At 41.5% G+C, this 57,062-nt stretch carries 59 protein-coding genes and 4 pseudogenes (1 of these 63 running past the window's edge); 30 read left to right on the top strand and 33 right to left on the bottom strand.

The features are described from left to right. Together F8S12_RS16260 and F8S12_RS16255 are read right to left on the bottom strand one after the other, a co-directional pair. Positions 1 to 42 carry the 5' portion of a hypothetical protein gene (locus F8S12_RS16260; RefSeq protein WP_230968047.1) on the bottom strand. 384 nt of this gene lie to the left of the window's left edge, so only the first 42 of its 426 coding nucleotides appear in the window; its start codon is at positions 40 to 42; the stop codon falls past the left edge of the window. Between the two features lie 123 nt (positions 43 to 165). After that, positions 166 to 519 (bottom strand): class I SAM-dependent methyltransferase family protein, encoded by a 354-nt coding sequence (locus F8S12_RS16255; protein ID WP_230968046.1) that lies wholly within the window; start codon positions 517 to 519, stop codon positions 166 to 168. 146 nt (positions 520 to 665) lie between these two features. Between F8S12_RS16255 and F8S12_RS40640 the strand changes: the two genes are divergently transcribed. Next, the gene (locus F8S12_RS40640) at positions 666 to 1,049 is read left to right on the top strand and encodes a hypothetical protein (RefSeq protein WP_230968045.1); all 384 of its coding nucleotides are present in this window, start codon (positions 666 to 668) and stop codon (positions 1,047 to 1,049) included. 235 nt (positions 1,050 to 1,284) lie between these two features. Here F8S12_RS40640 and F8S12_RS16245 read toward each other — a convergent pair whose 3' ends face one another. Then, a complete protein-coding gene (locus F8S12_RS16245) occupies positions 1,285 to 2,064 on the bottom strand; it encodes an MAE_28990/MAE_18760 family HEPN-like nuclease (protein ID WP_230968044.1) in 780 nt (259 codons plus the stop codon). Between the two features lie 6 nt (positions 2,065 to 2,070). Continuing rightward, entirely contained in the window at positions 2,071 to 3,240 is a 1,170-nt protein-coding gene (locus F8S12_RS16240) for a DUF262 domain-containing protein (RefSeq protein ID WP_196517181.1), read from the bottom strand. A gap of 750 nt (positions 3,241 to 3,990) precedes the next feature. Here F8S12_RS16240 and F8S12_RS16235 point away from each other — a divergent pair. Further along, entirely contained in the window at positions 3,991 to 6,279 is a 2,289-nt protein-coding gene (locus tag F8S12_RS16235; RefSeq protein ID WP_196517180.1) for an FAD/NAD(P)-binding protein, read from the top strand. Here F8S12_RS16235 and F8S12_RS16230 read toward each other — a convergent pair. Further along, entirely contained in the window at positions 6,266 to 6,487 is a 222-nt protein-coding gene (locus tag F8S12_RS16230; RefSeq protein ID WP_196517189.1) for a hypothetical protein, read from the bottom strand. The genes F8S12_RS16235 and F8S12_RS16230 overlap by 14 nt on opposite strands. A 6-nt stretch (positions 6,488 to 6,493) precedes the next feature. On the opposite strand from F8S12_RS16230, the gene ileS reads away from it, so the two are divergent. The 3 genes from ileS (at position 6,494) to F8S12_RS16215 (ending at position 12,005) form a co-directional block, all read left to right on the top strand. Further along, positions 6,494 to 9,376: an isoleucine--tRNA ligase gene (gene ileS, locus F8S12_RS16225; protein ID WP_331001395.1), complete on the top strand. Its 2,883-nt coding sequence runs from the start codon at positions 6,494 to 6,496 to the stop codon at positions 9,374 to 9,376. Between the two features lie 78 nt (positions 9,377 to 9,454). Beyond that, positions 9,455 to 10,969: a bifunctional phosphoribosylaminoimidazolecarboxamide formyltransferase/IMP cyclohydrolase gene (purH, locus tag F8S12_RS16220; protein ID WP_196517178.1), complete on the top strand. Its 1,515-nt coding sequence runs from the start codon at positions 9,455 to 9,457 to the stop codon at positions 10,967 to 10,969. Positions 10,970 to 11,387: 418 nt separating this feature from the next. Further along, complete coding sequence (locus F8S12_RS16215; protein ID WP_196517177.1) at positions 11,388 to 12,005, top strand: HD domain-containing protein; 618 nt, start codon at positions 11,388 to 11,390, stop codon at positions 12,003 to 12,005. Between the two features lie 179 nt (positions 12,006 to 12,184). Here F8S12_RS16215 and F8S12_RS16210 read toward each other — a convergent pair whose 3' ends face one another. Further along, on the bottom strand, positions 12,185 to 12,913 hold the full coding sequence (locus F8S12_RS16210) for a lipoate--protein ligase family protein (RefSeq protein ID WP_196517176.1): 729 nt from the start codon (positions 12,911 to 12,913) through the stop codon (positions 12,185 to 12,187). A 47-nt stretch (positions 12,914 to 12,960) separates the two neighbouring features. Then, positions 12,961 to 13,428 carry a YbjN domain-containing protein gene (locus tag F8S12_RS16205; RefSeq protein ID WP_196517175.1) on the bottom strand — a complete coding sequence of 156 codons (468 nt, stop codon included), beginning with the start codon at positions 13,426 to 13,428 and terminating at the stop codon, positions 12,961 to 12,963. Positions 13,429 to 13,754: 326 nt separating this feature from the next. Between F8S12_RS16205 and F8S12_RS16200 the strand changes: the two genes are divergently transcribed. The 3 genes from F8S12_RS16200 to F8S12_RS16190 all read left to right on the top strand — a co-directional run bounded on the left by F8S12_RS16200 (position 13,755) and on the right by F8S12_RS16190 (position 17,409). After that, entirely contained in the window at positions 13,755 to 14,150 is a 396-nt protein-coding gene (locus tag F8S12_RS16200) for a hypothetical protein (RefSeq protein WP_196517174.1), read from the top strand. Positions 14,151 to 14,685: 535 nt separating this feature from the next. Further along, positions 14,686 to 16,134 (top strand): AAA-like domain-containing protein, encoded by a 1,449-nt coding sequence (locus F8S12_RS16195; protein WP_196517173.1) that lies wholly within the window; start codon positions 14,686 to 14,688, stop codon positions 16,132 to 16,134. A 54-nt stretch (positions 16,135 to 16,188) separates the two neighbouring features. Continuing rightward, positions 16,189 to 17,409, top strand: a complete 1,221-nt coding sequence (locus tag F8S12_RS16190; RefSeq protein WP_196517172.1) for an AAA-like domain-containing protein — start codon at positions 16,189 to 16,191, stop codon at positions 17,407 to 17,409. Positions 17,410 to 17,714: 305 nt separating this feature from the next. On the opposite strand, the gene F8S12_RS16185 is transcribed toward F8S12_RS16190, so the two are convergent. Then, the gene (locus F8S12_RS16185; RefSeq protein ID WP_196517171.1) at positions 17,715 to 17,930 is read right to left on the bottom strand and encodes a hypothetical protein; all 216 of its coding nucleotides are present in this window, start codon (positions 17,928 to 17,930) and stop codon (positions 17,715 to 17,717) included. 216 nt (positions 17,931 to 18,146) lie between these two features. Here F8S12_RS16185 and F8S12_RS16180 point away from each other — a divergent pair, with 216 nt between their 5' ends. After that, entirely contained in the window at positions 18,147 to 19,640 is a 1,494-nt protein-coding gene (locus tag F8S12_RS16180) for an aminotransferase-like domain-containing protein (RefSeq protein WP_196517170.1), read from the top strand. Positions 19,641 to 19,897: 257 nt separating this feature from the next. Beyond that, complete coding sequence (locus F8S12_RS16175) at positions 19,898 to 20,125, top strand: hypothetical protein (protein ID WP_196517169.1); 228 nt, start codon at positions 19,898 to 19,900, stop codon at positions 20,123 to 20,125. Between the two features lie 23 nt (positions 20,126 to 20,148). Here F8S12_RS16175 and F8S12_RS16170 read toward each other — a convergent pair whose 3' ends face one another. The 3 genes and pseudogenes from F8S12_RS16170 to F8S12_RS16160 form a co-directional block, all read right to left on the bottom strand. Next, the gene (locus F8S12_RS16170; protein ID WP_196517168.1) at positions 20,149 to 20,733 is read right to left on the bottom strand and encodes a Uma2 family endonuclease; all 585 of its coding nucleotides are present in this window, start codon (positions 20,731 to 20,733) and stop codon (positions 20,149 to 20,151) included. A 62-nt stretch (positions 20,734 to 20,795) separates the two neighbouring features. Continuing rightward, positions 20,796 to 21,413, bottom strand: a complete 618-nt coding sequence (locus F8S12_RS16165; protein WP_196517167.1) for a DUF411 domain-containing protein — start codon at positions 21,411 to 21,413, stop codon at positions 20,796 to 20,798. Positions 21,414 to 21,498: 85 nt separating this feature from the next. Then, positions 21,499 to 22,479: pseudogene (locus F8S12_RS16160) on the bottom strand (RNA-guided endonuclease InsQ/TnpB family protein); the annotation flags it as partial. Between the two features lie 45 nt (positions 22,480 to 22,524). Between F8S12_RS16160 and F8S12_RS16155 the strand changes: the two are divergent. The 3 genes and pseudogenes from F8S12_RS16155 to F8S12_RS16145 all read left to right on the top strand — a co-directional run. Further along, positions 22,525 to 22,638 (top strand): annotated as a pseudogene (locus F8S12_RS16155) (transposase); the annotation flags it as partial. Positions 22,639 to 23,170: 532 nt separating this feature from the next. Next, on the top strand, positions 23,171 to 24,112 hold the full coding sequence (locus F8S12_RS16150; RefSeq protein ID WP_196517187.1) for a DNA polymerase III subunit delta': 942 nt from the start codon (positions 23,171 to 23,173) through the stop codon (positions 24,110 to 24,112). A 145-nt stretch (positions 24,113 to 24,257) separates the two neighbouring features. Continuing rightward, complete coding sequence (locus F8S12_RS16145) at positions 24,258 to 25,025, top strand: N-acetylmuramoyl-L-alanine amidase (RefSeq protein ID WP_196517166.1); 768 nt, start codon at positions 24,258 to 24,260, stop codon at positions 25,023 to 25,025. A gap of 599 nt (positions 25,026 to 25,624) precedes the next feature. Here the strand turns inward: F8S12_RS16145 and F8S12_RS16140 are convergent. After that, on the bottom strand, positions 25,625 to 26,356 hold the full coding sequence (locus tag F8S12_RS16140) for a Ycf66 family protein (RefSeq protein WP_196517165.1): 732 nt from the start codon (positions 26,354 to 26,356) through the stop codon (positions 25,625 to 25,627). 215 nt (positions 26,357 to 26,571) lie between these two features. Here F8S12_RS16140 and gndA point away from each other — a divergent pair, with 215 nt between their 5' ends. Then, on the top strand, positions 26,572 to 28,002 hold the full coding sequence (gndA, locus tag F8S12_RS16135) for an NADP-dependent phosphogluconate dehydrogenase (protein ID WP_196517164.1): 1,431 nt from the start codon (positions 26,572 to 26,574) through the stop codon (positions 28,000 to 28,002). 119 nt (positions 28,003 to 28,121) lie between these two features. Here the strand turns inward: gndA and F8S12_RS16130 are convergent, their stop codons facing one another. The 4 genes from F8S12_RS16130 to F8S12_RS16115 all read right to left on the bottom strand — a co-directional run bounded on the left by F8S12_RS16130 (position 28,122) and on the right by F8S12_RS16115 (position 30,548). Further along, complete coding sequence (locus F8S12_RS16130; protein ID WP_196517163.1) at positions 28,122 to 28,619, bottom strand: hypothetical protein; 498 nt, start codon at positions 28,617 to 28,619, stop codon at positions 28,122 to 28,124. A 66-nt stretch (positions 28,620 to 28,685) separates the two neighbouring features. Then, entirely contained in the window at positions 28,686 to 29,825 is a 1,140-nt protein-coding gene (locus F8S12_RS16125; RefSeq protein WP_196517162.1) for a serine/threonine-protein kinase, read from the bottom strand. Between the two features lie 68 nt (positions 29,826 to 29,893). Beyond that, on the bottom strand, positions 29,894 to 30,313 hold the full coding sequence (locus F8S12_RS16120) for a PIN domain-containing protein (protein WP_196517161.1): 420 nt from the start codon (positions 30,311 to 30,313) through the stop codon (positions 29,894 to 29,896). Then, positions 30,306 to 30,548, bottom strand: coding sequence for a hypothetical protein (locus tag F8S12_RS16115; RefSeq protein WP_196517160.1), 243 nt, complete (start codon positions 30,546 to 30,548; stop codon positions 30,306 to 30,308). The genes F8S12_RS16120 and F8S12_RS16115 overlap by 8 nt, the downstream gene beginning before the upstream one ends. 299 nt (positions 30,549 to 30,847) lie before the next feature. On the opposite strand from F8S12_RS16115, the gene F8S12_RS16110 reads away from it, so the two are divergent. Next, positions 30,848 to 32,419 carry an alkaline phosphatase D family protein gene (locus F8S12_RS16110; RefSeq protein ID WP_196517159.1) on the top strand — a complete coding sequence of 524 codons (1,572 nt, stop codon included), beginning with the start codon at positions 30,848 to 30,850 and terminating at the stop codon, positions 32,417 to 32,419. Between the two features lie 514 nt (positions 32,420 to 32,933). On the opposite strand, the gene F8S12_RS16105 is transcribed toward F8S12_RS16110, so the two are convergent. Continuing rightward, positions 32,934 to 33,821: a ParA family protein gene (locus F8S12_RS16105; RefSeq protein WP_196517158.1), complete on the bottom strand. Its 888-nt coding sequence runs from the start codon at positions 33,819 to 33,821 to the stop codon at positions 32,934 to 32,936. A gap of 192 nt (positions 33,822 to 34,013) precedes the next feature. Further along, entirely contained in the window at positions 34,014 to 35,297 is a 1,284-nt protein-coding gene (locus F8S12_RS16100) for an ankyrin repeat domain-containing protein (RefSeq protein WP_196517157.1), read from the bottom strand. 280 nt (positions 35,298 to 35,577) lie between these two features. Between F8S12_RS16100 and F8S12_RS16095 the strand changes: the two genes are divergently transcribed. After that, on the top strand, positions 35,578 to 36,048 hold the full coding sequence (locus tag F8S12_RS16095; RefSeq protein ID WP_196517156.1) for a DUF4079 domain-containing protein: 471 nt from the start codon (positions 35,578 to 35,580) through the stop codon (positions 36,046 to 36,048). 54 nt (positions 36,049 to 36,102) lie between these two features. Here the strand turns inward: F8S12_RS16095 and F8S12_RS16090 are convergent, their stop codons facing one another. Continuing rightward, the gene (locus F8S12_RS16090; RefSeq protein WP_196517155.1) at positions 36,103 to 36,777 is read right to left on the bottom strand and encodes a DUF1997 domain-containing protein; all 675 of its coding nucleotides are present in this window, start codon (positions 36,775 to 36,777) and stop codon (positions 36,103 to 36,105) included. A gap of 179 nt (positions 36,778 to 36,956) precedes the next feature. On the opposite strand from F8S12_RS16090, the gene F8S12_RS16085 reads away from it, so the two are divergent. Both F8S12_RS16085 and F8S12_RS16080 read left to right on the top strand, forming a co-directional pair. Beyond that, entirely contained in the window at positions 36,957 to 37,616 is a 660-nt protein-coding gene (locus F8S12_RS16085) for an NAD(P)H-binding protein (RefSeq protein WP_196517154.1), read from the top strand. Between the two features lie 354 nt (positions 37,617 to 37,970). After that, positions 37,971 to 38,621 carry a glycoside hydrolase family 24 protein gene (locus tag F8S12_RS16080; RefSeq protein WP_331001393.1) on the top strand — a complete coding sequence of 217 codons (651 nt, stop codon included), beginning with the start codon at positions 37,971 to 37,973 and terminating at the stop codon, positions 38,619 to 38,621. 7 nt (positions 38,622 to 38,628) lie between these two features. Here F8S12_RS16080 and menH read toward each other — a convergent pair whose 3' ends face one another. Continuing rightward, positions 38,629 to 39,453 (bottom strand): 2-succinyl-6-hydroxy-2,4-cyclohexadiene-1-carboxylate synthase, encoded by an 825-nt coding sequence (gene menH / locus F8S12_RS16075; RefSeq protein ID WP_196517153.1) that lies wholly within the window; start codon positions 39,451 to 39,453, stop codon positions 38,629 to 38,631. Positions 39,454 to 39,517: 64 nt separating this feature from the next. Here menH and F8S12_RS16070 point away from each other — a divergent pair, with 64 nt between their 5' ends. Further along, on the top strand, positions 39,518 to 40,051 hold the full coding sequence (locus F8S12_RS16070) for a dihydrofolate reductase family protein (protein ID WP_196517152.1): 534 nt from the start codon (positions 39,518 to 39,520) through the stop codon (positions 40,049 to 40,051). 22 nt (positions 40,052 to 40,073) lie between these two features. Here F8S12_RS16070 and F8S12_RS16065 read toward each other — a convergent pair whose 3' ends face one another. The 5 genes from F8S12_RS16065 to F8S12_RS16045 form a co-directional block, all read right to left on the bottom strand. Further along, positions 40,074 to 40,475: a metal-sensing transcriptional repressor gene (locus tag F8S12_RS16065; RefSeq protein ID WP_196517151.1), complete on the bottom strand. Its 402-nt coding sequence runs from the start codon at positions 40,473 to 40,475 to the stop codon at positions 40,074 to 40,076. A gap of 178 nt (positions 40,476 to 40,653) precedes the next feature. Next, positions 40,654 to 41,334, bottom strand: coding sequence for a glycerol-3-phosphate 1-O-acyltransferase PlsY (gene plsY, locus F8S12_RS16060; RefSeq protein WP_196517150.1), 681 nt, complete (start codon positions 41,332 to 41,334; stop codon positions 40,654 to 40,656). Positions 41,335 to 41,412: 78 nt separating this feature from the next. Continuing rightward, complete coding sequence (locus F8S12_RS16055; protein ID WP_196517149.1) at positions 41,413 to 42,681, bottom strand: DUF3086 domain-containing protein; 1,269 nt, start codon at positions 42,679 to 42,681, stop codon at positions 41,413 to 41,415. A 138-nt stretch (positions 42,682 to 42,819) separates the two neighbouring features. Then, positions 42,820 to 43,236, bottom strand: coding sequence for a DUF3119 family protein (locus F8S12_RS16050; protein WP_196517185.1), 417 nt, complete (start codon positions 43,234 to 43,236; stop codon positions 42,820 to 42,822). Positions 43,237 to 43,313: 77 nt separating this feature from the next. Beyond that, positions 43,314 to 44,102 carry an MlaE family lipid ABC transporter permease subunit gene (locus tag F8S12_RS16045; protein WP_196517148.1) on the bottom strand — a complete coding sequence of 263 codons (789 nt, stop codon included), beginning with the start codon at positions 44,100 to 44,102 and terminating at the stop codon, positions 43,314 to 43,316. Between the two features lie 465 nt (positions 44,103 to 44,567). Between F8S12_RS16045 and F8S12_RS16040 the strand changes: the two genes are divergently transcribed. The 6 genes from F8S12_RS16040 (at position 44,568) to F8S12_RS16015 (ending at position 48,166) form a co-directional block, all read left to right on the top strand. Further along, positions 44,568 to 44,882, top strand: coding sequence for a hypothetical protein (locus tag F8S12_RS16040; RefSeq protein WP_196517147.1), 315 nt, complete (start codon positions 44,568 to 44,570; stop codon positions 44,880 to 44,882). Between the two features lie 498 nt (positions 44,883 to 45,380). Beyond that, positions 45,381 to 46,202, top strand: a complete 822-nt coding sequence (gene sppA / locus F8S12_RS16035) for a signal peptide peptidase SppA (protein WP_196517146.1) — start codon at positions 45,381 to 45,383, stop codon at positions 46,200 to 46,202. 101 nt (positions 46,203 to 46,303) lie between these two features. Continuing rightward, complete coding sequence (aroH, locus tag F8S12_RS16030) at positions 46,304 to 46,717, top strand: chorismate mutase (RefSeq protein WP_331001392.1); 414 nt, start codon at positions 46,304 to 46,306, stop codon at positions 46,715 to 46,717. Positions 46,718 to 46,825: 108 nt separating this feature from the next. Then, entirely contained in the window at positions 46,826 to 47,371 is a 546-nt protein-coding gene (locus F8S12_RS16025; RefSeq protein ID WP_196517145.1) for a hypothetical protein, read from the top strand. 136 nt (positions 47,372 to 47,507) lie between these two features. After that, complete coding sequence (locus F8S12_RS16020) at positions 47,508 to 47,762, top strand: hypothetical protein (RefSeq protein WP_196517144.1); 255 nt, start codon at positions 47,508 to 47,510, stop codon at positions 47,760 to 47,762. Further along, positions 47,759 to 48,166, top strand: coding sequence for a type II toxin-antitoxin system VapC family toxin (locus F8S12_RS16015; RefSeq protein ID WP_196517143.1), 408 nt, complete (start codon positions 47,759 to 47,761; stop codon positions 48,164 to 48,166). The genes F8S12_RS16020 and F8S12_RS16015 overlap by 4 nt, the downstream gene beginning before the upstream one ends. Positions 48,167 to 48,268: 102 nt before the next feature. Here the strand turns inward: F8S12_RS16015 and F8S12_RS16010 are convergent, their stop codons facing one another. The 4 genes and pseudogenes from F8S12_RS16010 to F8S12_RS15995 form a co-directional block, all read right to left on the bottom strand. After that, positions 48,269 to 49,651: a Piwi domain-containing protein gene (locus tag F8S12_RS16010; protein ID WP_230968042.1), complete on the bottom strand. Its 1,383-nt coding sequence runs from the start codon at positions 49,649 to 49,651 to the stop codon at positions 48,269 to 48,271. Between the two features lie 34 nt (positions 49,652 to 49,685). Further along, entirely contained in the window at positions 49,686 to 50,306 is a 621-nt protein-coding gene (locus F8S12_RS16005; protein ID WP_196517142.1) for a hypothetical protein, read from the bottom strand. Between the two features lie 267 nt (positions 50,307 to 50,573). Next, a pseudogene (locus F8S12_RS16000) lies at positions 50,574 to 50,756 on the bottom strand (IS630 family transposase); the annotation flags it as partial. Positions 50,757 to 50,980: 224 nt separating this feature from the next. After that, a complete protein-coding gene (locus tag F8S12_RS15995; RefSeq protein ID WP_196517140.1) occupies positions 50,981 to 52,408 on the bottom strand; it encodes a hypothetical protein in 1,428 nt (475 codons plus the stop codon). A gap of 594 nt (positions 52,409 to 53,002) precedes the next feature. Here F8S12_RS15995 and F8S12_RS15990 point away from each other — a divergent pair. Continuing rightward, positions 53,003 to 54,205, top strand: a complete 1,203-nt coding sequence (locus F8S12_RS15990; protein WP_230968041.1) for a helix-turn-helix domain-containing protein — start codon at positions 53,003 to 53,005, stop codon at positions 54,203 to 54,205. Then, positions 54,205 to 54,363: a hypothetical protein gene (locus F8S12_RS42005; protein ID WP_331001391.1), complete on the top strand. Its 159-nt coding sequence runs from the start codon at positions 54,205 to 54,207 to the stop codon at positions 54,361 to 54,363. Before F8S12_RS15990 ends, F8S12_RS42005 begins: the two co-directional genes overlap by 1 nt. Positions 54,364 to 54,520: 157 nt before the next feature. Here the strand turns inward: F8S12_RS42005 and F8S12_RS15980 are convergent, their stop codons facing one another. Continuing rightward, the gene (locus F8S12_RS15980) at positions 54,521 to 54,718 is read right to left on the bottom strand and encodes a hypothetical protein (RefSeq protein ID WP_196517139.1); all 198 of its coding nucleotides are present in this window, start codon (positions 54,716 to 54,718) and stop codon (positions 54,521 to 54,523) included. Positions 54,719 to 54,999: 281 nt separating this feature from the next. Then, positions 55,000 to 55,176 (bottom strand): annotated as a pseudogene (locus tag F8S12_RS40635) (helix-turn-helix domain-containing protein); the annotation flags it as partial. A gap of 83 nt (positions 55,177 to 55,259) precedes the next feature. Here F8S12_RS40635 and F8S12_RS15975 point away from each other — a divergent pair. Continuing rightward, positions 55,260 to 55,436, top strand: coding sequence for a ribbon-helix-helix domain-containing protein (locus F8S12_RS15975; RefSeq protein WP_196517138.1), 177 nt, complete (start codon positions 55,260 to 55,262; stop codon positions 55,434 to 55,436). A gap of 139 nt (positions 55,437 to 55,575) precedes the next feature. Here F8S12_RS15975 and F8S12_RS15970 read toward each other — a convergent pair whose 3' ends face one another. Together F8S12_RS15970 and F8S12_RS15965 are read right to left on the bottom strand one after the other, a co-directional pair. Beyond that, entirely contained in the window at positions 55,576 to 55,884 is a 309-nt protein-coding gene (locus F8S12_RS15970; RefSeq protein WP_196517137.1) for a HigA family addiction module antitoxin, read from the bottom strand. Between the two features lie 14 nt (positions 55,885 to 55,898). Beyond that, complete coding sequence (locus F8S12_RS15965; RefSeq protein WP_230968040.1) at positions 55,899 to 56,201, bottom strand: type II toxin-antitoxin system RelE/ParE family toxin; 303 nt, start codon at positions 56,199 to 56,201, stop codon at positions 55,899 to 55,901. Between the two features lie 221 nt (positions 56,202 to 56,422). Here F8S12_RS15965 and F8S12_RS15960 point away from each other — a divergent pair, with 221 nt between their 5' ends. Next, complete coding sequence (locus F8S12_RS15960) at positions 56,423 to 56,677, top strand: tetratricopeptide repeat protein (protein WP_331001396.1); 255 nt, start codon at positions 56,423 to 56,425, stop codon at positions 56,675 to 56,677. Then, the coding region (locus tag F8S12_RS15955; protein WP_230968039.1) for a tetratricopeptide repeat protein at positions 56,646 to 57,062 on the top strand (417 nt) is incomplete at its 3' end. The genes F8S12_RS15960 and F8S12_RS15955, both read left to right, overlap by 32 nt.

Below are 57,062 nucleotides of genomic sequence, written 5' to 3'. Positions count from 1 at the left end.
AGAGCCAACAAAAATTTGGGCAAAAATGGCAAAATGACCCATACATAAGCGTTTAGCTTATAAGGTAGCTTGGAATATCAAACCCTTGATACTACGGACAATACGTTAAAAAACCTTGTGGGAAACCTTGAAGGAATTTTTAGGACTTATTGTTTTTGCCAAGCCTCAGAGAAAAGGGAGTTCAGATATCAACTCACCCTCGTAAATTGGCAAAGGTATTGCATTGATAAACTCAATTTGCTTGGCTAAACCCAAGGACTCTATAGTTGCTCGTCCCCGCTCAACTAAATTTGAATTTATTTCAACCAATCGTGCAGAAACATCCTTCGCACGGGGATGATTTTTTAAAGTTCCTAGTAAATCTCGCCCATCACCCGCGCAAACACTCACTACTCGGATAGCGCCATCAGGTGAGGCATTCAAGCTATAAGCAATATATTCTTGCACGATTTCTAGACGCTGTTGCAATGTTGGCTCAGTGTTGTAGAGGTCGTGCCATTCATACCAATCTTTTGGCATAAGGCGTGATTTCCGTTTGATGCACACTGTGTAGCCATAAACTACGGTTAGCTTATCAAGTAACTGTACTTTATGGATGAAAGCAGAGTATCACAGAAATTCATATAAAATCAAGTCTTATTAGAAAGGCTCCTAGCCTATTTCGTATGAGTGAAACTGTCTACATCGAAACTAGTATTTTGGGCTACCTTACAGCCAGATCAACCAGAAATCTGATTTTGGCAGCAAATATAGAGATCACAAGAGAGTGGTGGGAGTTTCGCCGAAGTGCATTCACGCTCTACATTTCACAAGTTGTTTTAGATGAGGTGGCACGGGGAGACACCGAGATTGCCACTAAACGTCTGGAGATTCTCAACGGAATGCCGTTAGTAGAACTCAATCAGGCTGTACAAATAAAATCAAGTCTTTTCCGTAGAATCGCTCTTATCCTAGTAATTATACGTATAATATTTTATTCTTTTGTATTGCGAAAATTAAAATGCTTAATTATTCAAATTCTAATTGATATAGACGCAACCCTTTTTTAGCACTCAAATCAAACTTTAACCCAACTTCCATCCCAGTAGTTGTTTGTAAATCATTCACTGGATTATCATTAATTTTAATACTGTTGATAGTAACCAAATAACAACAAGATGTCTCTTCACTAACTAATAAAAGTTTGTTTCCAACGGATAACTTAATTTCTTCAACTTTTGCAACTCCAGCATTAGGCTTCTTAAACCACTCAGTGATTTTGCCAACTTCTCTAATTTGCCCTATTTATTCCTTGCGTTTAATCACCTGATAAGTTACTAATTCAGCAAGTGCTTGGGACAAAGCATCTACAAAGTCGCATAGTTCTAATAATGCACTAGCCCCCAGAACATCATCAGGAAAACCGTGTGCTGCATCATTACGATAGCTAATAAATTCATTAAGTTCTCCTTCCGCAGTATTTTGATTTCCTCTAATTTCTTCTAAAAAATATTTGATGGATCTATGTTTTTCAACCCATGCCCAAGCGTTTGATATGCCAGCATTTGCAAATAATCTTTCTAAAGTTTCCCGGCGTAAGTTCTGTTCATGAATGAGAAACGCATCTGGCAGTAATTCGTACTCTTTTTCACCAGTAGTTCCATAAAATAAACCTTGCATAACTTTCTTAGAGGATAGGTGTTCATATCTGTTTTTATTTAGTTCAGTCAGTAATTTTCCTACTCCCAACTGGTGATTATTTCTAATTGTTTCCTCCAAATCTGAATAGCGTGGATATAATCCTGGTAAAAGTATTAACCAATCACTAATTAATTCTTCTACAAAACGCTCATAAATTGCATACAAGCGTGTTACTACAGCACAATGGTCGTAAACTCTCCACTCTCTCGCTTTCGGTATATCTTGCAAAAGTTTACTGAGGATTAATTCTGTTTCTTCGCATATTTCGGTCTTAATTATAGCACTGGAATAAAACGAAATATCCATCAGTCTATCATTAGTTTTAATAATGGAACGGACAGTATTAATATTAACTTTTCCTGTCATTAAAATTTTCTCAAACATCGCTCTTTAACCTGCGATGACTTGGGATAACATTTCGTCGAATAACCTGATTCTTTCTTTAATATCGGACTTGGTTCGACCTCCACCTGTAAATAGCTTTGAGGTATCTGTTCTAAACAGTTTTTTTGTCTCTTCAATTACTATTAACTTTCTTGCCACTAAAGTATCTGCATTTGCCAAATATCTACTGAGTCCAACCATAACTGCATCATAATAAGCTTTATAAGCATTTTCCTTCCATGTATCAGTACTGGGATCAAAGGGCTTAAATAAGTTGTTTGAATATATTTGGTGTGCTAAAGTTACAGTTTGCAGGAAAATATTTTTGAGAATATCAATATCTTCATCAGAAAAATTGAGACTTTTAATCATATATAGATCCATAAAACCTTCCATTCCTCTACGGAAATCTTCTATATGGCGTAAAGAAAAAAAACGAAGAACTAATTCGGCATCTTCCATTTTTATATATATATTGTTATCGTCCAGTTGTTTTTTATCATTAATTGGAATTCCCCAAGCATCCGCAAATATAGAATTATTTGCTAGTTCAAGTAAGAGTTGATTAAACTTACCATAATATAGACAATTACGTATTTCCTGACGACTTAAAGCGATCCCACCTGTATTTAGTCTTTCAAAAGCAAGTTGCTTCAATAGCAAAGCTTCTTCAGGATTTGATGCTGACTCTGTAATCAAAACTATGGATGATATGGAGCGACGATCAATACCTGCTCTAATTTTGGCAGGAAGATTAGTATATGTTCTTCCGTTGAGTTCTGGCCAAAGTTCGAGTCCTGTCAATTTTAAACGGTTATCATAAAAATCACGAAGAGCAGTAATTCTTTGTTGACCATCCATGACTTCATAACAGTTGAACTCTTTCTCATAAAGAACAATTGGGGGAACAGGAATATTAATCAAGAATGACTCAATTAGTCTTGATTGCATCTTTTCATCCCACCGAGTTCTTCTTTGGTAGAAAGGACGTACATCCATATATCCAGGTTTCTTTAACGTTTCAACAAAGCTTGGTAGCTTTTCACGATTCATTTCAGTCAGTATTCTTTGTTCTCCAGACTCATACTTGTGGTTTATCTCAGAATCAGACATTTTGATGTGATTTTTAGAAGGTGATTTTTCCCACATTTTTTCTTCTGTTGGTGCAAGATTCATTGTCTACATCCTCTATAAAAGTGGTTACTTTAAGCCATAAGTATATATTATCATTTGTCCTGAAATAATTTTGGTAAATAATTAATTTTTTACTTATTTAAACTGAGTTACAGTGTGTTTGATTTCAAATTTTATAATTTAGAGGTTTAAACCTCTAAATTAACGTTGATAATGTCCAAAAATAAACATTATCTTGGGGTGTGTTTTTACTTTCCACAACGTAAACAACAACAAAACACAGTATTTTTAAACCTTAGTAGGGAAGCACAAATAAACCTAACTATATAACAAAATGTAAATCATCCAAAACCCTTGCGTATCGCTAAGGCGACAGTTTCGCTAACGCGGAGCGTGACCACTTCGGTCTTATGCGTCGTTTTACTACGTTCCACTCGCAATGACATAATTATAAATTTTCCCGCCTAATTAACTCAGTGGAAATTTATCATGCAGCCTTTCTACAAAGTAGAAAGCATAAACAAGGTAAAATTACTTGCTGAGTCTATGCTGTAGCCATTTTCTGAGCAAAATAGCGATCGCCTAGTTCGCCAATTAGCTACAACTTGACTGGTGTAATATAAAACTACGGTTAACTGAGCAATTAAATGTATTTAATGCCTGAAATCAGGGTATTATAAGGATTTATAATAAATCAAGTCTTAATTCTTTTAGCTGGGTTGGAAATGCGTTTAATCCCGGTAGATAGACTTTATGAAATAGGCGTAACTATTAATTTTAACTAAGACCGCCATGAACCCTAGTTTTTTAACTGCCCATACTCCAACCACGATCGCTATTGTTGGCGGAGGTTTTAGTGGTTCTCTAGTCGCTACCCATTTATTGAAAACTGCCAGCCAACCCCTCACCATTAAGCTGATTGAGCGCAGTGATCAAATTGGCAAGGGAATTGCCTACAGCACAGATACCAATTGTCATTTGCTGAATGTATCGGCAGGCAACATGAGTGCATTTGCCCACGACCCAGGGCATTTGTTACGTTGGCTTCAGCACAACCGCGATGAGTTGATAGCATTTTTGCCCCAAGAAGTCAATGCCAGTACCTTCATACCTCGTAAGGTCTATGGTTTATACATTCAATCGGTTTTGGCAGAAGCAGAAGCCACAGCACCTAGTGATGTGCGACTAGAACGCTTGACCGATGAAGTGGTAGGAGTACAGCCTGAAGAAAAAGGCGCAATGATTTCTCTGCGTAGTGGTCGCTGTTTTGCCGCAGACAGAGTTGTGTTGGCATTGGGGAACTCACCCTCTGCACCCCCCGCTATACAAAACGCAAACAGTAATGATGAAAGTTATCTACGAAATGCTTGGTCAGCCGATGCCCTAGCAGACCTTGATGCTGATGCACCTGTGTTGCTAATTGGTACGGGACTGACGATGGTGGATATGGTTTTATCTTTGAGCGATCGCCAACATCGCGGTAAAATTTATGCTGTGTCCCGACGAGGATTATTTCCCCTAAAACATCAAGCGGCTCAACCTTATCCCTGCTTTCTGACTCCAGAAAATTCGCCAAAAAGTGTGCGCGGCTACTTACGTCGGCTGCGTACTGAGGTGGAAATTGCTGCTGCCAAAGGCTACGACTGGCGAGCAGTAATTGATTCTCTGCGTCCGATGACTCAGAAAATCTGGCAACAACTACCGACTGAGGAACAGCAACGTTTTTTGCGTCATCTGACACCCTATTGGGACGTGCATCGTCACCGTATTGCCCCACAAGTAGCGGATGTTGTAACCCAAATGCTAGATTCTGGTCAACTCACCATTGCCGCAGGGCGGATTCGGGAATATCAAGCTTTGCCGGACGGTGTAGCAGTGACCATACACCGACGCAAAACCCAAACTAATCATATCTTGCACGTCCGGCGGGTGGTGAATTGTACAGGCGTAGCAGCAGACTATCGCCGATCGCCTCATCCTTTGATTACTGATTTGCGATCGCAGCGTTTAATTCGCCCCAATGCCATCGGTTTAGGACTAGATACAGATCCCCACGGTGCCTTATATGCAGCAGACGGTAACATCTCGACGCTGTTTTATACCTTGGGAACTCCGCGCAAGGGCGACTTGTGGGAAACTATCGCTGTACCAGAATTACGGAAACAGGCGCAGGAATTATCTGAGGTGTTATTGCGATCGCTACCAGTGCGTGTGCGGAGTATTCCGGCGATGCCTCTGTTAAGCGATCCCAGTGCAGAGATACCCGCGTCAACTTTCCTATTTCGGCAATTTTTTGACCCTGAAACTAGTAGTTACACTTATTTAATTGCCGATCAGCAGACAGGAGATGCGATTCTAGTTGATCCTGTATTAGAGCAAGTTGACCGCGATTTGCAATCATTAGCTGAACTGGGATTAAAGCTACGCTACTGTTTAGAAACTCACCTTCATGCCGATCACATCACAGGGGCAGGCAAACTCAGGCAACAAACAGGCGCTCAAGTGATCGTTCCCCAGAATACTGCTGTGACAAAAGCCGATCGCTCCCTTGTGGGTGGCGAAATCCTAGAGGTGGGATCGGTAATCATTGAAACGATTTTCACACCAGGTCACACCGCCAGTCACATAGCATATTTGGTGAACAAAACCCATCTGTTAACTGGTGATGCCTTATTTATTCGTGGTTGTGGACGCACAGATTTTCAGGGAGGTGATCCTGGAACTTTATACGATGTGGTGACACAACGCTTATTCACCTTGCCAGATGATACTTTGGTATATCCTGCCCATGACTATAAAGGGCGCACAGTTTCTACCATTGGCGAAGAAAAGCGGCTTAATCCCAGATTTAGCGATCGCAGTCGTGATCAATTTATTACAATCATGAATAATCTCAAATTGAGTTATCCCCAGAAGATGAATGCAACAGTACCTGCAAATCAATACTGTGGTGATTTTATCCCCCAAGAAAGCTTAGACCCGGCTACAAGTTCGGCAACAGATGAAGAACAGAAACAAATAGAACTCACAGTCATGACTAATACAGAAATTTACAATGATTACTTTGCTATGTATATCTAGAGCTTAATTTATCAACAGTTTCTAAAGCGCGATCGCATTCTTGTTCTGTAGTGATAACTTTAGGTTGAAACTCTACCAGAAGTTGACTGTAAGTAGTTGTATTCAAAGAAGTACTTATATTCCTTTGCACCCGCTTGGCGGCGACCCGGATCATGGCTTCATGCCATCTTCTATAATTGATCAAACCTGCACACCTAATTTTAGGCATGAGACTGTGACCGAATCAGGAAGTTACAAAGATACTGTCAACCTACCCAAGACTAACTTTGATATGCGGGCAAACGCCATCAAGCGGGAGCCTGAAATCCAAAAATTTTGGGAAGAAAATAAAATTTACGATCGCCTCTCGGAAAATAACCCCGGCGAATTATTTATACTACACGATGGGCCTCCCTACGCTAATGGCTCTTTCCATAGTGGTCATGCCTTAGGTAAAATTCTTAAAGATATTATTAATCGCTATCAACTGCTACGAGGGCGTAAGATTCGCTACGTCCCTGGTTGGGATTGTCACGGTTTGCCAATTGAGTTGAAAGTTTTACAGAATATGAAGCCAGCAGAACGGCAAACCTTAACCCCTTTACAACTGCGGCAAAAAGCTAAACAATTTGCACTAGAAGCGGTGGCTGACCAAAGCAAAAGCTGTAAGCGCTTCGGGATATGGGGTGATTTTGAACACCCTTATCTGACTATGCAGCCGGAATATGAAGCGGCTCAAATTGGCGTGTTTGGTCAAATGTTTTTAAAGGGATACATCTATCGCGGTTTGAAGCCGGTTCACTGGAGTCCGAGTTCTAAGACTGCTTTGGCTGAAGCTGAGTTGGAATATCCTGAAGGTCACGTTTCTCGAAGTATCTATGCGGCTTTTAGTGTTACAGGTTTGGGGGAGGGTGTAAAATCACTGTTGGGGGAATATTTGGCGGATTTGGGTGTGGCTATTTGGACGACTACGCCTTGGACGATTCCGGGGAATTTGGCGGTAGCGGTGAATGGTGATTTGGACTACGCGGTGGTGGAAGTTTCGCGCAAAGGCGCAAAGACGCAAAGTAATTTCAAATACTTGATTGTGGCGGCTGAGTTGGTGGAGAGGTTATCTACGACTTTGGAGGTTGAGTTGACTGTAAAAGCCACGTTTAAGGGGAATGATTTAGAACATACTACTTACCGTCATCCGTTATTTGACCGCGAAAGTCCGATTGTTGTGGGTGGTGATTATATTACTACTGAGTCGGGTACTGGGTTGGTACATACTGCACCGGGTCATGGTCAAGAAGATTATATTGTTGGTCTGCGTTATGGTTTGCCTATTCTTGCGCCGGTGGATGACAATGGCAATTTTACCGAAGAAGCGGGTGAGTTTGCGGGGTTGAATGTGCTGGGTGATGGGAATCAGGCGGTGATTGATGCATTGACTGCGACTGGTTCTTTGTTGAAGGAAGAAGCATACCCGCACAAATATCCTTATGATTGGCGGACGAAGAAGCCGACGATTTTTCGGGCGACTGAACAATGGTTTGCTTCTGTGGAGGGATTTAGGGAAGAAGCGCTAAAGGCGATCGCTACGGTAGAATGGATTCCAGCCCAAGGTGAAAATCGGATCACGCCGATGGTGGCGGAACGTTCTGATTGGTGTATCTCCCGTCAGCGTGCTTGGGGTGTACCCATTCCCGTTTTCTACGACGAAGAAACTGGGGAAGTGCTGCTGAATGAGGAAACTATCAACCATATTCAAGGAATTATCGCTGAAAAAGGTTCTGATGCTTGGTGGGAATTATCAGTTGAGGAATTATTACCAGAATCTTATCGCCAAAATGGTAAGTCTTACCGCAGAGGTACAGACACGATGGATGTATGGTTTGATTCTGGCTCATCTTGGGCAGCTGTAACCAACCAGCGTCCAGAGTTACACTACCCGGCTGATTTGTACTTGGAAGGTTCAGACCAACATCGCGGTTGGTTTCAGTCAAGTTTGCTTACCAGTGTAGCGGTGAATGACATTGCACCTTACAAAACTGTCTTGACTCACGGCTTTGTTTTAGATGAACAAGGGCGTAAAATGAGTAAGTCAGAAGGAAATGTGGTTGATCCAAATATCTTCATTGAAGGCGGGAAAAATCAAAAAGCAGAACCGGCTTACGGTGCAGACGTCTTGAGATTGTGGGTATCATCGGTAGACTACTCCAGCGATGTCCGCATTGGTAAAAACATCATCAAGCAGTTGAATGATGTCAGAGGCAAAATTCGCAATACGGCGCGGTTTTTGTTGGGTAGCTTGGATGATTTTGACCCTGAAAAAGACGCAGTACCTTTTGAGGAATTGCCCGAACTTGACCGTTATATGTTGCACCGCATCGGCGAAGTGTTTAAGGAAGTTACCGAAGCTTTTGAAAGTTTTCAATTCTTCCGCTTTTTCCAAACAGTGCAGAATTTTTGCGTGGTGGATTTATCCAACTTTTACTTAGATGTTGCCAAAGATAGGCTGTACATCAGTGCCACCGATGCTTTCCGCCGTCGCAGTTGTCAAACGGTGCTGAAGATAGCGTTAGATAATTTAGCAAGAGCGATCGCACCAGTATTATGCCACACCGCCGAAGATATCTGGCAATATCTCCCCTACAAAACACCTTATAAATCGGTATTTGAAGCCGGTTGGGTGCACGTCGAGGAAAAATGGCGGAATCCAGATTTAGCCGAATTTTGGGAAGCACTGCGACAACTTAGCACCGATGTTAATAAAGTCTTAGAACAAGCTAGGGTAGAAAAACTAATTGGTTCTTCCCTAGAAGCCAAAGCTTTAATTTACATACCTCACAAACAGTTAGGCGATGCTATCAAAGCCTTTAACCCAGTAAAAGGTAACGGTATTGACGAACTGCGGTATTTATTGCTGACTTCCCAAGTGGAATTATTAGATTCTGCTGAGGGATTGCAAGGATTAGAATATACAGCGCAGACAGAAAACTGGGAAATTGGTGTAGTGAAAGCAGACGGGCAAAAATGCGATCGCTGCTGGAACTACTCCATCCATGTGGGAGAATCAACAGAACATCCCCTAATTTGCGATCGCTGTGTTGCAGCCTTAGCCGGAGAGTTCTAAAAGCCGCAATTTCATGGATTTCTCTCTGCGCCTCTGCGCCTCTGCGTGACACATTCATCCTCTTTAAGGAACTAATCAATGGCACGTCTAGCACTGCTGAGTGTATCTAACAAAACCGGTTTAATCGACCTAGCCCGTACCTTAGTCGAAAAATTTGACTTTGATTTAATCAGCAGTGGCGGAACAGCCCAAGCCCTCAAAGATGCCGGACTACCAGTTACCAAAGTTGCAGATTACACAGGTTCTCCAGAAATTTTAGGTGGTCGAGTTAAGACACTACATCCCCGGATTCATGGAGGAATTTTAGCACGGCGGAACGTTCCCCAAGATATTACAGATTTAGAAAATAACCAAATTCGACCCATTGATTTAGTAGTAGTAAATCTTTATCCTTTTGAGGAAACTATTGCTAAACCAGGGGTAACATTATCTGAAGCTGTTGAACAAATTGATATTGGTGGGCCGGCAATGCTGCGGGCATCATCAAAAAACTTTGCCCATCTCACAGTATTATGTGATCCAGCCCAGTATGACGAGTATTTGCAGGAATTGCGGCAAAATAACGGCCAAGCATCCCTAGAATTTCGCCAAAAGGCAGCTTTAAAAGGATTTTCGCACACTGCTAGCTATGATCAAGCGATCGCATCTTACCTCACAGAAGCACAACAGTACACCCTGAGCGGCACACAATTGCAATCTCTGCGTTATGGCGAAAATCCTCATCAACCCGCCACATGGTATCAAACTGGGACAACGGGATGGACAGCCGCGACAAAACTGCAAGGCAAAGAACTTAGTTACAATAACTTAGTTGATTTAGAAGCCGCACGCCGAATTATTGCTGAATTCACTGATACCCCAGCCGCAACGATTATCAAACACACAAACCCCTGTGGGACAGCACTGGGAAGCACTATTTCCGAAGCCTATCAAAAAGCTTTTAACGCCGATGCTGTTTCTGCCTTTGGTGGTATTGTCGCCCTCAACCGTCCGATAGATGCGGCTACAGCCAGGGAGTTAACCAAAACATTTTTAGAATGTGTAGTTGCACCAGCTTGTGAAACAGAAGCTCAAGAAATTCTGGCCAAGAAATCCAACGTGCGAATTCTAATTTTACCAGATTTGAGCGGCGGTACTAAAGAGATAGTTAAAGCGATCGCAGGTGGTTTCCTCGTCCAAGCTAGCGATAACATCATTGCTGATAGCAGTAAATGGCAAGTAGTTACCGAACGTCAACCCACAGACAGCGAATTAGCCGAATTGCTTTTCGCTTGGAAAGTTTGCAAGCACGTTAAATCTAATGCCATAGTTGTCACAAGCGATCGCGCTACACTTGGTGTAGGTGCTGGTCAAATGAACCGCGTCGGCTCAGTTAAAATTGCCCTAGAACAAGCTGGAGAAAAAGCCAAAGGCGCAATTCTAGCCAGCGATGGATTCTTCCCCTTTGATGATTCAGTCAGAACCGCCGCAGCATCGGGAATTACTGCCATTGTCCAACCAGGTGGGAGTCTGCGCGATCAAGATTCCATAAAAGCTGCTAACGATCTGGGTTTGGTGATGGTATTAACTGGTGTACGTCACTTTTTACACTAAAATTATTGGTCGTAAGGTGTGCAGTTTTGAAAGTGTCACTCAATATACTTGCCCTTTGATAGAAGCAGTGATATCTTTTAGTAGTGTGTGAGGAGCAAGTTAAGAATAAAAAGCGTTTGGGGTGGAAACACGGCAACACTCCCAGGCGCTTTTTAATTTGCATATAGAAATTGGATTGCTTGTACAGTTTTCAAAGTGTCACTCAATATACTTGCCTTTTGATAGAAGCAGTGATATCTTTTAGTAGTGTGTGAGGAGCAAGTTAAGAATAAAAAGCGTTTGGGGTGGAAACACGGCAACACTCCCAAGCGCTTTTTAATTGGTATGCAAAAAAAATCCTTGCAGATTCGCTGGAGTTATTGAGATAATCACCTACAATTAAACATCCAGTCAACCCCATCCACAATCAGAAATTTAGGTGCAAATTAATCGGCTGACTCAACAAATTCAGTTCATCATCGAAATTGATCGATTGAAACAGGTGATGCGCCAAACCCTACTCACTGATGGGTCACGCCAGGAAAATAGTGCAGAACACTCTTGGCATTTGGCAGTCATGGCGATCGCATTAGCAGAATATGCCCCAGAGGATGTTAATATATTTCAAGCCATCAAAATGCTGCTAATTCACGATTTGGTAGAAATTGATGCAGGTGATACCTTCTGTTACGATGTGCAGGGTAATCACAGCAAGGCAGAACGAGAAGCTCAAGCAGCATTACGCTTATTCGGACTTTTGCCAGATGATCAAGGCAGCGAGTTGCGTTTACTCTGGGATGAGTTTGAAGCAGGAAAAACACCTACTGCTAAGTTTGCCGCAGCCCTAGACCGCATACAACCCTTGCTGCACAATCAGCAAACTCAGGGCGGAAGCTGGCGTATTCATGGCATTAGGCGCGAGCAGGTGATGAAACGAGTCGCGCCTGTAGAAACAGGTGCGCCGGAACTCTGGCCTTTTGTCCTGCAACTGATTGATGATTGTGTGACAGCAGGGTATCTTAAAGAGACTTCTGCCCTCAAGATTGAATGGCACTAAGTTAAGATACAGCCCTTGCCCTGACTGGTTCCCAGCCTCCAGGCTGGTAATCCTATTGGGAGGCTCCGCCTCCTCTTTCTTGACGAGAGGCAGAGCCTCTCAGAATACATTCCCAGTCTTAGACTGGGAACGAGGTGACACAAGCCTTTGGGCTTTTCTTAGTGCCATTCCCTCAAGATTCAATATTGATGCGCTAAAATTGCCTGCCACTCGGATGGCGAGAGGGGTTGCAACTCTATCTGCATATCAAAACAATGAATAGCTGCGGCAACTAAAGCTGCAATAATCTTTTCTACAGTCAGACTTTGAGGCAGTTCCACGTTGGTAAAAGATTCTCCACCAAATACCTGAGCAAATAGTTCAGCATCCGGTTGCAAACGCATGGAACCATGTTGCAAAATTCCCCCTCCACGTCGGAGTTGAGCGCTACCAATGAGTTTGGCGCCATCTGACAAAACTAAATCTGCACTGGTAGCGGTGCCAAAACAGTTAGGGTTGTGGATGTAGCCTCGTCCTTCTGTACCATAATGTAATTCTACACCAAGCGATCGCCACCCTTGAATCAAAAACTCACAAATTTTTTCGTACACCTGGAGGCGACTACCTATAAAGCCAGATGTCACGACAGCGTAAGTTAAATCACCTTGGTGTAGCACCGCCCGTCCACCGGTAGGACGCCGCACGAGAGCCAACTTCTCACTTTGCCATGTCAAATTTTGCCAATATTCAGGGTATTGGCGTTGATGATAACCGAGAGAAATGGCAGGTGGCGACCAAATATAAAAGCGGAGAGTTGGCGGATGCTTTCCAGACTGATGCTGTTCTAGTAACCAACTATCAATCGCCATTTGCACATTTCCAGCCGCCTCCAGCAAAGGAATTAGTCGCCAAACCTGCTTACTAGGCATCAGATGCAGCTAAAATCCAAAATCCAAAATCCAAAATCTAAAATTCCTTAAGTTGCACCAAATTCAGACTGTAAAGCTTCATCATTATTATCAGCGATCGTTGCCACGATGGTAATTAGCCGAGACACTTCACCAGGAGACAACTCCGCTAAGGTGCGTGTCGATATCACAACCACCCGGTTTTCAATAATACCGAAACGCGCTTCAAAAGTGCTAGAGCAGTTTAACTCTAACAGATATCGCAGCAACCTGGGTTCATCTTTGGCAGGTAAATTTAGCACCGCAGACCAAACCGTTATAGTGTCTTCATCGGTTATCCCGTTGAGTTGGACAAATACTTCTACACTTCCGTACTTAAATTTCCAGAGATGACTACCATCTGGACTGTGGCTAACCATCGCACTGTCATCTTGTTCTAAAGAATCGATGACATTTTCAATGACATCTAGATGATTAATGCTTGTCGCCTCGGCGACTAGCTCGTTATTGGTTAAGGTTTCTTGGTAGCTTGCCATACAGATTTTTTCTCAACACACTCGCTGTTTTATCTACACATACTTTATAACTTGTGGACGCAGTTAGTTTAAGTGATAGTCTGGTTATCAGTCATACTAGCTCGGGTGAGTTTAAGTTATTTAGTAAAAATTATTACCTAAAAATTTAGATTAATTACTTATAATATGTCTGTAACTACACCTGAATCAAAGCAAGAGTCTAATACCATTCCTCAGGATTTAAAAAGCCTTTCTTTTTCATAACCGAGATATGCCTTTTGTTAGAAGGATAATTACTTTTTTATAGTTAATCTTTATTTGTACTCCGCAAAGCAAGCTTAATTGGCATGATAAATTTAATTTCTAGAACGGTTAGTTATATCAGTTCCCTGCTTAAAGGACTTCAGGTAAAACCTTTTTTGGCTGTTGTCCTAGTTGGTTTTGTAGTGCTGACGACGAATGTTGCTCCTGGGGAGAATAACAAAGCCTTAAAGGAAAGAGTTCGTGAACTGATACAACAAGATGATTCTCAAAGACCAAGAACAATAGGGGAGTGGAATAAAGAAGCTCGTGAAACGGAAGATGCTCCTGGTAAACGACTTCAGAAGATTGGGGAAGAGTCAGCAGAAGCCTTTAAACAATTTGGGGCGGGGTATGTAGAGGGTGCTCAGAAAACTGCTGGTGATGTAGGCGAAAGTGCGGTGCAGACAGGCAAAGATATCTCTAACAAAGTTCAACGCTAAATGCTTTGTGATCCTCTATTGGTAGCGAAGACGGACACCAATTCTAAGTAAAGCTGCACATTAAGCACACCACATAGGCATTTATATGCAGCTTTACACAGAAACGGGATGAGAAGTTTTCGCCAACGAATGAGTAATAATAACGACGCTGGTATTTAACCAACGAACTCTTTCAATATTTCGATAACCCGCTTACGCTTTCTGATCAGCTATTATAGCGGTTCTCAGTTGGATACAATATCTAGCCTTTCTCATTTGCATAAAATATAGGTTTTTCGTAGGGGCGCACATCTGTGTGCCCCTACTGCATATTGTATCCAAAGGAAAATTGTTATAAATTATCATCACCTTTTTTAACTTAACGTCTTTAAACATTAGACCTATCTTTTCTTACCATAAATTGCTGCACTCTTTATTTTATAAGCTTTTAAGCCCATTTCGTCACTTTGTCAGGTAGCTAACAGTAGAATAACTGTTTTAAAACATGAAACAATAAAGAGACAGCTAAGAAAAAAGCAAATTAATAATTAGCCATATGAAGGAATCTAAGGGCAAGCGAAAGCGGGGACTTGTGCTAACTTATGCTGGGCTGAAGCGTTTGCAAGCGGCGATTTTGGCTATGGAAAAAGCACAGAACAATAACAATCGCTTTACTCTAGAAGAGTTAGGCGATCGCATAAATGTTTCTACCAAAACTCTAAACCGATTATGGTCGTTGAATACAGGCGTGGATCAAAAAACCCTGAAATTGTGCTTTAGCGCCTTTAGCCTAGAATTACACACAGAAGACTATGCAATCCTAAATGAACCGAATCATGCTGAAATCTCTCCAATTTTACCCCTGAGTTTAAATACACACGAGTTGAATTTATCTCCGTCTTTATCCGTAGGGTCATTTGTTACTCAAGAGCATAACCAACTCGAAAATCTTTGGTCATATCCAGATGGGCCTGTACCTCTGGATTCTCCCTTCTATATTGAACGTCCTCCCATTGAAGAACTGGTTTATCGAGAAGTAACTCAACCAGGTTGTGTAATCAGGATTCGAGCCGCCAGAGAAATGGGTAAAACTTCTCTTGTGCTGCGACTGTTAGCCTTTGCCCGGACGCAAGGTTATCGCACGGTGAACCTGAATTGCAGCCAAATTGATTCAAATTGTCTGACAGACTTAAACAAGCTTTTGCGTTGTCTTTGCTGGCGAGCTGCAACAGAATTAGGCATTGCCCCCAACCTAGATCGTAACTGGGACGAGGAAATAGGCTCTAAGCTGAGTTGCATTTTTTATCTGCAATCTTATCTGCTCAACCAGAGCGAAAGTCCAGTGGTTTTAGTGTTGAATGAGATTGATCGCTTTTTTGAACATCCTCAAATTGCTCAGGAGTTCTTTTCTTTATTGCGCTCTTGGTATGAGGAAGCACGACAAAATACCAACTTGCAAAAACTGAGGCTAGTGGTGGTTTACTCCACAGAAGTTTATGTGTCTATGGATATCAACCGCTCCCCATTTAATATAGGACTACCTATTCGTTTACCAGAATTTACTGTGCAACAAGTAGAAAATTTAGCCCAACGGCATGGGCTAGACTGGAGTTGTGGCAAGGAGGCTACCCAACTGATGTCGCTTGTAGGGGGACATCCAGCACTGATTAGGATTGCTCTGTATTATCTGTGTTCTCAAGGAATCACCTTAGGAGAATTGGTACATGAGGCGATCGCTAACGGTGGGATTTATCGTTATCATTTATGGCGACACTGGGCAATATTACAAGAAAATCTCAGTTTGGCAAGAGCTTATATTGAAGTTGTGGCAGCAAAGCAAAGCATTTATCTCAATCCCATTGATGCTCATAAGCTCGAAAGCTTGGGGTTGATCCGCTATGAAGGCGATCGCATTCTACCGCGTTGCGAACTTTACCGGGCTTACTTTCAAAAACAACTAGGCGTTGCTCAATTTGAATATGAATCATGGCAAAAACGTGCCTGAGAAAAGCTATCAGATTTCAAACATCAAATAGGAATCCCATAATCATCATTTGAGATGAAATACCAAGTTGGCGGTAGTCTCTACAGTAACGATCCCACATACGTTGTGCGTCAGGCAGATGAAAAACTTTATAACAGTTTGAAAATTGGTGATTTTTGTTATGTCTTCAACTCTCGCCAAATGGGTAAATCATCCCTATTACAGCACACAAGTTCTCGCCTCAAAAAAGAAGGCTATAAATGCATATACTTAAATATGACGCAATTGAGTAGCGGGGATACCACACCAGCACAATGGTATAAAGGATTCATAGTCAGCTTGTTGTACGGCTTAAATCTCGCAGAACGCATTAACTTTAAGCACTGGTGGAATATGCAAGCCGGTCTTTCTCCAGTACAAAAGCTACACCAGTTCCTTGAAGAAGTCTTGCTACCAAATATTCACAGCGATTCTCAAAGAAATGGTGAAGCCTCTGGTAGAAAAGGCATTTTCATCTTTATTGATGAGATTGATAGTCTGCTGAGTTTAAATTTTCCTGTCAACGACTTTTTTGCCTGGATTCGTCATTGTTACAACCAACAGGCGCACAACCCAAATTTTCAACGCCTGGGATTTGCATTGTTTGGAGTGGCTAATCCATCTGATTTAATTGCCGACAAATGCCGGACACTCTTTAACATTTTTACGGCAATCGGGTTATACGGCTTTCGATTACATGAAGCTGAACCATTGCTAAAAGGGTTAAAGAGAGCCGTCAGCCAACCAGAAGCCGTGCTACAAGAGATTATTTACTGGACAGGGGGACAACCATTTCTAACCCAAAAACTCTGTCAGCTAGTTCTCCAAACTGCCTTAAAGTCATCAAATGAGAAAATTGCCCTATCTCCAAAAACTGAAGCGCGTTGGGTAGAAAAATTGGTGCGATCGCACATTATCCAACATTGGGAATCACAAGATCAACCCGAACACCTCCGCACTATTCGCGATCGCTTGCTTTTCAATGAACAGATGGCAGGGCGGTTGTTGAGTCTTTATCAGCAGATATTGCAAGCAGAGAAAACAGGAAGCAGGGAACAGACTTCCATTCCTGATCTTTGGGTGTCTACTGATGATAGTCGAGAACAGACAGAACTTTTACTATCTGGATTGGTTGAGAAGCACAACGGCTATCTGAAAATTAAAAATCCTATCTACCGCAGTATCTTCAATTCTGAATGGGTGGTAAGGCAATTAGACAATCTGCGCCCTTACTCACAGGCATTCAATGCTTGGTAAGTAGATGGTTCTAGATAAATATAAGATAGTTTGTCATTGCGTTCGCCCTTAGAGGATGTTTGAAAAGTCCTCTTGTCGGTATCAAAAGTTTTAGATCCCTCTAAATCTCCCGATAAATTGGGAGACTTTGATTCCGGTTCCCCCCTTTTTAAGGGGGGTTAGGGGGGATCTAAAAGTGCCTAAAGTCACAGCGAAACACTTTTCAAACAACCTCTTAGCGTACCCTAAGGGCGAACGCAATGACATATTATATTTAATTTCGCCCAGCTACTTAGCATCGGGCGATCAAGATGAATCACGCCTGGCTATCTGTAGTAACACTGATCAATCCAAATTCGCATTTCTTCTTCAGAACCAAAACAGGCAGAACGTCCTGTCATTGGATCATAGGCGTGCCAACAAGAAGTATAACCATAACGGTCTGATTCCTGCCAAACTTGTAAGTCAGAACCACTATTCATCCAGATGATAAAATGTTGCCAAACTTTTTGGAAAGATAATAAAAAATTAAATTTATTCATAGTGAAAGCACTTGATAAACAGCGAACTATTACTTTTACTCTCACTTAAGATTTTTCAACTGAGAAGGTACAGTTTTAGTAGATTTAATCTAGTACAGTTAAGCGATATTCCAACTGTTATAGTAAAAAATCCTCCAACTGTACTAGGTAAACTTGGTATAAATAGCTTATATTGCCAGTATTGATGATTATTTAGTCATTGAGGAGTGCGCCAAAATGAATATTTTATTGGAACGACAGTCACGCAAACCGATTTATTTGCAGATACGCGATCGCATCAATCGTCTAATTAAATCTGGCGCACTCAAAAGTGGCGATCGCCTCCCTTCTATCCGCTCTCTTGCAGAAAGTTTACAAGTTAATAAACTCACGATTATTGAAGCGTATAACCTTTTAGAAGCAGACGGTATTGTTACTGCTCGTCAAGGTTCAGGATATTTTGTCAACAACCTTTCTATTAAGAGTACCAACCTGGAATCTACATTTGCCCCAGCCCAAAATGTCATGATTCCAGAGCCAGGAAAGTGTTCTTTTTATGATACATACATTCCTATCAAACAAGCACAAGCGCAGCCAGGAATGATTAATTTTGGCTATGGTTCCCCACGCCCGCCAAAAGATATTACCCTAATTGCCAGACGAGCATTAAGGCAAGAAGATGCTGATGTTTTCTGTCCCTACGATTTGCCTCAAGGACAACTAACTCTGTGCAGACAAATTGCCCAGATGCTAGTACATCAAGGATTAGAAGTTTTTCCAGAGGATTTAATTATTACTAATGGCTCACAGCAAGGTTTGTCATTAGCGATGAATTATTATGTAAAACCTGGTGATTGGGTGATTGTGGAAGCTCCTACCTATTACGGTGCAATCTCTATTTTAGAAAACTTAGGAGCCAGAATTATTGGCATTCCGATGACTGCGGAGGGAATGAATTTAGATTTATTAGAACAATATTTACACAGCCATCGTCCCAAATTAATTTATACAATTACCACCTTCCACAATCCAACCGGATTGACGACAGCCCAAGTTCATCGTCAACAATTACTAGCATTAGCTGAAAAATACAACTGTCCAATTTTGGAAGATAATGCTTATGAAGGACTGAATTTTGAGCCTGTACCACCACCAATCAAAGCTTTAGATAAAAATGACATAGTAACTTATTTAGGCACATTTTCTAAAACTTTAATGCCTGGGTTACGAGTAGGCTATATGGTGGTTACAGGTAATAATTATCAAACGATAATTGAGCAAAAATTACTCTATGACTTTCACACCTCTAGTATTTCCCAAATAATCGTGAGTGAATATCTCGCTTCAGGACATTATCGCCGTCACCTCAACAAACTTCGCACAGATAATCTCCAAAGTCGTCATGTGATGCTGCAAGCTTTGGAGCGTTATTTTCCCGAAGAAGCGCGGTGGACAGTTCCCACGGGAGGGTTATTTCTTTGGGTGCAATTACCGGATGATCTTCCTATTCAGAGGATTCGTAGCGAAGCCTTGGCTCAAAATGTTTACCTAGCTTGTCATTCAGCATTTTTCCCAGATAAGCAGGGTTATCCAGCGATGCGTTTAGCTTTCTGTCTCCCACAAGAGGATATTGAGCAAGGTATCTCCATTGTGGGTAAGTTGCTGAAAAGGTATATTTCTAAAGGACATGAGCAGATATCTAATTATCAACCCCTTGCCTACAGTATTTAGTGATTGTTTTCCGCGCTGAAGATAACTTACACAGTACATCACGTTTTGGCAACCATAAAGTGCCGCTAGAGGTTGATTCCCCAACTCCTAATAGGGTTCGCTTAAGGTTTTTTGACGAAAATTATATATTGGAAAGACGCGATAAATCGCCGTCTCTACAAAAGATTAATTATTAATGCTACGCGCCAAGGTTTTTTTTCCATAGTTTTACCTCTAAGCCTCGTCATTCATGCTTTGAACTCGGAAGGCCGAGCTTTTTGCTCGTCATTCATGCTTTGAACTCGGAAGGCCGACCTTTTTGCTCGGAAGTTTATGCTTTGAACTTGAAAGGCCGACCTTTTTACTCGGAAGTTCATGCTTTGAACTCGGAAGGCCGACCTTTTTGCTCGGAAGTTTATGCTTTGAACTTGAAAGGCCGACCTTTTTACTCGGAAGTTCATGCTTTGAACTCGAAAGGCCGAGCTTTTTGCTCGGAACGTTTCTAAACTTAGCGGGCAAAGTCAAATAATTAAACCTGCCCAGCCGTCAATACTTGAACTGCGGTCAAATTCAGCCCTGGAAAAGTCGCTGATGTAATCAAATCTGTTTCCTGAAATATAGCTTCTTCATATAGCCCATCCACCAGAGTCAACAAAGTTACTTTGGTTTGATCGGCGTCAACAATCCAATATTCAGGGATACCCCGTGCAGCATACTCAGAACGCTTATAGCGGTAGTCTCTATCCTGGTTCACTTTCCCAGGAGAGACAACTTCAACCACCATTATTGGGGAAGGCATATCTGGGGCGATCGTAGCTCGTTTACCTCCTAGAGTCGCTAATAACTCCTGCGTCAATATCATCAAATCTGGCAGTCGCACACGAGTCAGGTTGCCCATCACTACCAATTCTGTATCTTTATGGCGAATGAGTTGAATCGAAATAAACTTGAGAAATTCCGATAGTAAATAAAGAGAAATTAAGTTATTTCTACCCGTTTCCGGTGGCATTTCAACTAACTCCCCATCCACAAGTTCGTACTTGGTGTCTGTGCCATCATCATAGACTAGGTACTCTTCAAGGGTGAGTTTCTTGACGGTTGTGGTAGTAGTCATCGTCTGCACAAATCCTTCTTAGGCGATCGCTTCTGCTGTTTCCAATTCTACGCAGATTCTCTTTAAGAGGAGGGGTATTTATTGAATACCATAACTGAGTTATTGTGATTAAAGGCAAACACAGTAAACGGGTCTTTTTGATTCCCCATCTCCATCCCAGGAGTGCCTACAGGCATATTGGGAACAGATAAACCAACAACATTTGGCTTTTCTTGCAGCAGACGTTTGATGTCATTTGCTGGGACGTGTCCTTCAATGACATATCCATTAATAATTGCTGTGTGACAAGATGACAAGTTATCCGGCACGTTAAACTTTTGTTTGATTGTTTCGATGTCAGGTGTGGAAAAATCTGTAATTTCAAAACCCTGTGCCTTTAAGTGGTCAATCCACCCGCCACAACAATTACAGTCGGGACTGTGATATACAGTGGCATTTAGCGCTGTTGGTTTAAATGCTGTTTGTTTATCCTGGATGCGCCTAGCTAGACTTATTAGTTGAGTATTGGCTGTAACAAAAGTAGGAAAAACAGCTTGAGCATTACTCATAGGAGCAGTGCTTCCCAAGATGCCCAACATTCCTGCTGTTAGACAAATCGTTACCACTACTTTTACAGCAGCACGTACCAATATGGGAGATAAGCATTTTTGCCAGCAATAAATAAATTGTTTGTGTAACATCTGAGACTTCCTAATTCTTATAAAGCAAAAGTGATTTCTGACTTCGCCCATCAAAGCTAACATTAACTCTACTGATGAACTACCTCTAGCTGGCAACGCCATCGCTAGAGGTTTCTACATCCTCTAACTTGTTTTTAGCAAAGTTGCTTTGAGATTTTTGACGCTTCATTGCCCCTAGTTGCTTCATGCTTCCCGCTTGTTTGCGGGTGCGTGAGGTAGTGCTAGACGACTCTGCGACTACGAGGTTAGTTCCTAGCCCCGGTAGAGTACCTTTTGCCCAGTAAAGCATAACTTCGGCAGCAGCAATATCTCTGTCCTGAATGTATCCGCAAACATTACAATTGTGAACTCTAATATCAAGTGTTTTCTTGTGTTGGTGTCCACATTTAGGGCAGGTTTGAGAAGGTTTTACCTGTCGGGTCGGGACTTCTATAAATATCCCTCCGATTTGCTCAGCCTTATATTTTATGCTGCTTCGTAGCATTCCAAAACCAACATCAAGAATAGACTTATTGAGTCCAGCCTTCTGTTTTTTTCGCTTGCCTTTTTTAGCTTTTTGGGTCATGTTTTGAACTTCTAGTTTTTCGGTTGCAATGAAGCTATTACCGCTTACAATTTCTACTGCAACTTGGTGAACCCAATCCTGTCGCTGGTTACCAACTTTACGATACAGCTTACTAACCTTGGCTTGGGCTTTTTTGAACCGTCTAGAAGCTTTTATTTTTTTCTTTCTATTCGGCGCACGTTTACGCCTCTTATCCTTAGATGCTTTCTTGATTAGATGTTCTGCGTTCCTCAAGAACTTGGGTGCATTGATTTGTTGATGATTTTCACCGTCAGTAATTGATAACGCTGCATTACATCCTAAGTCAATACCAACAGCACCAATAGAAAAAATTTCTGGTTTCAGAACTTGGTCTAAAACTTCAACTGTAATAGATGCGTACCATTTCCCATTGCGATAAACAATAGTGCAAGTAGTTGGTTTACCCCAATACTTAGCCAGTCCCCGCATCTGAATACGTCCAATCTTAGACAAAATCAGATAACCATTCTCGCCATTTGACTCAACAGAGTACCCACTTTTAGCTGGATAGCTCCACTAGCAACTTTCTATAAAAAACCTGTTCTTTGGTCTAGTTCTTACTATGTTGCTTCAACTGGTGGCGCACCGATTGAAAAGGTAAAGCAGTATATCAAATCTCAGGAAGCACCAAAGGAATGATTGGAAATTGCTCAAATCCTCTCCGCACTGTTTGAACTACGTCCAAAAACATTTGAGAGGTTTTCGCAATTTTCCGCTATTCATCCCTACCTTGCTTCGCTGAAGGTAGGGACTTTCGCGCTACGTTAATTTGGGGTCGTGAGAAATCCAAAAATTGCAACTTTGCTGTGTGCGATCGCGCCATTACAATAAAGTTTAGACAGAGCTTTGAGAGATTGCCTCGTTCCCAGTCTCTGACTGGGAATGCCTACTTTTAGGCTCCGCCTTCCTGACTCGCGGCAGAGCCGCAATGATGTGCATTTCCAGCCAGAGGCTGGAAACGAGGTTTTAAAGCAGTTTTAGCTTAAGTTGACACCAATGGCGAGACGCCCACCCCACAATAAGTAGTTGAGTATTTTTTATTTGTCAGTCCCTAACCTGCAATTTAGGTTATTATCTGGTGCGCTGATTTGCGGTAGGAGGCATTGCAACAGTGCTAGGATCTAGAATATACGGATCTTTATAGCTCTTTTGTTGGCGAAGGTATTGGACTATTAACTCATTTGCACCACTTGTAGGACAACAGCAAGCTATAGAATTACTCACTCAGGCTGTTAGACAAAACCGGGTTGCTCCAGCGTATTTATTTGTCGGCACAGATGGTGTAGGAAGGAGTTTAGCAGCAAGGTGCTTTATAGAATTGCTATTTTCTAGTGAAATAGGAGTCAATGCGTCTTTACAAAACCGTTTGCGTCAAGGAAACCACCCAGCTTTGTTGTGGGTGCGGCCAACGTACCAATATCAAGGACAACGATTAACAGCAGCAGAAGCGGCTGAGAAAGGACTTAAGCGGAAAGCACCACCTGTAATTCGACTAGAGCAAATTCGGGAAATTACCGAGTTTTTGAGTCGTCCGCCCTTGGAAGCGCCGAGGAATGTGGTAGTGCTGGAGGAAGCCCAAACAATGGCAGAAGCCGCAGCCAATGCTTTACTTAAAACTTTGGAAGAACCGGGACAGGCGACGTTAATTTTAATTGCACCTATGCCTGAATCTGTATTGCCAACCTTGGTGTCACGCTGTCAACGTATTCCTTTTTATCGGTTAGATGCACAGTCTTTGGCTGTTGTCCTCACACAAACAGGCCATCAGGAAATTTTGCAAAATCAGGCAGTATTGAATATAGCAGCTGGCAGTGCCGGAAGTGCGATCGCATCTTACGAGCAGTTACAAACTATTCCCTCTGAGTTACTCGAAGACTTGAAAAAAGCCCCTGCTTCCTACCGCAAAGCTTTGGAGTTAGCCAAAAAAATTGATCAAGATTTAGATACAGAAGCACAACTATGGTTAGTTGATTATCTTCAGCAGATATACTGGCAGCAGTGGCATCAACCCAGTATCATTAACCAGTTAGAACAAACTCGTAAATACTTACTTGCTTACGCTCAACCACGGTTAGTTTGGGAATGTCTGCTTTTATCTATCTGCCAAAAATAAAATCACATTCACTAAAACGTTACAATTTTTTACACTAAAAACTCACTCTTTCTCACCGACAAAGCGATCGCATTTGGATTAATAATTAAATACAATATAGGAAGTTAATGTCTACTTCTCAAACTATAAAAAGGAGATCAAGTCAATGAAATTTGGTATTGATATCGGACACAATTGCCCTCCTCACGATACAGGGGCAACAGGCATTAAACAAGAAGATACTTTAACTAAAGCAGTTGGAACACAATTGATCCAAAAACTTAAGGCAGCAGGTCATACCGTTATTGATTGCACTCCCACAACCGCTAGCAGTGTAAACGATTCTCTGAGACAACGAACCAATAAAGCCAATACTAATAACGTTAATGTCTTTGTCTCGATTCACTTTAATAAATTTAACGCTATAGCCAGTGGCACAGAAATTTTTGCCATTAGTAATGTATCAAAAGGTATAGCTCAATCAGTTCTGAAAGAGATTCTTAAACTTGGATTTAAAAATAGAGGAGTTAAAAACACAGGTTTCTTTGTTTTGAAAAATACACAAATGCCAGCTATCTTAATTGAGTGTTGTTTTTGTGATGCAAAAGTAGATATGGATCGCTTTGATGCTGAAAAAATGGCCGAGGCGATCAAAGATGGATTAATTGGTCAGTCAGATGAGGATGATTTACCCAAACCTGATAAAAGTTACATTTTGCAAATTACAAAAGCAACTGTTTTAAAGCCTTCCACAGACCAAGCATCAGAGCTAGCACAAGAATCTCTTGTCGATATTGAACCAGGAAATTACCCAGTTTTAGATGTCCGTTTTGAGGAAAACCATTATTGGGTTAAGTGGCCTGATAAAAGTAAAGGTAACAGAAATCAGCATTTTGTTTTTGCTGGACACAGCAAAGTTATAGAAAAAGATTAACTAAACTCTATCTAAATAATTCGTGACAAGCCAAAAAGCCCTCCTGTAGAGACGCGATTTATCGCGTCTAAAAGACTGGCACGTTAGAGAGACGCGATAAATCGCCGTCTCTACAGGGAATGTACTACTATTTTCGACTTGTGTGTACACCGTAGGCTCCACGCAGGGGGAAGGGCTTGCTCCCCCTGCTCCCTTCCCTCCTGCCTCTTTGGTGAACAATAAGATTCCCAACTTCTCTAATAAGTCGGGAATCTCATCTAATTTTCAAATTACTATTCAAATTACTTTTTCAATTGACTACATCACAGACCAACATCACGATTTTGTAAAATTTTTTGAAGCTGTGGTAACTAAAATCGCGATTTTCGTGATTAACATCGCGGTTTTTGTTACCAAGCATAAAATGTATTTTTAGTAGCGCAAGCTGTAACTATTATCGGTGCAATTTTGCGTAGCTTGCCGCCGTAGGCATCGCAACATCCAATCTTAATCATTTATCTAGGTTTGTTGCAGCCGATTTGTGGCACAACATTAAAACAACTTGAGTAAAACCCAACATCATCTTAGGTTAACGTTGGGTTTCACTGCATTCAACTCCCCTAATTATTTGGCGGTATTTGTTCCGGTGGTACTTCTGCTGGAGGAGCAAGTACCGCATCTGGTGCAATTTCTTCTACATGAATCGGCTTTTCGTCCACAATCTCAACACCTGCTTGTGCGGCTTCCACTAATTCAGGAGATGGGGGATGTGGTGGAATCGCTTCCGGTACACTTTCGATTTTTACTTCGGTGTCGGTAGTAAATGTCTCCTCTGCTGATTGTTCTGGTGTAGCAGTAGTTTTGTTGATAATCTCAACAGCAGGTTTCTCTGCTAATACAGAGGTAATGTTTTCCGGTTTGGAGGTTGTGGGTGTCTTTTGAGTCACATTCTGCTGCACCTTGTTTTTAACGCCCCCGAAGGTGCTACCAAGACCTTTTTGCAACTGGCCCAGGCGTTCCTGAAGGGAAAACTTATTCACCTGTTCCTGAATACCAGTTTTCACCGCATCAGGACTGGGTACTTGGGTTTGTTGTGCCTGCGGGGTCAATTGCCGACGTAATGATAGAGTTTGCCAGCCAAACCAGACCAAAAGAGCGACACTAGCCACATGACCCAGCAACAAACCCCCAGAAAGGCGTGGTGCAAACACCCATAAGACTAAAGCGTAGAACAGCCCGACACCACTCCAGATAAAGTCATTCTTACGGTGGATTTCTGGGAAAAAGAAAGCTGCTATGTAAATAGCTAAACTACCAAGACCTACCACCAAAGCTAGGACATATGCCAGCATTATTTAGTTACTCCTTACTGCATCCTTTGATTATTTCAATTTTGCAAACTTTCCAAGTCAATTGTTGATTTAGATACAATTTAAAATTAATTATCGGTGTTAGTTGTGGATTTTTGTCATTTAATCAACTCTTAAGGTCTTCTTTAGGAGTTCGACGAAAATATCGGACTACCCTTATAGGTAAAGGATCTGCAAGAGTTAGCCAGAAATTTTTTATGACACTACAAAGCTTTGGTGTGATTGGATTAGCCGTTATGGGTGAGAACATCGCTCTCAATGTGGAGCGCAATGGCTTCCCAATTGCAGTTTACAACCGCTCCCGAGAAAAAACGGATGCGTTTATGGCGCAGCGTGCGCCAGGAAGGAACGTCAAAGCCGCATTTACCCTAGATGAATTTGTCGCTTCATTGGAACGTCCCCGCAAAATTCTAGTAATGGTGCAAGCTGGTAAGCCAGTGGATGCGGTGATAGCTCAACTCAAACCCTTGTTAGAGGAAGGCGATATCATTATCGATGGTGGCAACTCTTGGTTTGAAGATACGGAACGACGCACTCAGGAATTAGAACCCGCAGGGCTTCGGTATCTTGGTATGGGTGTCAGTGGCGGTGAAGAAGGGGCGTTAAATGGCCCATCTCTGATGCCTGGAGGTACAACAAGCTCTTACGAGTTTCTATCACCAATTTTTAACAAAATTGCTGCCCAAGTCGATGATGGCCCTTGTGTAACCTACATTGGCCCTGGTGGTTCTGGTCATTATGTCAAAATGGTACACAACGGCATTGAGTACGGCGATATGCAGCTAATTGCTGAAGCCTACGACTTGCTGAAAAATGTCGCTGGACTTGACCATAATCAGCTACATGACGTATTTGCTGAATGGAACACCACCGATGAACTCGATTCATTTTTGATTGAGATTACGAAGAATATCTTTCCATATATTGATCCAGAAACAAATATACCCTTGGTAGACTTGATTGTTGACGCAGCAGGTCAAAAGGGAACTGGGCGCTGGACTGTGCAGACTGCGTTGGAATTGGGAGTCGCTATTCCCACAATTACAGCAGCAGTTAATGCCCGGATTATATCTTCCATTAAAGAGGAGCGGGTAGCAGCATCGAAAGCCCTCACAGGCCCCAGTGGCAAGTATGACGGGCAAACCAAGGACTTTATCAACAAAGTCCGCGATGCTCTGTATTGCTCAAAAATCTGTTCTTATGCTCAAGGGATGGCGTTGCTATCCACAGCTTCTAAGACATATAACTGGAATTTGAATCTGGGCGAAATGGCGCGGATTTGGAAAGGCGGCTGTATTATTCGCGCTCGCTTTTTGAATAAGATTAAGAAGGCTTTTAGCGAAAATCCAGCTTTGCCTAACTTGCTTTTAGCTCCCGAATTTAAGCAGACAATTCTCGACAGACAAACAGCTTGGCGGGAAGTGATTGCGACAGCTGCAAAACTGGGAATTCCAGTACCCGCATTTAGCGCATCCTTAGATTATTTTGACAGCTATCGCCGCGATCGCTTGCCTCAAAATCTAACTCAAGCACAACGCGACTATTTCGGCGCACATACTTACCTGCGTCTTGATAAGCCCGGAAGTTTCCACACTGAATGGGTGCCAATTGCTGAAGCTGGGAAGTAAATTTTCACACATCCACATCAGGATATTGTGAAAAGTTAAAAAGAAAGTGGCTCTGAGTTTCAGAGTCACTTTCTTTTTAACGAACTTGTCAGTAGGATTTGTTGTTCAGGGTGCGTCAATTAAGGTATTTCTACAATATCGGTGTCAAACTTTTGTCCTGTTTCTGCGTCAACAACGATAGTTATTGATGATTTTCTGAATTTAACAACCTGCCCATTTTTTTGTGGCACTCTTACACCTAGTGGTGCATCTATTTCAACTACCCACACTAAACGTTTTGGATGAACTTGTAGATTTTCGATAATATCGCCACCACGTTGCTTTTTATTTTCTAGATACTCTGAGTATTTCGTTAACTTAATTTGTTTAAGTTTTAGATCCTTTTTGAGTTGACTAATAGCATTTTCTTTCTTAATCAATTGTGCTTCAGTTTTGCTACTGTTATCAGGAAACAGATAGTTAGGCTTGGGTTTTGATATGGTTTCAATTTCACCAGGCTTATCTAATTCTGGGGGGCGTGGATTTTGTTTAGGTTCTTGCTGGCTAGCTGTTGCAGCATATACTAATCCCAAACCAAAACATGCAACTAGTGCGCTCGTGCTTAGTACTTTTTTCATTAGTTAAACGTCCTTGATTAATTAAATTGTTATTTATTATAGTTTATGGTTTTAAGCTAAATGATTTTAAGGATTGTTATTACCAAGATATTTGGCTTTTAACTCTTCCAATTCTTCATCTATTTTATTTGTACTAGTAGGGCCAGATGTAGGGTTTGGTGACTGTATTTTATTTGCTTGAGGTTTGCTGCTACCCAAAAATTGGGTTTTCATTTCCTCTAATTCTTTCTCAACTTGACTAGGAGATTTCGATACAAAAGTGGGTGGAGAATTGGCTGGTGATTGATGGATAGGTTTTGGCGCTATCGCTGGTGTGGCTGCTACTTGTGAGTGTTGATTTAAGTCCTTGAGAACTTCATCTACTGTTTGATAACGCCGAATTGGGATACTTTCTAGCATTTTGTTGAGAATGTGACTCAACTCATTGCTGACGGGAGTTTTTAAGTATTGCTGCCAAACCCAACGATCATTATTGGTATCATAAGAATCGAAAGGCGATCGCGCCGTTAATAAATTAATACAAGTAGCACCCAAACTGTAAATATCGCTGGCAAAAACAGCCCTACCTCTCATTTGTTCAGGTGCAACATATTCTGGACTACCAATACTAGTGCCAGTTTTATTTAAGGCGGCACCGGTGGTAGATTTAGCAGCACCGAAATCTACTAAAACTAATTTGTCATCTCTACCACGTAAAATAATATTTTCTGGTTTAATATCGCGGTGAATAACTTCTTTCGCATGACAAAATTGCAAAACTGACAATAAATCATTCAATAGTTGCCGGATTTGTATCTCATTCAAAGCACCATTCTGCACCAACTCCTGGGCTAAGTTTTGCCCGTCAATAAATTCTTGTACAAGATACTGCCGATCTTCTTGGGTAAAATATGCCAGTAATTCGGGAATTTGGTGATGTTTGCCCAATTCATCTAATTGCACCGCTTCTTGGTTAAACAACTCCACGGCTTTTGCAAGAGTGCTAGTACCTTGGGCTTGGGGATAAAATTGCTTAATTACGCAGCGCGGTTTTGAGGGTTTATCCTCATCCACAGCTAAGAAGGTTTTGCCAAAACCACCTTGTCCGATTGGTTTGATAGCACGGTAACGTTCTTTGAGGAGTAACTTGGAACCGCAAGTCCGGCAAAACTTGACATCATCAGGATTTTCAGGCTTTAGACAATGGGGATTAAGGCAATAGCTCATGGAGGGTGGCGCTTAGTAGAATCGCTCTTACTTGTCTTTATTTTGCCCTGTTCTAAACAAAAGAGTGTTTATATTCGCCAATTATCCAGTTTCAGGTTGTAATCTAATGCTTGAATCCGTTCATAGTGCGAGATATTGCCACTTACTAAGGTTAAATTTTGTTCGATTGCAATGGCGGCAATAATCGCATCAGCAAGTCCTATCGGTTGCCCTGTTCGTTCTAAATCTGCATAAATACGTCCTGCCAACTCAGCATCACCCAGTTGTAATGTCAATACTTGTGCCTCTGTAATTTCCACAAAAAACTGCTGAATCTTATCTTCTCGTTGGTGCTTATGCCAACCTTTGACAATCTCTAAGACTGTAATGGTGCAGATAGTATAATAACCAAAGTTAGCATGATAGGCGGAAGCCCTAGCTGCAATCTGCCGATTAATGCCTTTGAGAATCTCTGAAAAAATATCAGTGTCAATTAGTACTTTATCCAAAGCGCTGATTTAGTGGGTGTGCTGCCCGATCTTTCATGACCTCTTCTAGCATCTCATCTACTGACTCAGGATCATCAGCGAATAATCCTAACAATCGGTCTTTTGTCGGTTCTGCCACTGGGAGTTGTTCAATTGCGTATGCAATCAATTCTGATAAGTCACAATGGCGCGACTTTGCCAAAGCTATTGCTTTCTCAAGGATTTTTGCGTCGAGTTGTAATTCTATTTTTTCCACGTCGCCTCATCTGAAAGCATTTGTGTTAAAGCGATTCTAGCATTTTTGATCTGGTGCGATCGCGGCAGATGTGCCCAGTTGCAGCAGCATCTAACCCTAATGTTAAGAAATTGTTTCAGTGCTGCTTGTAATATTTTCCAGTGAAACTTAACGTTACCTTAATCCTCACTTGATCGTAAGTTGGTAAGTTCGTTACGTTTGCTTGATCAGACTGGAAAAAATAATATTTACTCCACTGTTGAGAATGGCACGCTTGTTTGGTAGCTGCAAAGAAATGTTTTTAATTAGGGGTTAATAATATGGAACTTATGAATAGCGATCGCTTGCTATCAAATCAAATTAAACGACGGAGTTTTTTGCTAGGCACTGGATTCTTAACAGGGTTAGCTGTAACTAGCCAATTGTATCCAGCATTGGCGAAATCAAGGTTTTCTAACTATCCCTTCAGTCTTGGTGTTGCCTCTGGTGATCCTTTGCCCGATGGTGTTGTTTTATGGACGCGACTAGCCCCTGATCCCCTCAATGGAGGCGGAATGCCACTCAGAAATGTTGTAGTCCAGTGGCAGGTTGCTCTAGACGAAAATATGAGAAAAGTGGTGCAACGCGGGAAAGTCCTGGCGACTCCAGAACTGGGACACTCGGTACACGTTGATGTCCGTGGACTAGAACCTGAACGTTGGTATTGGTATCAATTTAAAGTAGGTAATGAAGTTAGTCCCATTGGGCGAACTCGTACAGCTGGGGCATTCTTTAGTTACACCAAACAACTGAACTTCGCCTTTGTCTCCTGCCAAGACTGGCAAAATGGTTACTACACAGCCTATCGCCATTTAGCTGATGAAGACCTGGATCTAGTTGTTCATCTTGGTGACTACATTTACGAATATGGGCCACAATCCGGTGGGCCACGCCAGCACAATAGTCCAGAAATCCTTAGCCTTGCTGACTACCGCAACCGCTACGCCTTGTATAAGGGCGACCAAAATCTCCAAGCTGCTCATGCTAACTTTCCCTGGATAGTCACTTGGGATGATCATGAAGTTGACAATAACTACGCCAACTTAATTCCCGAAGACAGCCAAACCCAAGAGGCTTTTAAGAAGCGGCGAGCCAATGCGTACCAAGCTTACTACGAACACATGCCGCTACGTAAGTCTTCGCTGCCTAAAGGCGCAGATATGCTGCTTTATCGGCGGTTAACTTTCGGTAATTTAGCTGAGTTCAATGTACTAGACACCAGGCAATACCGCACTAACCAGCCTTGTGATGATGGACTTAAGCCTCGTTGTGCTGAAGCTTTGAACCCCAATGCTACCATGACTGGCTCAGAACAAGAGCAGTGGCTAGAAAAAGGGTTAGACAAATCGCGATCGCGCTGGAATGTGATTGCTCAACAGACCATGCTAGCCGAGTACAATTTTAACAGTAACCCAGGGCCAGGTGTCTTCAATGTGGATCAGTGGGACGGCTACGTAGCTGCACGTAATCGGCTCCTGAATTTCCTAAATCAGCGCCAACCCTCTAATCCAGTGGTGATTACCGGAGACATCCACTCTAGTTGGGTACACGATCTGAAGCTTGACTTTACTAACCCAAACTCAGCCACAGTAGGCACTGAGTTCGTAGGAACCTCAATTACCTCTGATTTTCCTATCCAATTCATCGCTCCAGTTCAAGCTGCCCTACCTAAAAATCCCCATACTAAATTCTTTGATGGTGCCTTCCGGGGCTACGTTCGTTGCAACCTAACCCCACAACGCTGGCAAAGTGACTATCGTGTTGTATCAAGCATAATTGACCTGAATGCCTCTGTCCGCACCTTAGCTTCTTTTGTAGTCGAAAACGGGCAACCAGGCGCACAACGGACGTGACCATATCTCAAGAAGAAAAAACCAAACCTCTGAGATCCTGTCTGGGGCAATACGGTTCGGTTAAGGTGCACAGCCCTTAAAGATCCCCCTTAATCCCCCCTTAAAAAGCTACGGTGTACACACAAGTTCTAAAAACCTAGCTTGATAAGGCTTTCCTCGCTCTTGGGCTGCCGCCTGGGAACGCATTCGTTGAGTCTCTGGCTCAATGCCTGACTGGAGGCAGAGCCTAGGGTGTTGACTCTGTACCCTTTAGCCCACAAGACTTCATGCAGAAATTGTGTTTTTTATTTTGGCATAAAGATGGCTGTAGCGGGCGCTTTCACACAAGCAAAAACCAGCACAAATAGTTTTTCGATAATTCCCCAAAAAATAGCCAAAGTCAACAGCCTAGGCAGAGCCTCTAATCAGTCATTCCCATGCAGAGCATAGGAACGAGAGAATAATGAGAAATCAAGCTTTTTCCGACTTCTTAAAAAAGTCGGAAATCGTGTTTTTCATGAATTGTTAAGTAGGGCTATAGCTTTTGCAACAACTCCTGAGTTAACTGAAAGAATGCTTTTGAGCCAGCTGATTGGGGAGCATTTAAAACAGCTGGCATAAAACTATCAACAGCCTTAGCAACATTGACATCAACTGGTATTTGTACCTTACAAATTTTTTCTACACCAAAATCTTCAACAACGCGGTGCATCACTTGTTTATAGTATCTGCCACCAGTGAGAAGGTTAGCGCTGGACATGCTAAATACAATTCCCAGCATTTGTATATCTATTTTGGTTTCATGTCCGTGACTGTCTTTTAATTGGGCAATGCGTCTTTCTAGCAGTTGAATACCCACTACAGATAAGGGTTCTGGTTTAGCAGGAAGTATGTAGAAATCGCTTGCGGCTAAAGCACTACGAGTCAATAGATTATAGCCAGGTGCACAATCGAGAAGGATAAAATCATATTCTTGACGTACTGGTTTTAAGATATTATTGATCAGGACTCTTTCAAAGCGATTCCAAATCATTTCAAAGTCTTGTTCACCCAAAGCAGTTGCTTGTTGATGGAGCATTTCTGACACAACAAACTCATCATACAAATCGATATCTCCCGGTAACAAATCTAGTCCAGGAACATTACAAACTTGGGATTGAACGATATCTTTAATTGTCAGTTTTGCTTCGGGATTTGGATTGATAACTTCGTCTATTAGATACCTAAATGTCTTACTTTGTTTGCGACGTTTAGCAAAATCTAAAGGCGACATCAAACTCAGTGTGGCGCTAATTTGGGTGTCTAAGTCGAGGACAAGTACCCGCTTGCCATGATTTTTAGCTAAACAGGTAGCTAAGTTGACGGTGAGGGTGGTTTTACCAACGCCACCTTTCATATTTGCAGTTGCAATTACATATCCCATTGATTAAGTCCTCTGTTGACGCATTCCCATCTAGGTAGCGTACACCCCTCGTGATCGATTAAATCTTCCATTAAATTTAATATTTTCGGAAACTTGAAAGAGTGATTTTAGTTGATTCTGGAGAATAATCAATAAACTATGTCTGATTAGCGATCGCTCATAGTAATTTGGCAAACTCTTCCCTAAGTATGACTATTCCTGTGCCCCAGCTTGCAAGAGACTCCGCACCACATCCTTATAACCATTAAATTCTGCAATCATTAAAGCAGTATAACCGCCCCGGTTTTTCAAATTTACATCTGCCCCAGCTTGCAGTAATACCTGGACAATCTCGCCATAACCTGCTGAGGCAGCCCACATCAATGCTGTTGCCTTCGCTGAGTCTTGAAAATTCACGTCTGCCCCTTTTTCCAGCAGCAAATGGATGATTTTTGTGTGGTTGCGTTCCGTTGCTTTGATCAAAGCAGTTTTGCCATCATCGCCTGGAGTGTTAGCATCAGCACCAGAATCTAACAACAATTTCACTGTTGGGATGTGTCCCTGTGATACAGCCAACGTCAAAGGTACTTCACCGAGGTTTTTCGCATTAATATCTCCCCCAGAACGTAGCAGTGCTTCGACAATTTGGGAGTGTCCCTGCAATGCTGCTACAAGTAGTGGTGTATCACCCAGGTGGTTCCTGATTTGGACATCCGCACCCCGCTTAAGTAAAACTTGCACGACATCAATGTAGCCTTCTACAACGGCGATATGCAGGGCAGTTTCACCATCTTGGTCTTGGAGATTAATCTCGGCACCTCGATCTAGTAAAGCAGCTGCGATCGCACTGTGGGAAGCAGCAGCAACTGCCAAAAGCGCAGTTCCACCATCGGCGTTTTTCGCCTTCACATCAGCTCCTGCTGCTAGCAGTATTTTCACAACCTCCAAATATCCCAAGTCTGCTGCTAACATTAAAAGTGTCTCACCTGCCTCATCTGGGATATTTACATCGACACCAGCTTGGATAATTGCTTCGATAATTTCTATGTGTCCCTGCTTGACTGCCAATTTCAAAGCAGTATCATCATCTTTATCGGCGATATTCACCTGGGCACTAGCAGCCAATAAGACTTGTACCACATCTACATGACCTTTGAGTACTGCTGCCATCAAAGCTGTGCTGCCATCTTCATTAGTGGCATTTACATCAGCACCTCTGGACAATAAAAGCTGCACAATATCAAGCTGTTTAGTAGTAGCTGCCAACATCAAGGCCGTCAAACCATAAAGTTTTCTGGGCAAGTTGATATTTGCCCCAGCATCGAGGAGCGATCGTACAATTTCGGTGTAGCCTAAATTAGCCGCAAACATTAACGCCGTCGTGCCAAGGCGATCGCACACGTCCACCTTTGCACCAGCAGCTAGAAGCGTACACAGCCGCTTGATATCACCACTTTTAGCAGCCTTCAGCAGCAAAGTATCGTTGTTTTCAGTCATAGATCAGATCCCGCCCAAGGGAGTTTTATTCGTCTACACTCAAAATTTAGTCTGAGATTATTTATCCACTTTGGCAAGAGGTCGAAGCAAAATACAGGGGAGCCGGGGAAGCAAAATCTTCTTTATCGAAACAGAATTCTGACTCCTGACTCCTGACTTCTGAATTCTGACTCCTGACTCCTGACTTCTGACTCAGCCTCTTTTAATTTGTGCAACTTTAAGCACAGAAAATAGAGTTATGCTAATTTTTGTGAAGACTTAATAATTGGGCGAGAACACGATGAGTCTGGAACTTACTCCATCAATTAAATATTGGCTGAATTTCTTTCATCCAGTGACCATGTGGGCGCTATTAGTGCTGTCAATTTATGCTGCCTACTTAGGGCTGCAAGTACAGCGTACCAGAAATGCTCAGGGGGAAGAAAAGAAAGAACTGATTAAAGGTAGATATAACGTCAGACACTACCAAATTGGGTCTATACTTTTAGCTTTCCTAGTGACAGGTGCGATCGGCGGTATGGCTGTCACTTACATCAATAATGGTAAGTTATTTGTCGGGCCTCACCTGCTGGCAGGACTGGGTATGGTGAGTTTAATTGCATTTTCTGCTGCTTTGTCCCCTTATATGCAGAAAGGGGCAAATTGGGCGCGTGCAACTCACATTTTGCTAAATTTCACGCTTTTGGGACTTTTTGCTTGGCAGGCTGTTAGTGGGGTGCAAATTGTTCAAAAAATTCTGACTAAAGCATAAGCATTAATCAAGAATCAAAAGGAGCCAGTCGTGTGGGCGCTGGCTCTTCTTGAATCACAGCTTTTGATTAGAATTAGCAAGAAAGGGAATTTCCAAATATTTCTGAAAATCTTCCTGAACCTTGCGAGTTAAGCGTTGGGCAATTTGACGGACAATTTGGTTAAGTAAGCGATCGCCTGTAGATTGAATTATAGACTTGGGTAATCGCTTGATAAACCTGGGAAAGTGCAAATAAACCACTAAATCCAATTCCCATTCAACTCTCGTAACCTCTCCAATACCAGTGGAAGCACCATTTTCTATTAACCTTAATGATGCCCGATAGTCTACGTCATAACCAGGCGGTTGGTAGTCAGGAATAGGGATTGTACGGATGCAGTAAGTACTCTCCTCTGGGGGCAACAATTCCAAACCAATTTTCGGTTCTACTTCATAACCAAAAGCACCAAAACGACCAATTACTAAAGCATAGCCATTTTCCCCCAATGGTTGCACTTTCATCGGTTCGGCGCAACGAGAAAACCATGAAGCGTGAGCATTGAAATACTCAGCAACCTTCTCCACTGAGGCAGGCATTTCCATACAATCTTGATAGCGACCGGAAAATTTTGTAAGCGTCGCTAAATTTACTTCTGTTAATGCGTCTTTGGCTTCTTCTTCGCTGGACGCTACAGGTAAAACTGTTTCTTTTATTTCCCAGGATTTATATTCGCCGTTTGTTGAGAGCATAAATGCATTACTGTATACTTTTGGCGTTCGTCTATATTAATAATTCCCCAGATGCTTGGGTCATTTCGTACTAGTATCCCATTTTCATCGAAACCTCATTAATCTGCCATCAGCTCCATAGAATCACTAAAATAAAGAACTGAATAAACACACAATAGTTTACCAGGATAACATTTCTTATGAAAGCATTTGTAGCAGGGGCAACGGGTGAAACAGGTCGCCGGATTGTGCAAGAGTTGATAGCGCGGAATATTCCCGTTCGGGCCTTGGTGCGGGATATAGAGAAAGCTAGGAGTATTTTGTCTCCTGAAGCCGAACTTGTGGTAGGGGACGTGTTACAACCAGAAAGTTTGACCGCTACGTTGGGAGATAGCACAGTTTTGTTGGTTGCTACCGGGGCTAAACCTAGCTTTGACCCCACCGGCCCCTATAAGGTGGATTTTGAAGGCACTAAAAATTTAGTAGATGCTGCCAAGACAAAGGGAATTGAGCATTTTGTCTTCGTTTCTTCTTTGTGTACTTCCCAATTATTCCATCCGCTAAACTTGTTTTGGCTGATTTTGGTGTGGAAAAAACAAGCTGAAGAGTACATCCAGAAAAGTGGTATTACCTACACGATTGTCCGACCGGGTGGGTTGAAGAATGAAGATAATCCCGACGCCATCGTCATGCAGAGCGCTGATACACTGTTTGAAGGTAGTATCCCCAGACAAAAAGTTGCCCAAGTTAGCGTCGAAGCACTGTTTGAGCCAGCCTCACGCAATAAAATTGTCGAGATTGTAGCCAAACCTGAAGCAGCCTCGAAAACCTTTGAGGAGCTATTTGCCAACGTCGCATAATCAATAGACCTCTTGCAAAAGTCCTTCTTTTCGCTTTCTTCTTTGCGCCTTTGCGCGGCAGTCACTCATGGGGGAAACCCCCATCGCTTTTAGCGTCTCCCCTTGGGAGAAGACCGCGCTGCCTTGCCTTTGCGTGAGACAAAAAATTATTTATGCAAGAGGTCTAATAAGTAGAGACGCGATGAATCGCGTCTTCTACAGAAGTCAGAAGTAACTAGTGAACTTTGTCAAAATGAGTTCGTCAATCTTTGTTGTTAGCTAAGAGAGCGAATTTGAAGGAGTCGGACTCTGAAAGGCTTTAAATTCAAAGGTGTTGAAAAACTTATTGGCCCAATAGCCGCGCTTCTCGGCTTTGTGTATTTGTTGCAATGGTATATTGGAGACTTGCGATCGCCTTCCGATCCGATATTTGAAAATAAACAGCCGCCTTTGGTCATGAAAGAGGGCGACCCTTATATCCGCGCTTTGATGCGAACCATCTCAGCGAGTGAAGCAAGTGGCAATCGTCCTTATTCACTATTGTATGGTGGACAGCAAGTCAACGACCTTAGCCGACATCCTGAGATATGCGTCACAATTCTCACAGGCCCCAATACAGGTAATTGTTCTACGGCTGCTGGCAGATATCAAATTATTAACATTACTTGGTATCGTTTAGCTCCGCGTTATCACCCAAACCCGATACAGATGATGTTTTGGACTAATTATAGTTTTGAAGCAGAGTATCAAGATGTGGTAGTTTATCGTTGGTTGAATGATTCTAAAGTTTGGGGAACTGATATTTCTCAACTGTTGCGTCAGAAAAAGTTAAATGATGTTTTGCGGCGACTCTCTCCCACTTGGACAAGTTTGGGATATGGCATAGAAACTAATTCTGTTAGTAGCTCCTTGCCTAAGGTTTATCAGAAAATGTTGCAAGAAGAATTAACCGCAGTTAAGCAACCAGCAGCCCCAAATTTGACACCATCCCCAACTTCTTCTAGTAAGCCAGTAAAGAAGCCGTGAGACTATCCTAGTTTTCCAATTGCTGCCTAAAGAAATATTTGATATTTTCCACAAATGCCAAGGTATTTTCAAAGTGAATATTATGTCCAGCATTACTAATTGTTTTTAGCTGTGTAAATTTACATATTTTAGACATATCTGTATTGATAGTTATAAATTTTTCATCATATTCACCAACTAAGAGAAGTATGGAAATTTTATTATCTTTAAGTTTTTTCCATAAAGAAGGTTGACATCCAGTACCCATAAAACGCAATGATTTATCTAATTCAACGGGATTATTGTGCAATCGACTTTCTACCATGCGATCGTATTCTAAATGATTTTTTATATAACCAAAAATCGGCTGATTATACCAATTTAATAGAAAAGCAGCAAAATCACTTTTTTCAATGCTTCTTGTTAATTTAGTACCTATTTGCGTGTCAAATTTAATTCGTTCTAATTGTTCTGCTTCTGTTTGCAAACCAGGGGAAGCTGACTCTAACACAACTTTAAAAAAACGTTCTGGAAAATGTAGGGTGAGGTATAAAGCTAATCTCCCACCCATTGAATAACCAACTAAGAAGCATCTGGTAATTTTTAATTCATCCAGTAAGTCGATTAAAGCATGGGCAGTATTTGCCATCGTATAATACTCATCTCCACCTAATAATTGAGTTTTGCCGTGTCCGGGAAGGTCAATTGTCAAATAAGAAAAATCGTCAGAGAGTAATTTTATCGCTTTATCAAATTCTTCAATGTTACCCATGAATCCGTGCAGAAAAAGAATCAGAGGTTTATCTAGTTTGCCAATTAAAGAATAGTTAAATTTGTAATTTTTTATAAGCATATTTTAATGAAAGGACTAATAGAAATAAAATTATATATGGCAGTCATAAATAATTAACGAGATAATGCGAAAAATAAAGTTGTTTATTGCTTCTAGCCTTGACGGATATATTGCTAGACAATCAGGAGAGGTAGATTGGCTATTCACTGACCAAGATTATGGTTACACGGAGTTTTTTGACCAAGTTGACACGGTAATCATGGGTAACAAGACCTATCAGCAATTATTGAGTTTTGGGGAATATCCATATCAAGGTAAGCAAGCTTTCGTGTTCTCTAAAACTGCTCAAAATATAATAGACAATAATGTAAAATTTGTAAGTAGTGATTGGAAAAGCTTGATCAACACATTACGTCAATCAAGCGGTCGTGATATCTGGTTGGTTGGAGGAGCGCAGACGATTCATTACTTTTTGATCAACGGTTTTATCGATGAGTTGATCCTCTCTATCCATCCTATTATTCTAGGAAATGGCATACCACTGATTGTCAACGATTTGAATTTGGAAACAGCACTACAGTTAAAGGATGTGAAAACTTATGAATCTGGATTATTACAAGTATTTTATGATTTAAAATTGCCCTTAGCAAAAACCTAAACGTCTGCTTTCACAATCTGGGCTAAGGCAAAAATCTATCTAAAGCAGCCTTTAACTGTTTAATTTCAACATCAATATTACCCTCTTGGGCGGCTCTACCAATACACTCAGTTAAATGTTCATCCAAAACAATTCGCGCTACCTTATCCAATGCGCCTCGTACTGCGGCAATTTGCAACAAAACATCAGGACAAGGACTATTTTGCTGCACCATTGTTTTAATACCACGAATATGTCCTTCTATCCGCGACAACCGATTGGCAATTCGTCGTAAAGACTCTTCGCTATGGATGTGAGGATGAGCCAATTCTCCAGTCCCATCAGCATGATCTGGATGCTCGTTGTCTACATCCTGACTGTGGGAATGTTCTGCTTGCTGGGATATTGTCAACGATTCCTTCGCTAATCTGTTTAATCCATTCATGGGTTATCAAAGGACTTGTATTACTACGATCCTAGCCTAGAGGGTAATAGTTAAAATAATTCGTGATGACGCTCCTGCGTCGCTAACGTAATTCGTAATTAAGTTTTGTAACGGGGATTTAGACCCCCCGAATTAGTTAATCTGTAATGAGTTGCGTCTTTGAGTAAGTCTTGTCTAGTTATGTAGTTTGTTCTGGTTCAGTCGTTAAATTTTGCCCAATTTTTGGCTCAGTACCAGCAAGTAGTCGTTCAATATTATTGCGATGGCGCAAAATCACATACAAGCCACCGGCAATCCCAAACAGAATATATGGTAACGGTTGATGCAAAAGTACCATCAAAATTGGAACAGCGATCGCACCTACAATTGAACTCAAAGAGACAATGCGCGATATTGCCACGACGACGGCAAACACACCTGTTGTTGCTAAACCTACCTGCCAACTCATTGCCAATAAAATCCCCAAGCTGATAGCCACAGATTTACCACCAGTAAAGCCCAAAAAAATCGATTTACTATGTCCCAGGATGGCAGCTAACCCAGCTAAAATAATTAACCACGGCTGCCACAATTTTACATCTACCGTTGGGGGGATATAATTTTGAATTGGCTCAAAACTGAATAAATAGTAAACTAGAGCGATCGCTAATACGCCTTTTAAAGAATCAAGCACTAAAACAAATGCTCCTGGCCCTTTTCCCAAAGTCCTTAGCACATTAGTTGCGCCAGTGGAGCCTGAACCAACTTCCCGAATATCAATACCTTTTAACTGCTTCACAGCGATGTACCCAGTGGGAAAAGAACCCAGCAGGTAAGCTATGACCACAATTACCCCGCACAAAGTTAACCAAATAGCCATAATAAACAATTCAAAATTCAAAATTTAAAAAAGTCAAGAGTAATACCTCTTGACTAATGACCAATGACCAATGACTAATTAAAAATCATCATCATAGTTTCTCACTGTTTTGGGGTCGGGAGCAAAGGCTAACCACAGAGGAAATTGCAGCAGTGATAAACTGATTTGATCCTCTGAATCGTCAATGATAATCAAAGGCAGTTGATTCGCTTTCGTCAATCGATCTGCTTTCTGAGCGACAGCATCAGATGCCTCAAATAATACCACGCCCCGGTCTGGCCCGAAATCTGGACGACCGATTCCCAAACAGTCTTGTAAACCGCGCCGCCATTCACCTAATCGCTCCGGTGTATTAGCTAGGACTAAAGTACGGACGCGATCGCCATAGAGTTTGTGTAATATCGAAATTGCGGCTGACGCAATCAGGACATTCTGTAAGCGGCTACCCATTGTCCGCAAACCACCCCGTCCCCCTTGGTTAAAAAACCAGTTGGATACACGTTCTGCGTGGACTGGTTCAAAGGTGCGGCGCAGTTGCCACGCCGAACCGTAGTAATCTGGTTTGTTGCGGTATTGGTCAATTAGGCGGCGAATTTGCTTTGTAGTATCTTGAAACTGCTGTTGAGCAAATTGCGGCATTCCAGGCTGGGGTTCTGCTGGTTTAGCCTCTTTTACAGATGGTTTTTCTCGTTCCACCGCAGTTGGCGTCAGTTGCAACTGCTCGGCGGCAGAGGCCAAATCCTGTAAGCTACCCGTGAGATAGTCTTTAAAACCCTGCACCCGAATTGCCAAGTCTTGGGATGCACCAGCAAAAGTGGTTCGCATCTCGTTGCGGATACGTTCTTGGCGGCGTTCTAGCTGTTCTATAGAAATTTGTAGAGCTTGTTTACGCTGTTCTAGCTGCACGAGCGACTCTTGCACGAGTCGTCCTAGCGAAGTTTGAGTTTCACTTAGTTGTGTTTGAAGGTTTTTATAAGAAGCTTCCAGCTTGGCTATTTCTTCCTTGAGGGCTGCTTCAGCATTCTGCAACTCTACCACTCGCTGCTCTGCTTTGGCGTATAGTAAATTATCTTGTGATTCTGCTCCCAACCCGGCAGTTTCAGTTTCTAACTGCGCCACAAACTCGCCATTTGAATTTTCTGTTGGCTCTACTGTAGAATCTACCTCTTCTGCATTTGAGATGAGTAGATCAAAAGTTGCATAGTCTTCTGATGAGCCAATGACTCCTGTTTCTACCACTGACTCAACAGATGGATTTACTGGATGTTCATCTGCATTGCTCTCTTGTTGTTTTTCTGCCAACCACTCATCAATTGGTTCTGGGGTTTGAGATGCCTCTGGGTTCATAAACAGTAGTGTAATTCCTATGACGCGAATAAATAGCTTTCAGAAATAATTACAATTGACACGCTTTCCAAGTTTTAAGTCATGAGTGCTGAGTTATAAATCTAGATCAAAACGACTCAGCACTGATGCCACTCAGCACTAAATACGCGGACAACGTTGTTCCAAACAACTTTTCAAGGTGGTGGGGTCAAATAAAATCGGCAAAAAGTGAATGCTTTTAATTTCTTTAAAGTAAAACAAAATAGGGACTCCATTCCAGAAGATCCGCCAGTTTTGCCATTCTTGGTAGGGAAAGCGCCGAATCAATTTTCCGTCTCTGTAAATATCTAAGTCGGTGACAGTAAATTGCAAACGCAGCGTTAATGCTTGAAACATGAGAAACAAACCAAACAGTGTGAAAGCAAAGCCTACTAACGGTTGTACCAATAGTAGTGGAATAGCAGCAATCACCAACACTATAGGTATATTGTAACTAGGCTTGAGTTCCACAGTTGAAGTGGAGGTAGGAGCAAATGAAGGTGTCACAGTCTTAAATCCTGCTTTGTTAGTAGATATCTTTCCTATTTTAGGAGTGAGGAGTGAGGAATGAAGAATTAGGAGTTTTAACTCCTAACTCCTAACTTTTAGAGTCTTTAGAAGAATGCGTCACCAGCCCCCTGAAACATTAACCAAGAAAGAAAGAAGTTGCTAACAAATATAATCAGCAAGGCAGTCACAACAGCAGTTGTGGTTGATTGTCCTACACCTTTGGCTCCTCCTGTTGTCGTTAACCCCCAACTACAACCAATTACGGCGATTAAAATGCCAAAGCAACACGCCTTAATCATGGCGCTAAAAATATCCCACATACCAAGAAAGTTACGGGCTGAGTCTATAAATACCGTATCAGACATGTTGTAGATATTTGTCGCAATTATCAATCCCCCGAACATCCCTGTTATCAAGGAGAGGAGGGTTAAAATTGGTAACATTAAACAACAAGCAAGGACGCGGGGGATAACTAAGTAATCAATTGGATCTGTTCTTAACATCAACATGGCATCAATTTGTTCTGTTACCCGCATGGTACCGATTTCGGCTGCAAAGGCAGAACCGACTCGTCCGGCCAAAACCACTGCTGTCAACACGGGAGCGAGTTCTCGTGTCAATGCTATGGAAAGCACTCCGCCGATAATGTTTCCGGCACCAAAGTTGATAAATTCTCGCGCTACCTGAATGGTAAACACCGCGCCGACGAAAATAGCCGTCAATAGGGCAATAAATAAGGAATCTGGCCCAACTGCTGCCATTTGTTCTAAGGTGTTACGCCGATGGATTTTGCCTCTCAATAGGTGAACTAGGACTTGCCCACCCAGAAAAATTGCTGCCAGCAACCGCTGACTCCATTCTCCTAAACTGGATTTGGATGTAGTCTGGTTCAATGTTCTGTAGGTAACTCGGTAACTGTTTTAAGAATAGCGGAAGTCATGGGAATGGGGAATAGGGAGTAGGGAGTAGGGAGTAGGGAGTGGGGAGTGGGGAATTGGGAATTAAGAGAATGAAAAATTACCTTTTTTCCCATGCTTCTTCTTCCCCACTCCCTACTCTCCTAAAAAGCTAAACATTAACTTAGGTTAAAGAGCCTCTCAGAAAATAAAGCTGTTATTGAACGTGCTGCTAAACAATAAATAGGCGCTAACCTTGGCTATAACCTTGATTTTACAAGGGTTTTGTAGATTTAAGTAATTTTTTATATCCCCATTACGTGCTGTAACTGGTAGCCGTTCTTTTTAATGAAGATTTAAGATTTTTGACAGATTGGCTGCTCCGAAGCGATCGCACATATTGTAGAAGTTGACAAACCGCTATCTAGCTCTTGTCATCTCTAGTCACGGAGTTTGTTTTAAATGACTATTTTGACTAACTTTCTCCGCTCCCTGCTACTCACAATCATTTTTAGTTTTGCTGCTCCCATATTCCTAGTTGGTGGCGGATTGATCTTTCTATCCCTCATCGGTCACTTTCCTGGCTTACAAAAGTTAACTGAGGCGATCGCTATTCAGATTATCGATTTTCTTGCCACCTTTGGTAGTGGCACTCCCCTGCGCGGATTATTTGTAATTAGCTTGACCTGTAGTTTCGTCGGGGCACTATTTGACAGGTACGCTTATTATCGGTATCAAATTTTACGAATAGATTCATCAGTTGCTCATAAGCTGTAGAACAGAAGAAAAAATGATATTTTCAAAAGTGAAAGTACTACTGGTCTTGACCTAGATAAGAAATTAGTGTTGCTGAATGGATTTTTATTAATTAAATTGAACGCCGAAATTAGTGATTAGATACTTATTATTTATTAGTTATTAATTACTAACAGCATGTATCAGTACACGGTCGTAGTAAACTGATTCTCAAGAGGTCAGAAAAGCACAAGACCAAGAGTTTATGAATTTTGAATACCGCAGAATAGCTAAAATAGCCTGTGCTAAATCATCACGTTAGACGCTAAACTAGAGTTTGGCATTTCGTGTTAGCCGCAATCTTCAAGGACTTGATTAGCATTCATTGAGAATATCAAATAAAACTCATTGTAAAATATAAAAATTTCCTTAAAATTTTGATGAGTATAATGCCTGCTCACGTTTCTTAATAGAGGAAAGCGGATCATCTGACCGTTGGGCATCTTATATTGAATTTATTACGAGGTATGTTGACAGCTCATGATTTGGCCGTTTAAGCCCAAGTTTAGAAAACAAATTGCGCGGATTGAAATTACTGGTGCGATCGCCGGTGCTACTCGCAAACGCGTCCTAGAAGCCCTAAAAACTGTAGAAGAAAAAAAGTTTCCGGCATTATTGCTACGTATCGATAGTCCTGGCGGTACAGTCGGAGATTCCCAAGAAATCTACAGCGCCCTCAAGCGTTTGCGCGAAAAAATTAAAATCGTCGCTAGCTTTGGCAATATTTCGGCTTCTGGAGGAGTCTACATCGGCATGGGAGCCGAACACATCGTCGCCAACCCAGGTACAATTACGGGTAGTATTGGTGTGATTCTGCGTGGGAATAACTTGGAACGCTTGCTAGAAAAAATCGGTGTTTCCTTCCAGGTAATTAAGTCTGGGCCTTACAAAGACATTTTGGCTTTCGACCGGCAACTGACTCAACCAGAAGCAAGCATCCTGCAAGAGTTGATTGACACAAGTTATCAGCAATTTGTTCAAACGGTAGCTGATGGCCGTTCTTTAGCAGTAGAAACTGTGAAAACTTTCGCCGATGGTCGGATTTTTACAGGACAGCAAGCCCTAGAGTTGGGTGTTGTAGACCGCCTGGGCACAGAAGAAGATGCCCGTCGTTGGACAGCAGAACTAGTCGGTCTCGATCCGGAAAAAACACTTTGTTATACCCTAGAAGAACGTAAACCTTTGTTGAGTCGTCTTTTACCAGGAAGCCGTCAGTTTTCATCAGGAATTGGGGCTGGCATTGATTGGCTCGAATTTGAAATGTCTACCAGTGGTTTACCCTTGTGGTTATATCGACCCTAATATGAGTTAGGAGTTAAGAGTGAGAAGTTGAGAGTTTTAACTCCTAATTTCTAACTCCTAACTCCTACTCCTCACTTTTTTGTTTTAAGGAGGATTTTGGCGTGGACTGGCAAATGCGGGCTATTCGCGGAGCAACAACAGTTTCAGAAAATACCGTTGAGGTAATGCAAGAGGTAGTCACAGAACTACTGGATGAACTAGAAAACCGGAATCAATTTCAGACAAGGGACATTATTAGTGTTACTTTCTCAGTGACACGGGATCTAGATGCTATTTTTCCAGCGGCGATCGCTAGAGCGCGTCCTGGTTGGGATAATGTAGCTATGTTAGATGTGCAGCAAATGCACGTCGAAGGCAGTTTACAGCGCTGTATCCGGTTCTTAGTCCACGCCTATATGCCAGCCTCCGCCTCAATTTATCATATCTATTTACGCAACGCTGCTAGCTTGCGTCCTGACTGGAGTTTGCCCCAGCCATTACAAGCATCACAGCCAGCAGTTAAGTCAAAAGTGTAAATTATTTACGTCTAAGTAAGTCGGCGCGAAAAAAACAAACTATTTCCAGAGGGCTTTTATTTAAAAAGTGGCATAATTTTTGAAACTAGCAACACCTTAAGTCAGGTTATGTTTAAAAAATTAGCAGCAGGAATTGCTTTTGGAATACTACTCGCTGTAAATCCTATAGCTATAGGTGAGAATAACAATCCAAACTATCGTAGCAATCTTCTTGGTAAGTCCAGCAAAGAAGCAATTGATGTGTCTAAAATATCCATAGGTGATATTAAGCTAGGGATGAAAGAAAAAGATATTTTCAAAAAATTGGGTAAACCGAAAAGTCGAACTACAAAGTATGACGACGTTTGTTATACCTCCTATATTACTACTTGGAAATATGAGGGATTAGAAATTGAGGGACTTTCAACTTCTAATAATGCCAGTAAAAGTGAGGTGCATCAAATTAGTGCTTCTAGTTCACGTTATCCTACTGAGAACGGGGTAAAGATAGGCGATCGCATAAATACGGCTCAGAAAGCATACTCTACATTGTTATCAACAATTGATAGTGAAAAGAATTTAGTATATCCAAATGATGCTTATGGTGGTTTAATCTTTTCTACCAACAAGCAGAGGAGAATTAGAGAAATCAGATTAGTGGAAGCATCCTGTTGAGTGGTTGCTATTGGCGTAGTTTTGTGTCGAGTTTTGGACTAAAGTAAAGCATCCATTTCAAATTTTCATCACAAGATGTCGTATTTGCTTGTATGTTAAAGTGTCTGCCAGAAAGCTAACTTTGAATAGGGTAATTATGGAACAGCAAACTTTTGAAGGAACGTGGGAAGAGATTCTCCTGCGTGCTTCTGAACTGACTGGACGACGAGTAAAATTAATAATCCTGACTAATGAAACCTCAAGTGACGCATCTACTGATACCTTAGACAAGTCGTTGCGAGGAAGAGTCGGGCAAGTCAATTTTCAGCCATCAAATTTGTCTGAGCGTACAAAGGAAGCTTTTACAGACATTTTGTCAACTAAGTATGACCCTTCAAGGTTAAACCAGTGACCCTTTGCGATGCTTCTGCTCTGATTGCTTTAATTAACCAAACCGATGCCAATCACCAACGTTGTATTGATATCTTACCTCAGCTACTAGCCCCTTTACTAACCACTTGGTCTTGTTTTACAGAAGCCATGTATTTATTAGGTCGCTATGGTGGATGGTCTGCACAACAAGAGCTATGGGGCTATGTTACTGATCAAATTCTTTTGTTGCACCAGAATAATGTAGAAGAACAGGAAAGAATGCGATCGCTGATGGAGCAATATCGAGACATCCCAATGGATTTGGCAGATGCTTCTTTGGTAGCCACTGCTGAAACCTTAAATCAGAGACGAATTTTTACTCTTGATCGAGATTTCCACATCTATCGATTTCGTGGTAATCAATCTTTTGAAGTTGTACCTTGAGCGATAAATCGCAAGAAAAATAGCGATCGCAGTTTGCTACAAAAATAGACATTACAATAATATATGGATGGATATCTAAAAGTTAGAGTTTTTACGTTATTTCTACAGCCAAAACTGGCGATCGCCCTCTAACATACTGCTTGGATAAATCCCCCTTAATCGCAGTTTTGCCATCTTATGCGCTCCATATACTGGCATTGGTAAGCGAGGCATTTTTAATGCTCCATGATGCAGTAAGGTGAGTTTCAAAGTAGTTTCAACCACTTGTTCTATGGGAGGAGAAATTAAAGCTGGATGGTTTGCAGTGATAACTGTTAAGCGTAAAGGATCAGCAAGACCCATCTTTTCAGTTACTTGAGTTGTCACCAGAACTGCTTCAGTAGAAGAAATACGCAGCGCCAAACCTTTTTCTGGTGCAGCTATGATTTTATTAACCAAATTATATAGTCGAGGAATATTAGACTTTCGACACTCTACTAATATCAATTTACAGCCAATGGCTTCAGCCCATTCTAGGAGATTAGCAACTTCTTGTCCGCAAAAAAGCCCATCACGATAAATCAGTACTATTTTTCCTTCAAACTCCTTTTTTGGTAACAGTCCTTCTAGAAATTGTTTAGGAATTTCTTCACCTTGAATCAAAGTATCTTTTAGCAGATAGCGAATAAACTCTCCTTGCTTCCCATAAAGACGCATACTAGCACAAGCATTCATTGTTCCAGAAAGTTTTGTCTTAGACTGTCTGGAAATATCCAATCCAATGAAACAGTCGGCTATTTCTAGAGGTTCAGCCAGAACAAAAGGTAAATTACCCAGCTTGGCGAGAATTCCTGGAACCACCTGATTGAGAATATTTTTATAATAATCAGGATTCTTCAATGTATCTTCATAAATCATCTGGCTAGCTATCTGGCGATTAAGCAATAGATCATATATTTTGTGATAAAGACTACCACCCTCTTCCTCATCGGCGTTACGATCGCTCTGGGGCAAAAACGCCAAAACTATTTCAGGTTTAATTTCCATTAATTCATTGACTACTTCCTCAACTTTTGCTCTTGCCTGAGTATCACTTAAGTTTTTTAGCGATATTGATTTGGTAACAAATAGGCTTTCAAATTTATAGCTTTTTAACCGTTCTTTAAGTTTTTGTATAAAGTCATCCAACCCCACCTCACAAAGATTCAGAACAGTAATCCGAATTGGTCTGGATGGGTCAGAAAATTTCTTATAGCGGCGGTAAACACCACCTCTAGAAAGACCTGTGAGAATTTTACTTTGAGCGCTAATAAGTCCGTTGCCAAATAGCAAGGGTGTATCTTCAATTGGAACTTGTGGTTGCCAAAACAACTCTGGATAGTGACGGCTGTTGATGCTGATTCCTAACTCAAATCCATAATTATTTAAAGCGTTTTCAGCTTCTTCTTTGTAGGTAGCTAATAATTTTGTTCGTTCTTTGTAAAGAATTTTGGTTTGCTTGAGCAATTCTCCCCAGTTAACCCCAAACTTGCTAGCTGTTTCATATGTCAGATGCCAAGCAAGTTTCTAAGTTGTAGAATGAGGCAACAGATGGTTGTTGTGGATAGAGATAGCTAGCTGCTAACAAGTAGACATAAGCTTGTCGTCGGTCAAAGTCTGATTTACCTGTCTTGAAATCTAAAATATGAATAGTACCATCTGTCTGTTTAAAAGTGCAGTCAGTTGGTGCATATAGATTGAAAGAATAATTACCCTCTTCGATAATTATTGGTGAAGGAAATCCCTCATCGCCTTTGCTCAACTGAATAATTTGCTTGTCAACTAAAATAGGTTCTTTACAATAGTTGTTCAGAATCCCAATGATTCGCTCTTGAACTTCGTCTGGCTCTTGATTTAGTTTTAAAATAGCTGCAACTTTTTCTACACCTTCAGACTGTGACAAAAGTTGGGGGTTTTGATAAAATTCATAAACCCCGCCTTGTGCTAATTTACCAATTCGCTGATGTTTGTTGTCTTCCAACAGAGCTTTAACTTGAGGTTCTTTATGACGAACCTTGTTAAAGCCTCGCTTCATATCACAAAACCAGAATTCTTGACCCACTCGTGAATCTGATAAAGACCAAAGATTATAACTTGCAGATGGTAGCCAACCTTGCCCCATAAGTTTCAATTTCCTATGATAGAAGCTGGTGTTTGGCATACCTGCTCTAAATCTCGAATCATAGACAAAATCTCTCTGTTGTGAGTTAACAAGAGACTATACACCATCTTATGGTTAGTGGTCAAAGCTTTTAGGAAAAAAACTATATGGTATGTCTATAATTATTTATGTAATTGCATGACTTATATCACGACAGTGATCGTACATTACGTTTTGTTGCAAATAGAAGCCACAAATGATGAACTAAGTGGTAATTCTGTCCCATAATTCCCACAGTTGAGCCATCTCTACCTGGGTTTTATCACCATGAGGTTTAGCAAAAGCCCGAAATTCATCCCAGTCTGTGATTTTGTGGTTGTTTCCAGGCGGGTGGTTAGGCAACGGCAGAACATCTCCGGTTTCACCTTTGCGCTGCAACCATAGGTTGATCGTGTTGCGGCTGATGTTGAATAAATCGGGGATCTTGTTTCTCACGAATGATTCAGGATAATAGCTTTATTCATCATCTAATCAACTTATTTCTTCCAGGGCAGTTTAGTACCCATTTCAGTTAATGCTGAGAAAATGAGATAGAGAATAATTAGCCCAATACCCGCAAAAAAAGCTAGTAAATCGTTATCCATAAGTGCTGTTAACTAAAACTTCGTTAATAATAACGGAATCACCTTAAAAAGTTAATTTTTAGCGTTTCTCTGAGCCTGCAATCTTTGGTCTTCTGGGTGCAAACTGTACCAGCCATACCAGTGACGAACTGCTAGCCAGACAGCTGAAAGAAAACCCGCTAAACTGAGGGTGAGGCCGCTGAACGGTACTAATAATCCAAAGACGGGTAATATTGCTCCAGCGATAGTGCAAATGATCGCGGCAAGGGATGCACTGCGGCTAGCTCCTAATCCCCATGTCAATATTAGTAAGATAATGGAAATTAAAGTCCAAGCCAACTGAGCATTTATAACACGAGCTACATAGGTCAAAGTCAAAAGACAAGCAAAGAAAATACTACCAGCGATCGCTACATTTTTGAAACTCATTGGCAGTGACAAATATAACAATAATATCCACCACAAAAATATTGCTGGTGCTAGCAATAAAAGACGCGGAATTACGCCAGTATGACGAATAGGGTCGGTGTTGGTAAACACTCCAAATGGATTTTTTACTGAAACATTATCGTCAAATTTCCAAGTAAATTCAGTGCTGCGTCCATTAACTTTAATCTCATTAGGTACAACGCCACTAGCAAAATCAGCTGGAGCAAAGTTAGCAATTGCTGTAAGACGGAAGTTAGAAAGCAACTGTCCCCCTGCGCTATAAACCCAGCGCGGCCCTCCTTGAGCTTGATAGGTGACTCGAAAAGTTGTTTCTTTCCCTGGTTGTAGCCGGAAAGGAAAATTATAATCACCCGCGTTGGTTGGTTGTAACCTAGTCCCGTCACGTTCTACTTTGTAACTAGCAAGCAGCGTGTAGCCGTTGGGTGGCGGTGCTTCAAAGAAAAAATTATTAATATCCTTGATCTGGTTAATTACTTTATAATCGGCAGTATAATTTGCCTGATAAATTGAGCTGCGACCTGGAACATCTACACTTTGGTCAAGCTTGACTTGAATTTGCGAACCAGCCAGCATTAAATAGCGGTTGCTCTCTCGTGTATCATTGACCTTAACAATTTTGCCATCAACTTGAGTGGTATATGTGTATGGCTCTTGAATAGAGTAGCGCACTTGGGGGGCAAATTGTTCGAGCTTCTCACCTGCAACACTTTGAGCTACTTGAGCCACCCTTGCTTGTTCCCAGTGGTGATAACGATTGCTCAAAGTTGAACAGAGAAAAAATCCCGGTACTAACAGAATTAATACCAGAGTTAAATGCTGTAATCCCCGCAGCAGTTGGGAATAACGAACAGCCCATTCATCAATAAATATTAGTTGTTCGGGCTGGCTTCGACGTAGAGAAAAACTCATCAGAGCGATGGCAACTCCCAAAGCTACGACCAAAAATACTAATAATAGTGAAGCTGTAAGTGCCTGAGTGCCAAATTGAACAAGTTCAGTCGGATGTGTCAAATCGGGTAATCCAGGAATACCTTGTGTAAAAGATGACATTAGTGGTTGTTTGCAGAATTTGGAGAACCAGACCGTTAAAATCTCTCAAAAGTTTCTGGAAAAATGTTTTATATGATACGTGGACAGCTTAAAGAAATGCTGCGATCGCTTTGCTCTGACCCTGAATTGCTCGACTGCAATTTGGTATAAACTAGAACTTACGCACTGAAAACTTGAAAGCTTGATCCCCCCTAGCCCCCAGGGCTGTATCATTCGATAAAGAGAGAGGATTTCTCACTAGACCTCTTGCATAAATAATTTTTTGTCTCACCCAAGGGTGCAAAAAAGAAAGCGAAAATTAATCAGTTAACTACAAATGTACATTAACTAATTATTTGTCAATTTAACAAAATATTGTCACAATGTTCTAAATACCTAAAATACTGACATAGCAAGGATTATGCCAGTATTTTAGGTATTTAAAACAGTTATGCCGATCTAAGTCATTATTCACTAATTAGATGTCGAATACCAGATATTTCACAATTTAATTGTCACTTTCCAGAAACCTAGAAAAATCATGAGTTTTGATAAATTAACAAATTATTTGTCAATAGAGTAGTATAATACAACTATGTTTTGATAGAACACTGTATGCAAGATGCAGAATTTTCTAAAACCTCTACGACTTGGGCAAGCTCCGCAGATGCCAACAGCGATCTTGCTGAAGCAAACGTTATAGTTTCTAAACTTTCAGATGAAGCTTTGCTGAAAATGGAGGTGATTCAAAGTCTTTTAGAAAATAGCGATGCCTACGGCGGGCTGCGCCAACGCACTACATATACTCAAAAGCTCAAAGAAGCAGCAGAAAAGCTTGGTAAGTCAGTACGTACAGTGCGACGGCTAGTAGACAAATGGGAAAACGAAGGTTTAGCTGGACTGGTGCAAAATCAACGGGTGGATAAAGGGAAGCATCGAGTTGATGAGGACTGGCAAGAGTTTGTATTGAAAACTTATAAGGAGGGTAATAAGGGAAGTAAAAGAATGACTCGCCAGCAGGTATTTATTAGAGTAAAGGCGAGAGCAGACGAACTGGGAGTTAAGCCTCCTTCCCACATGACGGTTTACCGAATTTTGCAGCCGTTAATAGATAAAATTGAGCAAGCTAAAAGTATTCGCAGTCCGGGTTGGCGTGGTTCGCGCTTATCAGTTAAAACCCGTGATGGAAAAGATTTACAAATAGAACATAGTAATCAAGTTTGGCAATGCGACCACACCCTTGTTGATGTTTTATTAGTAGATCAGCATGGCAAAATTCTGAGTCGTCCTTGGTTAACAACAGTTATTGATAGTTATTCACGCTGCATTATGGGGATTAACTTGGGCTACGATGCACCAAGTTCTCAAGTTGTAGCTTTGGCGTTACGTCATGCAATTTTGCCCAAGCAATATGGTTCAGAATATGGGCTTAATGAAGAATGGGGTACTTCTGGTTTGCCGCAACACTTTTATACGGATGGGGGTAAAGATTTTCGTTCTAACCATTTACAGCAAATAGGAGTGCAGTTAGGGTTTGTTTGTCATTTGCGCGATCGCCCATCTGAAGGTGGTAGTGTTGAGCGCCCGTTTAAAACTCTAAATACAGAATTATTCTCAACTTTACAAGGATATACAGGTTCAAACGTTCAAGAGCGACCAGAGGAAGCGGAGAAAGAAGCTTGCTTAACGTTGCGGCAGTTAGAGCAAATGTTGGTGCGTTACATCGTTGATAACTATAACCAGCGACTTGATGCTCGAATGGGCGACCAAACAAGATTTCAACGCTGGGAATCTGGTTTAATTGCAGAGTATAAGTAATGGAAGTTGGAGAAATTAACCCTTGGTTGTTTCAAGTTGAACCATATCAAGGAGAAAGTTTAAGTCACTTTTTAGGACGCTTTCGACAGGTAAATGATTTAACCCCTACTGGCTTAGGTAAAGCAGCAGGGCTTGGAGGTGCGATCGCCACAAGTTAAGCTTGCTTTCAGAATGTCCCAACTGTGGGGCAAGATTTAAGGTTCCAGCACTGTGGATAGATGGTTGGTGTCAAAGGTGTTTTATGACATTTGCTGACATGACAAAGTATCAGAAGTATTATTAAATACTAATATTTTAATTTCTAGAATGTCCTAACTAGAGAGTGATTCTGTCTAACTGCACCACTTCCAGATTAAACATAATTGTAAAAGTTGCACTTGGCATAAGTCGGCGCAGTGCTTGTGAATGGGCTTCTGCATCGCTTCGACGACGAAAACGAGCAACAATTTGGTGTTGCATACTGGGGAAATGACGGACGATACACCAAGGATGAAGTTTGTCAATGTAGCTCACAAAAACCTCCTGACAATACTTGTGATTTAGCCAATTAATTCGGTGGTTAAAGCTTACTGGCTCACAAAATTTCCTAGACAAAAGCCACTCTACTTTAAGAGTGGCTGGTAAAAAAATGTCAGAATGATATTGAAATTTGTTGACTTTTAATCCCTATTTACTCTGGTTAGTTAAACAGAGTTTGTTTAAAATAGGACTTACGCAAACAATAGTCGAAACCCTTATTTTATGGTAGGGGCAATTCATGAATTGCCCCTACCGTGTTTAGCTTTGCGTAAGTCCTATAAAAGTACTTCAGGAATCTCCTCAAAGCCTTCTAGCAGCAAATCCATTAGGGCAAGATGGCGTAAATCGGAAGGCATGGGACGGCGGTAGTTGCGCCCTTTGGAGAACCAGCGCCGAACAGTTGAAAGTGAACGAGAGCAAATTCGAGCGATCGCCTCATGATTAACATCCCAATAATTTTAATGTTAATTTATTTTTATTTATGTGTTTTCATTGATTTAATATAGAAATACATAGATAATTTGATGATAGTCACATGGGGAAAGTTGTAGTCAGTATTTACATGGAAGAAGAAGACAAGGAAGCTCTGCAACAACTTGCGGATGCAGAGGAGCGTTCTTTGTCGCAAATGGCAGTGTTAATTCTGAAACGAGCCGTTAAACAAGCGCAGGCGGAAGGGATAATTTCGCCTACTCAGGAGAAGGGTAAATGAGGCGTAGATACTTGCCCTTAGATATCACCTGTAAACCAATTAGGTTTTGAGAAAAAATATCAGCAGATTACATCAATAGAAAATAATGGTTAAATAACAATTTTTACCAAATAAGTAGTTTTGGTATCTGAAAATAAGTTCAGGCTACATCATTAAACGGAAGTTGAGGAATTTGATTGTAAACTTCTGCATTTACTTCAAGAGCTTGACGTAAATCGTATTGTGTTTGTAAATTCAACCAAAACTGAGCGCTGTTCCCAAAATAGCGCGATAGACGCAAGGCTGTATCTGCTGTAATACTACGCTTTGCTTGTAAAATTTCGCTAATTCGTGTTTGAGTTACACTTATATCTTTGCTTAATCGATAAGGTGTGATGTTCAATGGTTCCAAGAATTCTAGTTGCAAGATTTCGCCAGGATGGATGTTTGGCAGACGGTTGTTATTCATAATGATTTTTATACTTAGTGGTAATCGACTATTTCAACTTCTGAAGCATTGTTTTCATTTGTCCAAACAAAGCAGATTCGCCATTGATCGTTAATACGAATACTGTACTGCCCAATTCTATCGCCAACTAGCTTTTCTAAGCGATTTCCAGGTGGAACACGCAAGTCATTAATTGATGTTGCTGCGTCAAGGACAAGCAGTTTTCGTAAAGCAGTCTTCTGGATATTGGGCGGGTATTGAGAAGATGTGAAGCCTTCAAAGATTAGCTTTGTCTCTTCAGATTTGAAACTGACAATCACAATACTATCGTTTCGCATTACTATCGTCAAACGTTAGTATACATTGTCAAGTGATGGATTTTTATTTTCCCCTTCAACCTGTAAACTTGTATTTGCTTGGGCAAAGGCTGTGCAAGTTCCTCTGAATTTTAGAGCAAGTCAATTTTTTTATAGAGTTTGACGTTTGTTCTTATCCCTCCCAGCCAGATTTTAATGACGTAGTTTGGCAAGAAATACCGAATTAGAAGCATTCTCAAGGAATCGCGTTTTATGAGCAAGCTTTGGTAATTCGTAAAGAATTAAAAGATCGCACTCAAGAAGCCACAACACTCAACAACATTGGATTATCTTACAGTAATTTAAGCCAGTACCCCAAAGCCTTGGAGTACTATCAGCAAGCTTTAGCCATTCGTCAACAAATCGGCGATCGCTCAGGCGAAAATTGGCGGAATTTACGGCAGTGTCGGACAGTACTCCAAAGCTTTGGTGTACTATCAGCAAGCTTTAGTTATTAGCAAACAAATCGGCGATCGCTCTGGCGAAAGCAATAGCCTCAACAGCATTGGCGGAATTTACGCCAGTCAAGGACAGTACCCCAAAGCTTTGGATTACTTTCAGCAAGCTTTAGTTATTAGCAAACAAATCGGCGATCGCGCAGGTGTTGGCACAACGCTCAACAACATTGGCGCAATTTACGACAGTCTGGGACAGTACCCCAAAGCCTTGGATTTCTATCAGCAAGCTTTAGCCATGCAAAAACAAATTGGCGATCGCTCTGGCGTTGGTACTATTCTCAGCAACATTGGCAGAACTTACGACAGTCTGGGACAGTACCCCAAAGCCTTGGACTTCTATCAGCAAGCTTTAGCCATGCAAAAACAAATTGGCGATCGCTCTGGC

Source organism: Nostoc sp. WHI (assembly GCF_015714725.1).
In the GTDB taxonomy this organism is placed as follows: Bacteria; Cyanobacteriota; Cyanobacteriia; order Cyanobacteriales; family Nostocaceae; genus Nostoc.
The sequence above is the reverse complement of the archived record's forward strand: the minus strand, read 5'-3'. Positions and strand labels throughout refer to the sequence as shown.

Excerpts from the sequence above, each read along its gene's own strand:
- F8S12_RS16255 (WP_230968046.1), bottom strand. The coding sequence starts at position 519 with ATGCCAAAAGATTGGTATGAATGGCACGACCTCTACAACACTGAGCCA.
- F8S12_RS40640 (WP_230968045.1), top strand. The coding sequence starts at position 666 with ATGAGTGAAACTGTCTACATCGAAACTAGTATTTTGGGCTACCTTACA.
- F8S12_RS16245 (WP_230968044.1), bottom strand. The coding sequence starts at position 2,064 with ATGTTTGAGAAAATTTTAATGACAGGAAAAGTTAATATTAATACTGTC.
- F8S12_RS16240 (WP_196517181.1), bottom strand. The coding sequence starts at position 3,240 with ATGAATCTTGCACCAACAGAAGAAAAAATGTGGGAAAAATCACCTTCT.
- F8S12_RS16235 (WP_196517180.1), top strand. The coding sequence starts at position 3,991 with ATGAACCCTAGTTTTTTAACTGCCCATACTCCAACCACGATCGCTATT.
- F8S12_RS16230 (WP_196517189.1), bottom strand. The coding sequence starts at position 6,487 with ATGCCTAAAATTAGGTGTGCAGGTTTGATCAATTATAGAAGATGGCAT.
- purH (WP_196517178.1), top strand. The coding sequence starts at position 9,455 with ATGGCACGTCTAGCACTGCTGAGTGTATCTAACAAAACCGGTTTAATC.
- F8S12_RS16210 (WP_196517176.1), bottom strand. The coding sequence starts at position 12,913 with ATGCCTAGTAAGCAGGTTTGGCGACTAATTCCTTTGCTGGAGGCGGCT.
- F8S12_RS16205 (WP_196517175.1), bottom strand. The coding sequence starts at position 13,428 with ATGGCAAGCTACCAAGAAACCTTAACCAATAACGAGCTAGTCGCCGAG.
- F8S12_RS16200 (WP_196517174.1), top strand. The coding sequence starts at position 13,755 with ATGATAAATTTAATTTCTAGAACGGTTAGTTATATCAGTTCCCTGCTT.
- F8S12_RS16195 (WP_196517173.1), top strand. The coding sequence starts at position 14,686 with ATGAAGGAATCTAAGGGCAAGCGAAAGCGGGGACTTGTGCTAACTTAT.
- F8S12_RS16190 (WP_196517172.1), top strand. The coding sequence starts at position 16,189 with ATGAAATACCAAGTTGGCGGTAGTCTCTACAGTAACGATCCCACATAC.
- F8S12_RS16185 (WP_196517171.1), bottom strand. The coding sequence starts at position 17,930 with ATGAATAAATTTAATTTTTTATTATCTTTCCAAAAAGTTTGGCAACAT.
- F8S12_RS16180 (WP_196517170.1), top strand. The coding sequence starts at position 18,147 with ATGAATATTTTATTGGAACGACAGTCACGCAAACCGATTTATTTGCAG.
- F8S12_RS16170 (WP_196517168.1), bottom strand. The coding sequence starts at position 20,733 with ATGACTACTACCACAACCGTCAAGAAACTCACCCTTGAAGAGTACCTA.
- F8S12_RS16165 (WP_196517167.1), bottom strand. The coding sequence starts at position 21,413 with ATGTTACACAAACAATTTATTTATTGCTGGCAAAAATGCTTATCTCCC.
- F8S12_RS16145 (WP_196517166.1), top strand. The coding sequence starts at position 24,258 with ATGAAATTTGGTATTGATATCGGACACAATTGCCCTCCTCACGATACA.
- F8S12_RS16140 (WP_196517165.1), bottom strand. The coding sequence starts at position 26,356 with ATGCTGGCATATGTCCTAGCTTTGGTGGTAGGTCTTGGTAGTTTAGCT.
- gndA (WP_196517164.1), top strand. The coding sequence starts at position 26,572 with ATGACACTACAAAGCTTTGGTGTGATTGGATTAGCCGTTATGGGTGAG.
- F8S12_RS16130 (WP_196517163.1), bottom strand. The coding sequence starts at position 28,619 with ATGAAAAAAGTACTAAGCACGAGCGCACTAGTTGCATGTTTTGGTTTG.
- F8S12_RS16125 (WP_196517162.1), bottom strand. The coding sequence starts at position 29,825 with ATGAGCTATTGCCTTAATCCCCATTGTCTAAAGCCTGAAAATCCTGAT.
- F8S12_RS16110 (WP_196517159.1), top strand. The coding sequence starts at position 30,848 with ATGGAACTTATGAATAGCGATCGCTTGCTATCAAATCAAATTAAACGA.
- F8S12_RS16105 (WP_196517158.1), bottom strand. The coding sequence starts at position 33,821 with ATGGGATATGTAATTGCAACTGCAAATATGAAAGGTGGCGTTGGTAAA.
- F8S12_RS16100 (WP_196517157.1), bottom strand. The coding sequence starts at position 35,297 with ATGACTGAAAACAACGATACTTTGCTGCTGAAGGCTGCTAAAAGTGGT.
- F8S12_RS16095 (WP_196517156.1), top strand. The coding sequence starts at position 35,578 with ATGAGTCTGGAACTTACTCCATCAATTAAATATTGGCTGAATTTCTTT.
- F8S12_RS16090 (WP_196517155.1), bottom strand. The coding sequence starts at position 36,777 with ATGCTCTCAACAAACGGCGAATATAAATCCTGGGAAATAAAAGAAACA.
- F8S12_RS16085 (WP_196517154.1), top strand. The coding sequence starts at position 36,957 with ATGAAAGCATTTGTAGCAGGGGCAACGGGTGAAACAGGTCGCCGGATT.
- menH (WP_196517153.1), bottom strand. The coding sequence starts at position 39,453 with ATGCTTATAAAAAATTACAAATTTAACTATTCTTTAATTGGCAAACTA.
- F8S12_RS16070 (WP_196517152.1), top strand. The coding sequence starts at position 39,518 with ATGCGAAAAATAAAGTTGTTTATTGCTTCTAGCCTTGACGGATATATT.
- F8S12_RS16065 (WP_196517151.1), bottom strand. The coding sequence starts at position 40,475 with ATGAATGGATTAAACAGATTAGCGAAGGAATCGTTGACAATATCCCAG.
- plsY (WP_196517150.1), bottom strand. The coding sequence starts at position 41,334 with ATGGCTATTTGGTTAACTTTGTGCGGGGTAATTGTGGTCATAGCTTAC.
- F8S12_RS16055 (WP_196517149.1), bottom strand. The coding sequence starts at position 42,681 with ATGAACCCAGAGGCATCTCAAACCCCAGAACCAATTGATGAGTGGTTG.
- F8S12_RS16040 (WP_196517147.1), top strand. The coding sequence starts at position 44,568 with ATGACTATTTTGACTAACTTTCTCCGCTCCCTGCTACTCACAATCATT.
- sppA (WP_196517146.1), top strand. The coding sequence starts at position 45,381 with ATGATTTGGCCGTTTAAGCCCAAGTTTAGAAAACAAATTGCGCGGATT.
- F8S12_RS16025 (WP_196517145.1), top strand. The coding sequence starts at position 46,826 with ATGTTTAAAAAATTAGCAGCAGGAATTGCTTTTGGAATACTACTCGCT.
- F8S12_RS16020 (WP_196517144.1), top strand. The coding sequence starts at position 47,508 with ATGGAACAGCAAACTTTTGAAGGAACGTGGGAAGAGATTCTCCTGCGT.
- F8S12_RS16005 (WP_196517142.1), bottom strand. The coding sequence starts at position 50,306 with ATGGGGCAAGGTTGGCTACCATCTGCAAGTTATAATCTTTGGTCTTTA.
- F8S12_RS15995 (WP_196517140.1), bottom strand. The coding sequence starts at position 52,408 with ATGTCATCTTTTACACAAGGTATTCCTGGATTACCCGATTTGACACAT.
- F8S12_RS15990 (WP_230968041.1), top strand. The coding sequence starts at position 53,003 with ATGCAAGATGCAGAATTTTCTAAAACCTCTACGACTTGGGCAAGCTCC.
- F8S12_RS42005 (WP_331001391.1), top strand. The coding sequence starts at position 54,205 with ATGGAAGTTGGAGAAATTAACCCTTGGTTGTTTCAAGTTGAACCATAT.
- F8S12_RS15975 (WP_196517138.1), top strand. The coding sequence starts at position 55,260 with ATGGGGAAAGTTGTAGTCAGTATTTACATGGAAGAAGAAGACAAGGAA.
- F8S12_RS15970 (WP_196517137.1), bottom strand. The coding sequence starts at position 55,884 with ATGAATAACAACCGTCTGCCAAACATCCATCCTGGCGAAATCTTGCAA.
- F8S12_RS15965 (WP_230968040.1), bottom strand. The coding sequence starts at position 56,201 with ATGCGAAACGATAGTATTGTGATTGTCAGTTTCAAATCTGAAGAGACA.